Source organism: Tepidimonas aquatica (assembly GCF_007556585.1).
GTDB lineage: Bacteria > Pseudomonadota > Gammaproteobacteria > Burkholderiales > Burkholderiaceae_C > Tepidimonas > Tepidimonas aquatica.
This window is the reverse complement of the sequence record NZ_VJNA01000013.1, coordinates 1-56082: the sequence shown is the minus strand read 5'-3', so window position 1 is coordinate 56082 and position 56082 is coordinate 1. Positions and strand designations below refer to the sequence as shown.

Annotated in this window: 52 protein-coding genes, 2 pseudogenes and 1 other annotated feature (1 of these 55 only partly in view); of the genes and pseudogenes, 49 read left to right on the top strand and 5 right to left on the bottom strand. The window is 69.5% G+C overall.

The window, feature by feature from the left end:
* From cobM to Taqua_RS06400, 18 genes are all read left to right on the top strand, one after another.
* Window positions 1-547, top strand: partial view of a precorrin-4 C(11)-methyltransferase gene (gene cobM / locus Taqua_RS06480; protein ID WP_068609317.1) — the 3' portion only. It extends 227 nt beyond the left edge of the window; 547 of the gene's 774 nt are visible here — the last part of the coding sequence; its start codon lies beyond the left edge, outside the window; it ends in the stop codon at window positions 545-547.
* On the top strand, window positions 544-1353 hold the full coding sequence (gene cobF / locus Taqua_RS06475; protein ID WP_068609319.1) for a precorrin-6A synthase (deacetylating): 810 nt from the start codon (window positions 544-546) through the stop codon (window positions 1351-1353). The genes cobM and cobF overlap by 4 nt, the downstream gene beginning before the upstream one ends.
* 27 nt (window positions 1354-1380) lie before the next feature.
* On the top strand, window positions 1381-1950 hold the full coding sequence (gene cobO, locus Taqua_RS06470; RefSeq protein ID WP_068609914.1) for a cob(I)yrinic acid a,c-diamide adenosyltransferase: 570 nt from the start codon (window positions 1381-1383) through the stop codon (window positions 1948-1950).
* Window positions 1951-1985: 35 nt separating this feature from the next.
* Window positions 1986-3065, top strand: coding sequence for a cobalamin biosynthesis protein CobW (cobW, locus tag Taqua_RS06465; protein WP_144325780.1), 1080 nt, complete (start codon window positions 1986-1988; stop codon window positions 3063-3065).
* A gap of 3 nt (window positions 3066-3068) precedes the next feature.
* Entirely contained in the window at window positions 3069-6824 is a 3756-nt protein-coding gene (cobN, locus tag Taqua_RS06460; protein ID WP_068609323.1) for a cobaltochelatase subunit CobN, read from the top strand.
* A gap of 80 nt (window positions 6825-6904) precedes the next feature.
* Window positions 6905-7966 (top strand): magnesium chelatase ATPase subunit I, encoded by a 1062-nt coding sequence (locus Taqua_RS06455; protein ID WP_342780905.1) that lies wholly within the window; start codon window positions 6905-6907, stop codon window positions 7964-7966.
* Between the two features lie 32 nt (window positions 7967-7998).
* Window positions 7999-8628 (top strand): vWA domain-containing protein, encoded by a 630-nt coding sequence (locus Taqua_RS06450; protein ID WP_082955463.1) that lies wholly within the window; start codon window positions 7999-8001, stop codon window positions 8626-8628.
* 8 nt (window positions 8629-8636) lie between these two features.
* Window positions 8637-9353: a 5,6-dimethylbenzimidazole synthase gene (bluB, locus tag Taqua_RS06445; protein ID WP_068609918.1), complete on the top strand. Its 717-nt coding sequence runs from the start codon at window positions 8637-8639 to the stop codon at window positions 9351-9353.
* An 84-nt stretch (window positions 9354-9437) separates the two neighbouring features.
* Window positions 9438-10469, top strand: a complete 1032-nt coding sequence (gene bioB, locus Taqua_RS06440) for a biotin synthase BioB (RefSeq protein WP_144325777.1) — start codon at window positions 9438-9440, stop codon at window positions 10467-10469.
* A gap of 15 nt (window positions 10470-10484) precedes the next feature.
* The gene (gene cbiB, locus Taqua_RS06435; protein ID WP_144325822.1) at window positions 10485-11468 is read left to right on the top strand and encodes an adenosylcobinamide-phosphate synthase CbiB; all 984 of its coding nucleotides are present in this window, start codon (window positions 10485-10487) and stop codon (window positions 11466-11468) included.
* Window positions 11465-12562: an aminotransferase class I/II-fold pyridoxal phosphate-dependent enzyme gene (locus tag Taqua_RS06430; protein WP_144325775.1), complete on the top strand. Its 1098-nt coding sequence runs from the start codon at window positions 11465-11467 to the stop codon at window positions 12560-12562. The genes cbiB and Taqua_RS06430 overlap by 4 nt, the downstream gene beginning before the upstream one ends.
* Window positions 12559-14028: a cobyric acid synthase gene (locus Taqua_RS06425; protein WP_144325773.1), complete on the top strand. Its 1470-nt coding sequence runs from the start codon at window positions 12559-12561 to the stop codon at window positions 14026-14028. The genes Taqua_RS06430 and Taqua_RS06425 overlap by 4 nt, the downstream gene beginning before the upstream one ends.
* Before the next feature lie 70 nt (window positions 14029-14098).
* A complete protein-coding gene (gene cobT, locus Taqua_RS06420; RefSeq protein ID WP_144325771.1) occupies window positions 14099-15166 on the top strand; it encodes a nicotinate-nucleotide--dimethylbenzimidazole phosphoribosyltransferase in 1068 nt (355 codons plus the stop codon).
* A 12-nt stretch (window positions 15167-15178) separates the two neighbouring features.
* Complete coding sequence (gene cobS, locus Taqua_RS13200; RefSeq protein WP_246094644.1) at window positions 15179-16009, top strand: adenosylcobinamide-GDP ribazoletransferase; 831 nt, start codon at window positions 15179-15181, stop codon at window positions 16007-16009.
* Between the two features lie 3 nt (window positions 16010-16012).
* Window positions 16013-16585 (top strand): histidine phosphatase family protein, encoded by a 573-nt coding sequence (locus Taqua_RS13195; protein WP_185969572.1) that lies wholly within the window; start codon window positions 16013-16015, stop codon window positions 16583-16585.
* A gap of 135 nt (window positions 16586-16720) precedes the next feature.
* Window positions 16721-16981: a DUF4212 domain-containing protein gene (locus tag Taqua_RS06410; protein WP_185969571.1), complete on the top strand. Its 261-nt coding sequence runs from the start codon at window positions 16721-16723 to the stop codon at window positions 16979-16981.
* 16 nt (window positions 16982-16997) lie between these two features.
* Window positions 16998-18851, top strand: coding sequence for a sodium:solute symporter family protein (locus Taqua_RS06405; RefSeq protein ID WP_144325769.1), 1854 nt, complete (start codon window positions 16998-17000; stop codon window positions 18849-18851).
* A gap of 135 nt (window positions 18852-18986) precedes the next feature.
* The gene (locus Taqua_RS06400) at window positions 18987-19355 is read left to right on the top strand and encodes a hypothetical protein (protein WP_144325767.1); all 369 of its coding nucleotides are present in this window, start codon (window positions 18987-18989) and stop codon (window positions 19353-19355) included.
* A gap of 21 nt (window positions 19356-19376) precedes the next feature.
* Here the strand turns inward: Taqua_RS06400 and ppsR are convergent, their stop codons facing one another.
* The gene (gene ppsR, locus Taqua_RS06395) at window positions 19377-20207 is read right to left on the bottom strand and encodes a posphoenolpyruvate synthetase regulatory kinase/phosphorylase PpsR (RefSeq protein ID WP_144325765.1); all 831 of its coding nucleotides are present in this window, start codon (window positions 20205-20207) and stop codon (window positions 19377-19379) included.
* 195 nt (window positions 20208-20402) lie between these two features.
* Here ppsR and ppsA point away from each other — a divergent pair, with 195 nt between their 5' ends.
* Genes ppsA through Taqua_RS06370 form a run of 5 tightly spaced genes read left to right on the top strand, consistent with a single transcriptional unit; the run spans window position 20403 to window position 28418 of the window.
* On the top strand, window positions 20403-22793 hold the full coding sequence (gene ppsA / locus Taqua_RS06390) for a phosphoenolpyruvate synthase (RefSeq protein WP_144325763.1): 2391 nt from the start codon (window positions 20403-20405) through the stop codon (window positions 22791-22793).
* A 20-nt stretch (window positions 22794-22813) separates the two neighbouring features.
* Complete coding sequence (locus tag Taqua_RS06385; RefSeq protein ID WP_144325761.1) at window positions 22814-23035, top strand: hypothetical protein; 222 nt, start codon at window positions 22814-22816, stop codon at window positions 23033-23035.
* Window positions 23036-23071: 36 nt separating this feature from the next.
* Window positions 23072-25801, top strand: a complete 2730-nt coding sequence (locus Taqua_RS06380; RefSeq protein WP_144325759.1) for a sensor histidine kinase — start codon at window positions 23072-23074, stop codon at window positions 25799-25801.
* A 50-nt stretch (window positions 25802-25851) separates the two neighbouring features.
* The gene (locus Taqua_RS06375) at window positions 25852-26229 is read left to right on the top strand and encodes a response regulator transcription factor (RefSeq protein WP_144325757.1); all 378 of its coding nucleotides are present in this window, start codon (window positions 25852-25854) and stop codon (window positions 26227-26229) included.
* On the top strand, window positions 26226-28418 hold the full coding sequence (locus Taqua_RS06370; protein WP_144325755.1) for a 3'-5' exonuclease: 2193 nt from the start codon (window positions 26226-26228) through the stop codon (window positions 28416-28418). The genes Taqua_RS06375 and Taqua_RS06370 overlap by 4 nt, the downstream gene beginning before the upstream one ends.
* A 72-nt stretch (window positions 28419-28490) precedes the next feature.
* On the opposite strand, the gene Taqua_RS06365 is transcribed toward Taqua_RS06370, so the two are convergent.
* From Taqua_RS06365 to Taqua_RS06355, 3 genes are read right to left on the bottom strand one after another with little or no spacing between them, the layout of a single operon-like run.
* Window positions 28491-28739, bottom strand: coding sequence for a hypothetical protein (locus Taqua_RS06365; protein WP_144325753.1), 249 nt, complete (start codon window positions 28737-28739; stop codon window positions 28491-28493).
* Window position 28740: 1 nt separating this feature from the next.
* Window positions 28741-29325, bottom strand: coding sequence for a PIN domain-containing protein (locus Taqua_RS06360; RefSeq protein WP_221933919.1), 585 nt, complete (start codon window positions 29323-29325; stop codon window positions 28741-28743).
* Window positions 29326-29363: 38 nt separating this feature from the next.
* Entirely contained in the window at window positions 29364-30818 is a 1455-nt protein-coding gene (locus Taqua_RS06355) for a DUF294 nucleotidyltransferase-like domain-containing protein (RefSeq protein ID WP_185969575.1), read from the bottom strand.
* 94 nt (window positions 30819-30912) lie between these two features.
* Between Taqua_RS06355 and Taqua_RS06350 the strand changes: the two genes are divergently transcribed.
* The 5 genes from Taqua_RS06350 (at window position 30913) to rplI (ending at window position 34501) form a co-directional block, all read left to right on the top strand.
* Window positions 30913-33000 (top strand): VC_2705 family sodium/solute symporter, encoded by a 2088-nt coding sequence (locus tag Taqua_RS06350; RefSeq protein WP_144325749.1) that lies wholly within the window; start codon window positions 30913-30915, stop codon window positions 32998-33000.
* 63 nt (window positions 33001-33063) lie between these two features.
* Entirely contained in the window at window positions 33064-33432 is a 369-nt protein-coding gene (gene rpsF / locus Taqua_RS06345; RefSeq protein WP_132961408.1) for a 30S ribosomal protein S6, read from the top strand.
* A gap of 23 nt (window positions 33433-33455) precedes the next feature.
* Window positions 33456-33746: a primosomal replication protein N gene (gene priB, locus Taqua_RS06340; RefSeq protein WP_144325818.1), complete on the top strand. Its 291-nt coding sequence runs from the start codon at window positions 33456-33458 to the stop codon at window positions 33744-33746.
* Between the two features lie 9 nt (window positions 33747-33755).
* The gene (rpsR, locus tag Taqua_RS06335) at window positions 33756-34034 is read left to right on the top strand and encodes a 30S ribosomal protein S18 (protein WP_144325747.1); all 279 of its coding nucleotides are present in this window, start codon (window positions 33756-33758) and stop codon (window positions 34032-34034) included.
* A gap of 14 nt (window positions 34035-34048) precedes the next feature.
* Entirely contained in the window at window positions 34049-34501 is a 453-nt protein-coding gene (gene rplI, locus Taqua_RS06330; protein WP_144325745.1) for a 50S ribosomal protein L9, read from the top strand.
* A gap of 93 nt (window positions 34502-34594) precedes the next feature.
* Here rplI and Taqua_RS06325 read toward each other — a convergent pair whose 3' ends face one another.
* Complete coding sequence (locus tag Taqua_RS06325; RefSeq protein ID WP_144325743.1) at window positions 34595-35416, bottom strand: outer membrane protein assembly factor BamD; 822 nt, start codon at window positions 35414-35416, stop codon at window positions 34595-34597.
* A 43-nt stretch (window positions 35417-35459) separates the two neighbouring features.
* On the opposite strand from Taqua_RS06325, the gene Taqua_RS06320 reads away from it, so the two are divergent.
* From Taqua_RS06320 to Taqua_RS06220, 21 genes and pseudogenes are all read left to right on the top strand, one after another.
* The gene (locus Taqua_RS06320) at window positions 35460-36488 is read left to right on the top strand and encodes an RluA family pseudouridine synthase (RefSeq protein WP_144325741.1); all 1029 of its coding nucleotides are present in this window, start codon (window positions 35460-35462) and stop codon (window positions 36486-36488) included.
* 5 nt (window positions 36489-36493) lie between these two features.
* Window positions 36494-37069, top strand: a complete 576-nt coding sequence (gene scpB / locus Taqua_RS06315) for an SMC-Scp complex subunit ScpB (protein WP_144325739.1) — start codon at window positions 36494-36496, stop codon at window positions 37067-37069.
* Between the two features lie 83 nt (window positions 37070-37152).
* Window positions 37153-37956: pseudogene (rluB, locus tag Taqua_RS06310) on the top strand (23S rRNA pseudouridine(2605) synthase RluB); the annotation flags it as partial.
* Window positions 37957-38016: 60 nt separating this feature from the next.
* Window positions 38017-38442, top strand: coding sequence for a nucleoside-diphosphate kinase (ndk, locus tag Taqua_RS06305; RefSeq protein ID WP_132961415.1), 426 nt, complete (start codon window positions 38017-38019; stop codon window positions 38440-38442).
* 7 nt (window positions 38443-38449) lie between these two features.
* On the top strand, window positions 38450-39601 hold the full coding sequence (gene rlmN / locus Taqua_RS06300; RefSeq protein ID WP_144325735.1) for a dual-specificity RNA methyltransferase RlmN: 1152 nt from the start codon (window positions 38450-38452) through the stop codon (window positions 39599-39601).
* On the top strand, window positions 39598-40404 hold the full coding sequence (gene pilW / locus Taqua_RS06295; protein WP_144325733.1) for a type IV pilus biogenesis/stability protein PilW: 807 nt from the start codon (window positions 39598-39600) through the stop codon (window positions 40402-40404). The genes rlmN and pilW overlap by 4 nt, the downstream gene beginning before the upstream one ends.
* A complete protein-coding gene (locus tag Taqua_RS06290) occupies window positions 40397-41290 on the top strand; it encodes a helix-turn-helix domain-containing protein (protein ID WP_144325731.1) in 894 nt (297 codons plus the stop codon). The genes pilW and Taqua_RS06290 overlap by 8 nt, the downstream gene beginning before the upstream one ends.
* A 10-nt stretch (window positions 41291-41300) precedes the next feature.
* Entirely contained in the window at window positions 41301-42596 is a 1296-nt protein-coding gene (gene ispG, locus Taqua_RS06285) for a flavodoxin-dependent (E)-4-hydroxy-3-methylbut-2-enyl-diphosphate synthase (RefSeq protein ID WP_144325729.1), read from the top strand.
* A 73-nt stretch (window positions 42597-42669) separates the two neighbouring features.
* A complete protein-coding gene (hisS, locus tag Taqua_RS06280) occupies window positions 42670-43968 on the top strand; it encodes a histidine--tRNA ligase (RefSeq protein WP_144325727.1) in 1299 nt (432 codons plus the stop codon).
* Between the two features lie 47 nt (window positions 43969-44015).
* On the top strand, window positions 44016-44672 hold the full coding sequence (locus Taqua_RS06275; protein WP_144325725.1) for a YfgM family protein: 657 nt from the start codon (window positions 44016-44018) through the stop codon (window positions 44670-44672).
* Window positions 44672-45829, top strand: a complete 1158-nt coding sequence (bamB, locus tag Taqua_RS06270; protein WP_246094643.1) for an outer membrane protein assembly factor BamB — start codon at window positions 44672-44674, stop codon at window positions 45827-45829. The genes Taqua_RS06275 and bamB overlap by 1 nt, the downstream gene beginning before the upstream one ends.
* Complete coding sequence (gene der, locus Taqua_RS06265) at window positions 45826-47181, top strand: ribosome biogenesis GTPase Der (protein WP_144325723.1); 1356 nt, start codon at window positions 45826-45828, stop codon at window positions 47179-47181. The genes bamB and der overlap by 4 nt, the downstream gene beginning before the upstream one ends.
* An 84-nt stretch (window positions 47182-47265) precedes the next feature.
* Window positions 47266-47514, top strand: a complete 249-nt coding sequence (gene hfq / locus Taqua_RS06260) for an RNA chaperone Hfq (protein ID WP_132961423.1) — start codon at window positions 47266-47268, stop codon at window positions 47512-47514.
* 8 nt (window positions 47515-47522) lie between these two features.
* Complete coding sequence (hflX, locus tag Taqua_RS06255; RefSeq protein WP_144325721.1) at window positions 47523-48719, top strand: GTPase HflX; 1197 nt, start codon at window positions 47523-47525, stop codon at window positions 48717-48719.
* A 41-nt stretch (window positions 48720-48760) separates the two neighbouring features.
* The gene (gene hflK, locus Taqua_RS06250; protein ID WP_144325814.1) at window positions 48761-50062 is read left to right on the top strand and encodes an FtsH protease activity modulator HflK; all 1302 of its coding nucleotides are present in this window, start codon (window positions 48761-48763) and stop codon (window positions 50060-50062) included.
* Between the two features lie 14 nt (window positions 50063-50076).
* Window positions 50077-50979, top strand: a complete 903-nt coding sequence (gene hflC / locus Taqua_RS06245; protein WP_144325719.1) for a protease modulator HflC — start codon at window positions 50077-50079, stop codon at window positions 50977-50979.
* A 62-nt stretch (window positions 50980-51041) separates the two neighbouring features.
* Entirely contained in the window at window positions 51042-52214 is a 1173-nt protein-coding gene (locus Taqua_RS06240) for an ATP phosphoribosyltransferase regulatory subunit (RefSeq protein WP_144325717.1), read from the top strand.
* Window positions 52215-52271: 57 nt separating this feature from the next.
* Window positions 52272-53657, top strand: coding sequence for an adenylosuccinate synthase (locus Taqua_RS06235; protein WP_144325812.1), 1386 nt, complete (start codon window positions 52272-52274; stop codon window positions 53655-53657).
* A gap of 26 nt (window positions 53658-53683) precedes the next feature.
* On the top strand, window positions 53684-54208 hold the full coding sequence (locus tag Taqua_RS06230; RefSeq protein ID WP_144325715.1) for a phosphoribosyltransferase: 525 nt from the start codon (window positions 53684-53686) through the stop codon (window positions 54206-54208).
* Window positions 54196-55377 (top strand): PLP-dependent transferase, encoded by a 1182-nt coding sequence (locus Taqua_RS06225; protein WP_144325713.1) that lies wholly within the window; start codon window positions 54196-54198, stop codon window positions 55375-55377. Before Taqua_RS06230 ends, Taqua_RS06225 begins: the two co-directional genes overlap by 13 nt.
* Window positions 55378-55623: 246 nt before the next feature.
* A pseudogene (locus Taqua_RS06220) lies at window positions 55624-56082 on the top strand (transposase); the annotation flags it as partial.
* Window positions 55902-56018 (top strand) — a sequence feature (AL1L pseudoknot). (Overlaps the previous pseudogene by 117 nt.)

Here is a 56082-nt window from a genome sequence, read left to right as displayed (position 1 = left end):
GGCTCGGTTGCACTCGGGCGACTTGTCGGTGTGGTCGGCGATGGCAGAGCAGTTGCGCGCGCTGCGGGCCGAAGGCATTCCGTACACGATCACGCCTGGAGTGCCGTCCTTTGCTGCCGCGGCGGCGGCCTTGGGCTGCGAGTTGACCTTGCCCGGCGGCAGCCAAACGGTCGTGCTGACCCGCGCCCACGGGCGCGCCACCCCGGTGCCAGATGGCGAGCGTTTGGAGGTCTTGGCCGCCACCGGGGCCACGCTGGCGATCCACCTGAGCATCCACGTGCTGGAGCCAGTGGTGCAGACACTGCTGCCGCACTACGGCGGCGACTGCCCGGCAGCAGTGGTCTGGCGCGCCAGTTGGCCGGATGAGCGGATCGTGCGCGCGCCGCTGGGCGAGCTGGTGCAGGCCGCGCAGGGTGGGCTGGAGCGCACCGCGCTGATCCTGGTCGGGCGCAATCTGGCCCAAGACGGCTTTGGCCGCAGCCGCCTGTATGCGCCGGATTACGAGCGCCGCTATCGCCGGGCCACGTCCGCTGAGGATGCTGCATGAGTCCGCGCTGGCGGTTGAGCCTCATTGGCATGGGCATGGGTAGCCCTGCGCACCTGACGCTCCAGGGCGAGCAGGCGCTGCGCCGCGTCGATCTGTTGTTGCTGCCGGACAAAGGCGAAGATAAGGCCGAGCTGGCCGCGGCGCGGCTGCGCCTGCTGCAGACGGTGCGCCCCGACTTCGACGCCGAGGCGGGTGGCGGTCCGCGCGTGGCGCGCTACGCCGTGCCCTCGCGTGAAGGCGCCGATGCCGCCGACACACCGCGCTATCTCGACGCTGTGCGGCGCTGGCACGACGCACTGGCCCGAGCCTGGACGCAAGCGCTGCGTGAGCACCTGCCTCAAGGCGGGCAAGCAGGTGTGCTGATCTGGGGCGATCCGGCCTTATTCGACAGCTCGATGCGCATCGCCCAGCGTGTGGCGCGCGAGCTGCCGCTTGAATGGGAGGTGGTGCCCGGCATCAGCGCCCTGCAGGCGCTTGCCGCCGCGCATGCCGTGCCGCTCAATGAGCTGGCTAGCCCGGTGTTGATCACTTCAGGACGGTGGCTGCGCCAGCACGGCTGCCCTGCGGACGTGCCGGCGCTGGCCGTCATGCTTGATGGCGGCACGGCTTTTGAGGCGCTGCCCGACCCGTACGCATGGCACATCTGGTGGGGCGCTTACCTCGGGCTGCCGCAGCAAACCTTGGACAGCGGCCCGCTGCCGCAAGCCGGTCCGCGCATCGCGCGCGCCCGCGCGGCCTTGCGGCAGGCGCACGGCTGGATGCTGGATATCTACCTGCTCAAGCGTCGTGGCGCCGACGACTGCTGACCTCCGCAACCTCTGGAGATGGAACCGATGGAACTGCAGACCCCCCCGCTGCTGCGCACCACCCCCAAGCCGCAAGGTCCGCGCCGCGGCCTCATCATCGTGCACACCGGCCATGGCAAAGGCAAAAGCACCGCGGCCTTCGGCCTGGCGCTGCGTGCGCACGGACGCGGCAAGGCCGTCAAGATTTTTCAATTCATGAAAGTGCCCAGCGCCCGCTTCGGTGAGCACCGCGTTTTCGAGCAACTCGGCATTCCGATCGAAGGGCTGGGGGATGGATTTAGCTGGAAAAGCCGTGACCTTGAGCACTCCGCCGAGCTGGCGCGCCAAGGATGGGCGCGCGCCGAGGCGGTGATCCGCGCAGGCGCGCATTTCATGGTGGTGCTCGACGAAATCATGTACCCGCTGCGCTACGGCTGGATCCCACTGGAGGCGGTACTGGACGCGCTGCGTCAGCGCCCGACCGAGATGACGGTGGTGCTCACTGGGCGCCACGCGCCCCAGGAGCTCATCGACTTGGCCGACACCGTCACCGAAATGGTCAAGCACAAGCACCACTTCGATGCCGGCGTGCCAGCGCAGCGTGGCATTGAAGATTGACCTCTTTGGCATTTTTCTTTACGACATTTCAAGTCATGAATCTTGACAAAACCCCTGCCACCATCATCACCGGCTTTCTTGGCGCCGGCAAGACCACGCTGCTGCGCCATCTGCTGACCCACGCGCAGGGGCGGCGCATCGCCGTCATCGTCAACGAGTTTGGCGAGCTCGGCATCGACGGTGAATTGCTCAAAGGCTGTGGCATCGGCTGCGACGAGACCGGCGCGGAAAACGGCCAGGTCATCGAGCTGGCCAACGGCTGCCTGTGTTGCACGGTGCAAGAAGAATTTGCTCCGGTGATGGAACTGCTCGCCCAGCGCCGCGACCTGATTGATCACGTGGTGATTGAAACCTCCGGCCTGGCGCTGCCCAAACCGCTGGTGCAGGCGTTTCAGTGGCCCACTATCCGGCACGCTTTCACCGTCGATGCGGTGGTCACCGTGGTTGATGTGCCGGCGGTGGCGCAGGGTTGTTTTGCGTCTGACCCACAGGCGGTCGAAGCGCAGCGTCGCGCCGACCCGGAGCTTGACCACGACACGCCGTTGGCCGAGCTCTTTGAGGATCAGCTGGCCACCGCCGACCTAGTCGTGCTCAACAAAGTCGAACGGGTCGATGCCGATACCCTGCAGCGCGTGCGCGCGATGGTGGCGGCGCGCTCGCCGGCGGCGGTGCAGACCGTGGTGGCGCGGCACGGCCAAGTGCCGCCCGAGGTGCTGCTGGGCTTGGGCCGCGCTGTGGAAGAAGTGATCGAAAGCCGCCTCACCCACCACGACGATGAGGACGACGACCACGACCACGACGCCTTTCAATCCGTGGTGCTGGCGCTGGACGTGCGCGACAGGCAACACCTGCTGCAGACGCTTTCGACGCTGGTGGCGCGTCACGGCCTGCTGCGCATTAAGGGGTTCGTGGCGCTGCCGAAGGCGGCGCTGCGGCTGGTGGTGCAGGGTGTGGGTCCGCGGCTGGACAGCCACTTCGACCGCCCGTGGCGCGTGGGCGAGCCGCGCTGCAGCGTCCTGGTTTGCATCGGGCTAGGGCTCGACGAGGCCGCGCTGCGCGCCGATCTGCGCCAGGCTGGGTTGCTGGCGGAGTCATCCACGTCGGCCGGAGTGTGACCCATGCACTTGTTGGCCACCCGTGCCGGCGGCTTTATCGACGACACCAGCGGCGCGGTCGTGCGGCTGGCGCAAACCCCTGCGCCCGTGGTGGTGCTCAGCGCCGCCGATACCACGCTGTCGCTGCTGGCTTCGGTGCTGCCGAAAGACTACCCCGAAGTGCGGCTGGCCAATCTGATGGCGCTGCGCCAGCCGGCGACGGTGGATCTCTACGTGGAGGACGTGCTGCAGCACGCGCGCGCGGTGATCATCGATCACCTGGGGGCTTACCACGACTGGGCTTATCTGGTGGAGCGCTGCGCGGCGCTGGCGCGTCAGCGCGGGCAGTGGCTAGCGGTGTTTTCCGGCGACGGACAGGACGATCCGCAGCTGCTGGCGCAAGGTACCGTGGACTGGGATGACGCGCGCACGCTTTGGCGCGCGCTGCGCTACGGTGGACAAGCCAACGCCGCGCGCTTTTGGGCCCTGATCGGACAGCGCGCCCTAGGGTTGAAGGAACAACCCTACACGCCGCCGCAGCCGCTGCCGTCTATCGTGGAGCACCAAGTCGCGGACTTGCCGCCGGTGGCTCCCGACGCGCCGCAGGCGCTGCTGCTGTTTTACCGCGCCCATGTCCAGGCCAGCAACACAGGGCCTTTCGATGCCTTGCTGCGTGCGCTGCACGCGCGGGGGCTGCGTGCGCGCGCTTGGGCCGTGGACAGCCTGAAAAACCCCCAGGTGCGCCAACGCCTGCATGACCTGGCGGAGGGTGGCGGTGTGGATTTGGTGCTAAACGCCACGGCTTTCGCCCTTGGTTTGGAGGATGGCCAGACACTGGCGGGCGACGCTCCGGTGCTGCAGCTTATCACCGCGGGCGTGACGCGCCAGCACTGGAACGACGACCCGCACGGTCTGCCGCCGCGCGACATGGCCATGCAAGTGGTGCTGCCAGAGCTCGACGGTCGCATCGCCACCCGCGCCATCAGCTTCAAAGCGGTGCAGTGCCACGACCCACGCACCCAGATCGATTTGATCCGCTATGCCGCCGACACTGAGGCCATCGATTGGGTCGCCGAGCTAGCTTGGCGCTGGTGTCGGCTGCGCCGATTAGAGCGCTCCCAGGTGCGGCTGGCCGTGGTGCTGACTGACTACCCGAGCGACGACGCCCGCATCGGCATGGCGCTGGGGCTGGACGTACCGGCCTCGGTCGTGCGCATGTTGCAGGCGTTGCACCGCAATGGCTATGACCTGGGCGATGGTCCCGCGTTGCCGCGTGACGGTGACGAGCTGATGCGCTGGCTGCGCAGCGGCGTCACGCACGCTATCGACGACAACGATGCACGCCCGGCTTGGCAAAGCCTGGCGCTGACCGACTACAGGCGAATGCTGGAGGCGTGGCCGGCACCGCTGGTCGAAGCGCTACAGCAGCGGTGGGGGGCACCCGAGCGCGATCCGATGGCGCGCGCTGGCCGGCTGATGATTCCCGGTATTCGGTTGGGTCAGGTGTTCATCGGCCTGCAGCCCCCACGCGACCCGAGGCAGCGTCGCGCTGCCTACCATGATGCCGAGCAGGTGCCGCCGCACGCCCACGTGGGGTTTTACCTCTGGTTGCGCGAGGTTTGGCAAGTGGATGCCGTCGTGCAAGTCGGCACGCACGGCAACCTGGAGTGGCTGCCGGGCAAAAGCGTGGCACTGGGTCCGCTGTGCTGGCCGCAGCGGCTGCTGGGACCGCTGCCGCACCTCTACCTTTACATCGTGAACGATCCGGGCGAAGGTGTGCAGGCCAAGCGGCGCACGCAGGCGGTGATCATCGACCACCTGATGCCGCCGCTGGCCGACGCGCAGGACAGCGGCACCCTGCTCCCGCTGGAGCGCATGGTGGAGGAGTATTACGATGCGCTGACGATGGATCCCCCACGCGCGCGGCGGCTGCGTCAAGCGATCGTGGACGAAACGTTGCGGCTGGGCGTGCACGAGGAGCTGGGTTTGCAGGGCGATCCGCGGGATGCGGCGGTGCTGGCGCAGTGGCTGCAACGTCTAGATGCCTACCTCTGCGAAATCAAGGAAAGCCAACTTCGTGCTGGCTTGCACGTATGGGGCACTTCGCCCCAAGGCTTGACGCGTGCGCAAACCCTGCTGGCCTTCCTGCGCCAGCCGCGCGGCAACCGCGCGCAGGACGACAGCCTGCTGCGTGCCATGGCGCAAGATTTGGGGCTGGACGGCTTCGACCCGCTGCAAGCAGACCCCGCCGAGCCCTGGCGCGGGCCGCGCCCGGCGCTGCTGCGGGCCATCGACCCCGGCGGACCATGGCGCCACGCCGGCCACACGCGCCAGCGGCTGCACCAGCTGGCGCTGGCGTGGCTGCAAGATCCAGCGCTGGCCGAGCGGCAGGCCGGCCCGCGCGCTCAGCAGGTGCTGCGCTGGGTCTGGCAGTATCTCGCGCCGCGGCTGGATGCTTGCGGATCCAATGAGACAACACAACTGCTACGCGGACTGCATGGCCGGTTTGTGCCGCCAGGCCCCAGCGGGGCGCCGTCACGCGGACGCATCGATGCGCTTCCCACAGGGCGCAATTTTTATGCTAGCGACCCGCGCAGCCTACCAACCCCAGCGGCGTGGGACAGCGGTCAGCGCATCGCGGCGCGACTCATTGAGCGCTACGCCCAAGATCACGGAGTGTTTCCCAGCGCCATCGGCTTGTCGCTGTGGGGCACCACCACCTTGCGCACAGGCGGCGAGGACGTGGCCACGGCGCTGGCCCTGTTGGGTGTGCGGCCACGCTGGGATGAAGGCAGTGGCCGCGTGATCGAGGTGGAGGTTCTGCCGGCGTCGCTGCGGCCCTATCCGCGGGTGGACGTGACGCTGCGGGTCTCCGGCTTGTTCCGCGACGCGTTTGCGCACCTGATCGATTTGCTCGACACCGCCGTGCAGGCGGTGGCCGCCATCGATCCAGCGGACGAGCCAGACGAACTCAACCCCGTGCGCGTGCACGTGCAGCGGGAGGCACAAGCGCTGCTCGCGCAAGGCCTGGACCCCGCGCAAGCGCAGCGCCAGGCCAGCTGGCGCTTGTTTGGTCCGCGCCCGGGCTCGTATGGCGCCGGCATCGGCGAGGTGGCGCAAACAGACGCGGCGTTTGACCGGAACGCGCTGGTTCGCGCCTACCTGGGCAGCGGTGCTTACGCCTACGGCCGGGGAGCCCATGGGGTGGCGGCGCCGGCGGCGTGGGAGCGGCGGTTGGCGCGCCTGGATCTGGCCGCGCACATCCAGGACCACCGTGAGCACGATGCGCTGGACATCGATGGCTTTGTCGAATACCTTGGCGGCATGGCTGCCGCCGCGCAAGTCCTGCGCGGGCAAGCGCCCGCGGTCTATCACGCCGACAGCAGTACGACCGCGGTGCGGGTGCGCCCGTTGCGGGAAGAGCTGGCGCGCATCGTGCGCGCGCGCGTGACGCACCCGCGCTGGCTGCAAGCCATGCAGGCGCACGGCTACGCGGGCGCAGCCGAGATGGCCGCCACGCTGGAACATCTGCTGGGTTGGGCGGCGCTTGGTCAGGGGGTGTCGGCGCACCAGCTTGATCTGGTTGCGGAGACGCTGCTGTTCAACGAGTCCAACCAGAGCTTTTTACGGCAGCACAACCTGCCGGCCTTGCGCCGTATGGCGCAGCGCTTATGGCAAGCCATCGAACAGGGGCTTTGGACGCCTCCGGTGGCGCTGCAGCAGCGCCTGCGGCAATTACAGCTGGAGCTGGAAGAGTCATGGGAACATCCGTCAATCTGACCACCACGGACGCGTGCTCAACGACGGCTGCGCCACCTGATACGACGCCAGAGACACCGCGCTATCCCTTTGCAGCGCTGGTGGGGGTACCGGATTTGCAGCTGGCGCTGTTGTTGGTGGCCATCGACCCTACGCTCGGTGGGGTACTTATCCGCGGCCCACGCGGCACGGCCAAGTCGACCGCGGCGCGCGCGCTGGCCGACTTGCTACCGGGCGCCCCGTTTGTGCAGTTACCACTGGGGGCTACGCTGGAGCAGATCGTCGGCACGCTGGAACTTCAAGATGCGCTGCGCCATGGACGCATTACATGGCGGCCCGGGCTGCTGGCGCGCGCACACGGCGGGGTGCTTTACGTGGACGAGGTCAACCTGTTGCCCGATGCGCTGGCCGATGTGCTGTTGGATGCCGCCGCCAGCGGCGTGCACACCGTGGAACGCGACGGCATTTCGCAGCGCCACGCCGCGCGCTTTGCGCTGATCGGCACGATGAACCCGGAGGAGGGGGAGTTGCGCCCGCAGCTTCTGGATCGCTTTGGCCTGTGCGTCGAGCTGAGCAATCCGGACGCTGCGGCGGTGCGCGCCGCTATCGTGCGAGCGCGGCTGGCGTTCGAAGCCGACCCGGCGGCCTTCGTCGCCTGCCACCATTTGCAGCAGCAGACCTTGCAGCAGCGCTTGCAGCGCGCGCGGCAGGCGCTGGGCACGCTGACCTGGTCGGACGAACTCATTGTGCAAGCCTGTGCGCAGGCGCTCCAAAGCGGCGCTGACGGTTTGCGCGGTGACTTAACGCTGCTGAAAGCGGCACGCGCCCACGCGGCCTGGCACGGCAAGACCGCCATTGACCTGGCCGACTTGCGGGCGGTGGCCCCGTGGGTGTTGGCGCACCGGCGCAGTGGCACGGCGGCAGCCGCTGCCGAGGGAGCAGCCAGCGCCATCACACCCCCTTGGCAGTCAGCGGCGCCGCAGCGCACGTCTGCCGCGCCGTACGATGGGTCTGCGCCGCAAGACGGCAAGCTGCAGGGAGAGAGTCCCCCGCGCCACGCAGCGGCGGGCGAGGCTGACTGGGGTGCGTTGCCGCCGCAACCGGTCGGCATGGCGCCGCCGCTGGCCCAGATACCCGGAGGCTGGCCTGTCCCAAAGCCTTAGGCCCCGCCGGCGCGCGTAAGCCGCCTGCCGGGATGGGGCTGCGATCGCCTGACCATGCCGCCGCGTCCGCCCGGCGCGACGGCGCCACGCCGGTGATGTTGGACTGGCCTGCCACCCTCGCGCGCAAAGGGCCCCGTCCGCTCAGGCCCGCCGACCTGGTCTGGCGCGCGGTCCCGCCCGAGCCGGCGTGCCTGCACGTGATCGTGCTGGACGCATCCGGCTCGATGCTGCGCCGCGGGCGTCTGGCGCGCGCCAAGACCGTGGCGCTGCTGCTGGTTCAGCGCGCCGCGCGCCGCGACCAGCATGTCGCGCTACTGCTGGCCAGCGGTTACGGCGCGCAGGTGCTGCAGCCGCCCGCGCCGGCGCGGCGCGCCTTGGGGGTGACCGTGCGCGCGGTGAGGGGGGGCGGCGGCACGCCGCTGACGGTAGCCCTGCAGCGCGCCGAGACGCTGGCGCAGGCGTGGACTCGGCGCTTCGGCGGGCGCGCGCGGCGGGTCCTGTGGCTGCTCACCGACGGGCAGGTGCGACAGGAGCCGCCGCGCCCCGCTTTTGAGGTTTGTGTGGTGGTGGACGCCGACGACGACCAACCCGCGCTCGGCCAAGCTCGCCAGTGGGCGCACCATTGGCAGGCCCATCATGTGGCGTTGAACGATTGGAACTGAAGCTCGCCATGTCTCTTCTCTCATCCCGTTCGCAACCCGAGACCGCTGCGCACGCGTTCGACCCCGCCTCGCGCGCTGCGGTCTATCGCGCCATCGAACTGCGGCGCGACATGCGTCACTTTGCCGGTGGTCACGTGCAGCCCGAAGTGCTGGTGCGGCTGCTGCGCGCTGCGCACTGGGCACCCAGCGTCGGCTTCATGCAGCCGTGGCGTTGGATCCGCATCACGCACCCTGTGCAACGTCAACGCTTGCATGAGCTGGTGCAGCAGGAGCGGGTACGCACGGCCCAGGCGCTCGGTGAGCGCGGTGAGGCGTTTGCGCGTCTGAAGGTGGAAGGCATTCTGGAGTCCGCAGAGCTGTGGGCCGTGGTGCTGATGCCCGAGCGTGAACGGCATGTCTTTGGCCGGCGCACCTTGCCTGAGATGGATGTAGCCTCCGCTGCCTGTGCCATCCAAAATCTGTGGCTCGCCGCGCGCGCCGAGGGGCTCGGCGTGGGGTGGGTGTCGATCTTCGACCCGCAGCAGGTTGCCGATCTGCTGGGCTGTCCGCCAGGGTCGCGTCCGCTGGCGCTGCTGTGCTTAGGCCCGGTGTACTTGTTCTATGATGAGCCGATGTTGCAGCGCGAGCGCTGGGCGAAGCGCCTGTCGCTGCGCGATGTGGTGTTTGAAAATCGCTGGGAGCAGCCCAGCACGTTGCCGCTGCGTGACGATGCGCCCGCCGCATGAGCGTGGGACGCAGCGGTGGCTCAAGGTCGCCGCCGCATCGAACGGATGCGGGTCGGTGGCGTTTGCATGAAGGAGTTCAAAGGCATGACTGAGGCACAACCGGCTGCGTCGATTGAGGCTTGCGAATCCGCCTCCAGACCTGCACGCGTTGCCCCATCGCCAGCGTCGGAGCGCTGGACGGTGGCCGACGTGCAGGCACTGCTGGAGCTGCCGCTGCCCGAGCTGATCTTTCGCGCGCAGCAGGTGCACCGTCAGCACCACGATCCGGCGGAAATCGAACTGGCCACGCTGCTGTCGGTCAAGACCGGCGGCTGCCCCGAAGACTGCGCCTACTGCCCGCAGTCGGTTCACCACGAAACCGGCGTGAAGGCCACCAAGCTGATGTCGCCCGAGGACGTGCGGGCCGCCGTGCGTGCGGCCCGGCAGGCCGGGTCGCAGCGTTTCTGCATGGGGGCGGCGTGGCGCGCGCCGACTGACCGCGATCTGGACAAGGTCGCCGAGCTGGTGCGCGTCGTCAAGGAAGAAGGCCTGGAGGCGTGCTGCACGCTGGGCATGCTCACCGCCGAGCAGGCCCAGACGCTGAGGGAGGCGGGCCTGGACTACTACAACCACAACCTCGACACGGCGCCGGAGTTCTACGGTGCCATCATCCACACGCGCGACTATGAGGATCGGCTGCGCACGCTCGAGCACGTGCGCCAGGCCGGCATCCGCGTCTGCTGCGGCGGCATCGTCGGCATGGGCGAGTCGCGGCTGCAGCGTGCCGGGCTGATCGCGCAGCTGGCCAACCTCGATCCCTATCCGGAGTCGGTGCCGATCAACCACCTGGTCAAGGTGGCCGGCACGCCGCTGGCGGATCAGCCCGACCTCGACCCGCTGGAGTTCGTGCGCACGATTGCGGCCGCGCGCATCACGATGCCGCGCGCCAGGGTGCGGCTGTCGGCCGGGCGGCGCAGCATGGATGAGTCGACCCAGGTGCTGTGCTTTCTGGCGGGTGCCAACTCGATCTTCTACGGCGACAAGCTGCTGGTCACCGGCAACCCGGACGTGGAGGCCGACCGCGCGCTGCTGACGCGGCTGGGTCTGCGCACGCGCCCGGTGTCGCTCGAAGGTTGAGAGCCAGCCCCGGTGATGGAGCAGGCAGCGCTCGGATGGCCCACGGCGGGCGCGCTGGCGCTGGCGGTGGCCACGGCGCTGCTGTGGGACGTGCGCTTTGGCGAGCCGCCGGCGCGGCTGCATCCGGTCGTCGGCATGGGCTGGATGCTGGCGACGCTCGGGCGGCGTGTGGCACCGCCGCCCGGCGCGCCGGTGCCGCCGGCGCGCGTGTTTGCCGCCGGGATGCTGGCGTGGACGCTCGGGGCTGCTGGGGTGGTGGCGCTGGCGTGGGTGCCGCAGGCGTTGCTGAGCCATGCGCCGTGGTGGGCGCAGGGGCTGGCGCTCGGCGTGCTGCTCAAGCCGCTGCTGGCCTGGCGGATGCTGCGCGACGAGGTGGCCGCGGTGGAGGCGGCGCTGTCGCTGGGGCTCCAGGCCGGTCGCACGCAGGTGGCGCGGCTGGTCAGCCGTGACGTGCAGGCGCTGGACGAGGCCGGCGTGCGGCAGGCGGCGCTGTCCACCCTGGCGGAAAACCTCAACGACTCGGTGGTGGCGCCGCTGTTCTGGTTCGCGCTCGCGGGCCTGCCCGGCGCGGCGCTGTACCGCTGGGCCAACACCGCCGATGCGATGTGGGGATACCGCGGCGTGCGCGGCGGGCGCGACTGGACCTTTGCCGGGCGCTGGGCCGCGCGGGCCGACGATGCGCTGTCGTGGCTGCCGGCACGGCTGACCGCTGTGCTGCTGCTGGCCGCCTCCGGCCGAAGCGTGCCGTGGCGCGCGCTGCGCGCGCAGGCGCGGCGCACGCCGTCGCCCAACGGTGGCTGGCCGATGGGGGCGCTGGCGCTGCGGCTGGGGGTGCGGCTCGTCAAGCCCGGGGTGTATGCACTCAACGAGGCCGCGCGGCTGCCGCAGCCTGTCGATACCGCGCGTGCCTTGGCATGGTGCGACCGCGCGGTGGCCGGGTGGGGCGCGCTGCTGGTGGCGGGTCTGGCGGGCGTGGCGATGCTCGGGAGGCCGTCATGAAAGAGCGGCTGGAACACTTGGCTGCCGAAGCCGGCGTGACCGAACCGGCTCCGGGGACGACGCAGTCGCCTGCGGGGCCGCCGCGCACGCACGGCGGCCCCGACGCCGACGGTGTGCCGCCGTGGGACTTTTCCACCAATGCCAATGCCTGCGGACCCTGTCCGCAAGCCTTGGCGCGCGTGCAGGCGGCGGCGCGGCGTCACTACCCTGACCCCACCTACGCGGACCTGCGCCGTCGGCTGGCCGATTGGCACGGCGTGGCACCGCACCGGGTGCTGCTGGCCGCCAGCGGCAGCGAGTGGATCCTGCGCTTTGCCGCCTGGTGCGCGCGGCGTGGGTACGGGCCCCTCTGGTGGCCGGTGCCCGGCTACGGCGACTACGCGCACGCCGCCGACGTCTGGGGCCTGGTGCGCGCGCCCGGCCCGGCGCAGGCGCGCGCCGGCTGGCTGTGCGACCCCGGCAGCCCGCTTGGCCAGCCGGAGGATGCCGCCGTGGCCGAGGCGCTGCTGGCCGCCGGCGCGCCGGTGACGCTGGACCTGGCCTACGCGCCGCTGCGGCTGCAGGGCGAGGCGGTGCTGACCGAGCGGCAGCGCGCGCGCTGCTGGCAGCTTTACAGCCCCAACAAGGCGCTGGGCCTGACCGGCGTGCGTGCGGCCTACGTGATCGCGCCGGAAGAGGCCGAGCCCGGCCAGCTCGCCGAGCTGCAGGCGCTGGCGCCGTCGTGGCCGATCGGGGCCGATGGCGTGGCGCTGCTGGTCGCCTGGGTGGAGCCCTCCACGCAGCGCTGGCTGCAGGCAACCCACGCCACGCTGGCGCAGTGGAAGGCCGCGCTCGTGCAGATGCTCGAGGCGCGCGGCTGGGAGGTCGCCGCCAGCGTCACGCCGTTTCTCTGCGCCCGCCCGCCGCAGCCGCTCGACGCGGCGGCGCTGCGCGCGCGCGGCGTCAAGCTGCGCGATGCGGCCTCGTTGGGCCTGCCCGGCTGGTGGCGCCTGTCGGCGCAGCCGCCGCAGGCGCTGCAGGCACTGGCCGACGCGCTGGACGTGCCGGCGCTGGCGGGCGCCCCCGCAGCAGCCCGGCGGAGGGCGCCGCGATGACCGCGCGCTGCCTGATGGTCTGGGGCACCAGCAGCGGCGCCGGCAAGAGCTGGCTTGCCACTGCGCTGTGCCGCTGGTATGCGCGCCAGGGTCTGCGCGTGGCGCCGTTCAAGGCGCAGAACATGAGCAACAACGCGCGCGTGGTGGCCACCCCGGACGGCACGGAGGGCGAAATCGGCGCCGCGCAGTATTTCCAGGCACTGGCCGCCGGCGTCGAGCCCGACGTGCGGATGAACCCGCTGCTGCTCAAGCCCGAGGCCGACACGCGCAGCCAGGTGGTGCTTCTGGGTCGCGTCGATGCCGAGCTGACCGCCCTGCGGTGGCGCGAGCGCTCCCCGCGCGTCTGGCCGGTGGTGCGGCAGGCGCTGGACGAGTTGCGTGCGGAGCACGACCTGATCGTGATGGAGGGTGCCGGCTCCCCGGCGGAGATCAACCTGCAGGACACCGACATCGTCAACCTCGCGCCGGTGCGCCACGCGCAGGCGCGCGCGCTGCTGGTGGCCGACATCGACCGCGGCGGGGCGTTCGCGCACCTCTACGGCACCTGGGCGCTGCTGCCGGCGGACCTGCGCGACGCGCTGCGCGGCTTCGTGCTGAACAAGTTCCGCGGCGACGCGGCGCTGCTGGAGCCGGCGCCGCAGCGGCTGCAGGCGCTCACCGGCGTGCCGACGCTGGCCACGCTGCCGCTGCGCTGGGGCCACGGCCTGCCGGAGGAAGACGGCGTGTTCGACGACCGCGCGACGCGGGGGGGCGGGCCGGTGCGTAGCACGGTGGCGGTGGTGGCCTACCCGCGCATCAGCAACCTGGACGAATTCCAGCCGCTGAAGAACGCCGCCGGCGTGCGGCTGGTGTGGGCGCGCACCCCAGCCGATTGCGCCGGGGCGGACTGGATCATCCTGCCCGGCTCCAAGGCGACGGCGGCGGACTTGGCCTGGCTGCGTGCGCAGGGGCTGGATGCCGCGATCGCCGCGCACGCCGCGCGCGGCGGGGCGGTGCTGGGCATCTGCGGCGGGCTGCAGATGCTGGGCGAGGCGCTCATTGATCCGCACGGGGTGGACGGCAACGCCCCGGGGCTCGGCCTGCTGCCGCTGGTGACCGCCTTCGAGCGCGACAAGACCGTGCGCCGCAGCGCCGCGACGTTCGCCGCGCTGCCGCCCGGTCCGTGGGCGGGCTTGGGTGGCGTGCGGGTGCGCGGCTACGAAATCCACCACGGCCGCACCGTGCCGCATCCGGCGCTGGTGGCGCGCGGGGAGATCGCGCACGAGGTGCTGCCGGGGCTGGCGTGGTGCAACGCCGCCGGCAACGTGCTGGGCCTGTACCTGCACGGCCTGTTCGAGGACGAGGCCGCGCTGCGCGCGCTGCTCGGCGCGCGCGCCCGGCCGCTGGCCGACGTGTTCGACGACCTCGCCGGCCTGGTCGAGGCGCACTTCGCCCCCGGCGTGCTGGCCGCGCTGGCCGGCCCATGACGGCCCACCCCATTCCTTGGCGATCGCCGATATCCCTTTCCTTTCCCCGTTGCACGAGGAGACCACTGCGATGACACCGACCACAAACGACCTGCCCGTGGTGGCGGATCTGCACGACGAGGCGCTGGCCGCGCGCCTGCAGGCGCTGCTGGACGACAAGACCAAGCCGCTGGGGTCGCTCGGCCGGCTGGAGGCGCTGGCGCAGCGGCTCGGCCTGATCCTTGGCACCGAGGCCCCGGCGCTGCGCGCGCCGCAACTGGTGGTCTTTGCTGCCGACCACGGGCTGGCTGCGCACGGCGTGTCGGCCTACCCGAGCGACGTCACCTGGCAGATGGTGGAAAACTTTCTCGCCGGCGGCGCGGCGGTCAGCGTGCTGGCGCGCCAGCACGGCCTGGCGCTGACGGTGGTCGACTGCGGCGTGCGCCATGCCTTCGCGCCGCGGGCGGGCCTGGTGGACGCGAAGGTCGCCTGGGGCACGGCGGACGCGCTGCAGCAGCCCGCGATGACCGACGCGCAATGCGCGCAGGCGCTGCAGCACGGTATCGACCTCGTGCGCCGCCTGCCCGGCAACGTGCTGCTGCTGGGCGAGATGGGCATCGGCAACACCTCCGCCGCGGCGCTGCTGATGAGCCGCCTGACGGGGCTGGACATTGCGGACTGCACCGGCGCCGGAACCGGGCTGGACGCCGCCGGTGTGCAGCGCAAGATCGACGTGCTGCGCCGGGTGCTCGAGCGCCACGCGCAGGCCACCGAGCCGCTGCCGGCGCTGGCGGCGCTGGGCGGCTTCGAAATCGCCGCGATGACCGGCGCCATCCTGCGGGCCGCCGCCGAGCGCCGCGTCATCGTCGTGGACGGCTTCATCACCACCGCCGCGGTGCTGGTGGCGGCGCGGCTGCGTCCGCACGTCTTGCAGCGCTGCGTGTTCGCGCATCGCTCCGGCGAGCGCGGGCATGCGCTGCTGCTGGCGCACCTGAAGGCCGAGCCGCTGCTGGACCTGGGGCTGCGCCTGGGCGAAGGGTCTGGTGCGGCGCTGGCCTGGCCGCTGCTGGTGTCGGCCTGCGCGATCCTGCGCGAGATGGCGAGTTTCGGCGCCGCGGGCGTGGCCCGGCGCCGTGCCACGGCCGCGGTCGCAGGCTGAGGGCGCCGTGGCATGAAGGCCTTGCTGCGCGGCGTGCGCCACGCGCTGCTGGCGTTGCAATTTTTTACCCGCGTGCCGGTGACCGGGCGGCTGGCGGCCTGGGTGGGGTATTCGCCGGCCATGCTGCGCTCCAGCGCGGCTTATTTTCCGCTGGTGGGGGTGGGGGTCGGCGCCGTGGCGGCGGCGGTGCTGGCGTGGTTGCCAGGGTGGCTGCCAACTCAGCCAGCGCAGGCGTGGGTGGTGGCCGTGCTGGCCTGCGCCGCCACCGTGTGGCTGACCGGGGCGTTCCACGAAGACGGCTGGGCCGACACCTGCGACGCACTGGGCGGCGCGGTGCCACGCGAGCGGGCGCTGGCCATCATGAAGGACTCGCGCATCGGCAGCTACGGCGCCCTGGGGGTGACGCTGCTGCTGATGTTGAAAGTGGGGCTGCTGGCGCTGCTGCTGCAAACCCAGCCGGCGCTGACGCCGGCGCTGGCGTGGGCAGCGCACGTGGTGTCGCGCTACGCGCCGCTGTGGCTGATGCGCACGCTGCCGTACGTTGGCGACGCCGACGGCCGCAAGGCCAAACCGCTGGCCGACGCCATCGACCGGCGGGCACTGGCGCTGGCCAGCGCCTGGACGGCGGCCGCGCTGTGCGCGCTGTGGGCGTGGCGGCCGCTGGCGCCTGCCGCGTGGGTTGCCGCGCTGGGCGCGGCGTGGCTGGCGGGCTGGCGCATGCGCGCGTGGCTGGCCCGGCGGCTGCAGGGGTTCACCGGCGACACGCTGGGGGCCACCCAGCAGGTGGTGGAGGCGGCGTTTTTGCTCGGCGCGGCGATGGGGCTGGCGTCACGGCTGGGGTGAGGCATGCGTTTGTGGCTGGTGCGGCACGCGGCGCCGGTGGTGGCCCCGGGGTTGTGTTACGGCCGGTTGGATGTGGCGGCCGACCCCACGGCCACCGCCGCCGCGGCCCAGGCGCTGCGTCGGGCCCTGCCGCCGCGCTGGGCGGGCTGGCACTCCGGCCTGCAACGCGCGCGTGCGCTGGCCCAGGCGCTGGGCGCGCCGCCGCTGGCCGACTGGCGCCTTGACGCGCGGCTGGACGAGATCGACTTCGGGGCTTGGGAAGGCCTGCCGTGGGACGCCGTGGGGCCGGGGGCACTGGACGCCTGGGTGGCGAACTTTGCCCACCATCGCCCCGGCGCTGGCGAGTCGGTGGCCGACCTGCTGCGCCGGGTGCACGCGGCGCTGCACGAGGTGCGCGCCCTGCACCCGGAGGGCGACGTCGTCTGGATCACCCACGCCGGGGTGATCCGGGCCGTGCAGTGGTTGCTCGAGCACGGCCCTGCCGCGCCGCGGCGGGCCGAGCAGTGGCCGGCGCAGGCGCCTGGGTGGGGGCAATGGCGCATCGTGGCGCTGCCGGGTCTCGGTATTTTCCCTTAGAACCGGCACGAAACCGGGTTGCGTTCAGCGGGCTGTAAGTTTGCACCGCAACAGTGTGACGTGACGCATCGCCACCGGCGATGCGATCGGGGCGGCTGCGGCCGCCGGTTCGCAACAACTATCCGAGGAGCATCCATGTCCCTGAACGACAACGCCCGGGCCTATTGGTCCGCGACGCTGGGGCTGCTGACCAAAGTGCTGGTCATCTGGTTCCTGGTGTCGTATGGCGCCGGCATTATCTTTGCCGACGCGCTCAACAGCATCAAACTGGGAGGCTATCCGCTGGGCTTTTGGTTTGCCCAGCAGGGTTCCATTTACGTGTTCATCGCGCTGATCTTCTGGTACGCGGCGCAGATGCGCAAGATCGACGCCAAGTTCGGCATGGCCGAAGACTGATCCGAAGGAACGCACCATGAGTTTGCAACTCTGGACTTATCTGGTCGTTGGCGCGACCTTCGCGCTGTACATCGGCATCGCGGTGTGGTCGCGCGCCGGCAGCACCTCCGACTTTTACGTCGCCGGCGGCGGCGTGCACCCCGTGACCAACGGCATGGCCACCGCGGCCGACTGGATGAGCGCGGCGTCGTTCATCTCGATGGCCGGCCTGATCGCCAACATGGGCTACGGCGGCGCCGTGTTCCTGATGGGCTGGACCGGCGGCTACGTGCTGCTGGCCTGCCTGCTCGCGCCGTACCTGCGCAAGTTTGGCAAGTTCACCGTGCCGGAGTTCATCGGTGACCGCTACTACTCGCAGACTGCGCGCAACGTCGGCGTGATCTGCCTGCTGGTGGCGTCCATCACCTACATCATCGGCCAGATGACCGGCGTGGGCGTGACGTTCTCGCGCTTCCTGGGCGTATCCAGCGAAACCGGCATCTACATCGGGCAGGCCATCGTGTTCGCCTACGCGGTGTTCGGCGGCATGAAGGGCATCACCTACACCCAGGTGGCGCAGTACATCGTGCTGATCCTGGCCTACCTGGTGCCGGCTGTCTACATTTCGCTGGCGCTGACCGGCAACGTCCTGCCGCAACTGGGCCTGGGGGCCGACCTCAAGGGCACGGACGTCGCGCTGCTGGCCAAGCTGGACCAGGTGGTCAAGGACCTGGGCTTTGCCGAATACACCACCGCGGTGGCGGGCAACAAGCTCAACATGTTCTTCTACACCGTGTCGCTGATGATCGGCACGGCCGGCCTGCCGCACGTCATCGTGCGCTTCTTCACGGTGCCCAAGGTTTCGGACGCCCGTTCGTCCGCGGGCTGGGCGCTGGTCTTCATCGCCTTGCTCTACACCACGGCCCCCGCGGTCGGTGGTATGGCGCGCCTCAACCTGATCGGCACCGTCAACACCGCGGTCGGCGTGGAGCCGGATCCCGCCGGTGGCATCCGCGTGAACGCCGAGCGCGTCAAGGCCAATGCGGATCTGTTCGCGGCCGAATCCGCGCTGCCCTATGAGCAGCGTCCGGACTGGTTCAAGCGCTGGGAGAAGACCGGCCTGCTGAAGTTCGAGGACAAGAACGGCGACGGCCGTATCCAGTTCTACAACGACAAGACCGCCAACCCGGCCGTCAAGGCCAAGGCCGAAGCGGCCGGCCTCAAGGGCAACGAGCTGACCGTCAACGCCGACATCATCGTGCTGGCCAACCCCGAAATCGCGCTGCTGCCGAACTGGGTCATCGCGCTGGTCGCCGCCGGTGGTCTGGCCGCGGCCCTGTCCACTGCGGCGGGTCTGCTGATGGCGATTTCGTCGGCCATCTCGCACGACCTGATCAAGGGCGCCATCAACCCCAACATCAGCGAGAAGAACGAGCTGCTGGCCGGCAAGATCGCCATGGCGGGCGCGATCATCGTGTCCGGCTACCTGGGCCTGAATCCGCCGGGCTTCGCCGCGGGCACCGTGGCGTTGGCCTTCGGTATCGCCGCCTCGACGATCTTCCCGGCGCTGATGATGGGCATCTTCAGCAAGAAGGTGACCGGCTCCGGCGCCGTGGCGGGCATGCTCGCCGGCCTGTTCGTGACGCTGTTCTATGTGTTCGCGCACAAGGGCATCTTCTTTGTCAAGGGCACGGAGTACCTGGACCTGATCGGCGGCGCCAACAGCTTCTTCGGCATCACGCCGGAAGCCTTCGGCACCGTGGGCGCGATCGTCAACTTCATCGTGGCGTTCGCGGTCAGCGCGGTGTCCAAGCCGGTGCCGGCGCACATCCAGGACCTGGTCGAATCGGTGCGCGTGCCCAAGGGCGCAGGCGCGGCGGTCGGCCACTGACCCCCTGGGTGAGGGGCGGGCCGCGGCTGGCCCCGCTCCTTGCGCGGCCGCGCGGCGCGGTGCTACGAGCGCCGCCGCGGCTTCAACGGCCCCGCCGCTTGCCGGCGGGGCCTTTCGCTTGTAGGATGGGCCGTGATGATCAGCGTTTACCCGATCAAGATTCTGTTTTTTCTGGTGCTGTTTCCGGTGGCCTTTTTTTGGCTGCGGCGCGCCTGGCGCATTGCCGTGCGGCATGATTTTTCCGAGGTTGCGCTGCGCAAGGGTGAGCCCCCGGCGAACGCAGCGCGCTGGGCACCGTACGAGCTCGCGCTCAACCTCGTCGCCGGCGGGGTGCTGGTGGGCGTGATCGTGTCGGTGCTGATGGGGTGGCTGGCCTACGAGGAATGGGTGGCCATCGCGGGGTCCACGCTGTGGGTGAAGATTTTTCTGTCGTTCGCGCTGGGCCGCCACGCGCACGGCGTTGGTTTGGGGCGGCGCGCGCGGTCCGACAAGCCCGCGGTGTGATGGCCACCTAGTCGCGGTGCCTCAGCGCCCGCCGTGCAGCTGCTCCAAGTCCTGCCGGATGATGGTGGCGATCTCCTCGATCGACTTGTGCGTGGTCGAGAGGATGCGGATGCCCGCGCGGCGCATCAGCGATTCGGCCTCGCGCACCTCGTAGCGGCAGTTTTCCAGGCTCGCGTAGCGCGAGTGGGGGCGGCGCTCGTGGCGGATTTCGCTCAGCCGCTGCGGGTCGATCGTCAGCCCGAACAGCTTTTTCTTGTGCGGCAGCAGCGCCGGCGGCAACTGTCGGCGCTCGAAGTCCTCGGGAATCAACGGGTAATTGGCCGCTTTGAGGCCAAACTGCAACGCCAGGTACAGCGAGGTGGGCGTTTTGCCGCTGCGGCTGACGCCGATCAGGATGACGTCGGATTTTTCCAGGTTCTCGTTGGTCTGCCCGTCGTCGTGCTCCAGTGTGAAGTTGATCGCTTCGATGCGGTCGTGGTACTCGCGGCTTTTGGTGACATCGGAAAAGCGCCCCACGCGGTGGTTGGACTTCATGCCCAGCTCGTGCTCCAGCGGCGCGATGAAGGTGCCGAACATGTCGATCAGCATGCCCTGGCAGTGCTGTTGCAGCACCTGCAGCACCTCCATGTTGACCACCGTGGTGAACACCAGCGGCCGTGTGCCATCGACGGCGGCGGCGTGGTTGATCTGGCGCACCGCCTGGTGGGCCTTGTCGGCGTCGTCGACGAAGGGCAGCCGCACCCGCTTGGGGCGGATTTCGAACTGCCGCAGCAGCGCGTCGGCAAACGTTTCGGCCGTGATGCCGGTGCCGTCGGAGACAAAAAAGACACTGCGGTTGGCGTGGCTGCTCATGCTAGTGCGTGCGGCCCGTGGGGCCGTGGTGTGGCAGGGTGGGACGACTACAATCACCCTATTATCGCGGCTGCCGGCGCGAGCCTGACCCGTGCCCGTGGCGGCTGGTGCCCACGGCGGGACGCACGATGACAACGACAACCCCGATCCCGCCGCGCCGCGACCCGGTTTTTCAACCATCGAGGAGTGTTCACCATGTCCAACCGTTTTCCCCCTGACGCGCTGGTGGTGCCGTTCGAGCAGCTGCGCATGGCCGACGTCGAGATCGTTGGCGGCAAAAACGCCAGCCTGGGCGAAATGATTTCGCAACTGCCCCAAGGGGTGCGCGTGCCCACGGGCTTTGCCACGACGGCGCACGCGTTTCGTGAGTTCCTCAAGCACGGCGGCTTGGACGAGCGCATCCACGCCAAGCTGGCGGCGCTGGATGCCGACGACGTCAAGGCGCTGGCGGCCACCGGCGCCGAGATCCGCGCCATGGTCGAGGCGCAGCCGTTCCCGCCCGCGCTCGAAGCCGCCATCCGCGAGGCCTACGCCAAGCTTGACGGTGGCCTCAACGCCAGCTACGCGGTGCGCTCGTCCGCCACGGCCGAAGACCTGCCCGACGCGTCGTTCGCGGGTCAGCAGGAGACCTTCCTCAACGTCGTGGGTATCGAGCACATCCTGCACAAGATCAAGGAAGTGTTCGCCAGCCTGTACAACGACCGTGCGATCAGCTACCGCGTGCACAAGGGCTTTGCGCACAGCGAGGTGGCGTTGTCGGCCGGTGTGCAGCGCATGGTGCGCTCGGACCTGGGCGCCTCGGGGGTGATGTTCACGATCGACACCGAAAGCGGCTTTGAGGACGTGGTGTTCATCACCGCCAGCTACGGCTTGGGCGAAACGGTCGTGCAAGGCGCCGTCAACCCCGACGAGTTCTATGTGCACAAGCCCATGCTCAAGGCGGGCAAACAGGCCATCATCCGGCGCACGCTGGGCAGCAAGCTGATCCAGATGGTGTTTGCCAGCGACGAGGACAAGGCCGCCGGCGGCAAGCTGGTCAAAACGGTGGACGTGCCGCCCGAGCAGCGCAACCGCTACTGCTTGTCTGACGCCGAGGTGCTGGAGCTGGCGCGCTACGCGCTGATCATCGAGCAACACTACGGCCGTCCGATGGACATCGAGTGGGGCAAGGACGGCGTGGACGGCCAGATCTACATCCTGCAGGCCCGCCCTGAGACGGTCAAAAGCCAGGCCAGCGGCCAGGTGGAGCTGCGCTACAAGCTCAAGGCCAAGGGGCCGTTGCTGGCGCAGGGCCGCGCCATCGGCCAAAAAATCGGCACCGGCAAGGTGCGCATCGTGCACTCGATCGCCGAGATGGACAAGGTGCAGCCGGGCGACGTGCTGGTCACCGACATGACCGACCCCAACTGGGAACCGATCATGAAGCGCGCCAGCGCCATCGTTACCAACCGTGGCGGGCGCACCTGCCATGCCGCCATCATCGCGCGCGAGCTGGGCATCCCGGCCGTGGTGGGCTGCGGCAACGCCACCGAGGCGCTCAAGGACGGGCAGTTGGTCACCGTCAGCTGCGCCGAGGGCGACACCGGCCATATTTACGAAGGGCTGCTTGAGACCGAGGTGACCGAGGTGCAGCGCGGCGCCATGCCCGAGCTGCCGGTCAAGATCATGATGAACGTGGGCAATCCGCAACTGGCGTTCGACTTTGCCCAGATCCCCAACGGCGGCGTGGGGCTGGCGCGGCTGGAGTTCATCATCAACAACAACATCGGCGTGCACCCCAAGGCGATCCTGGACTATCCGCAGATCGACGCTGACCTCAAGCGCGCGGTGGAGTCCGCCGCGCGCGGCCACGCCAGCCCGCGCGCCTTTTACGTCGACAAGGTGGCCGAAGGCGTGGCCACTATCGCGGCAGCGTTCTGGCCCAAGCCCGTCATCGTGCGACTGAGCGACTTCAAGAGCAACGAGTACCGCAAACTCATCGGCGGCAGCCGCTACGAGCCCGACGAAGAAAACCCGATGCTGGGTTTCCGCGGTGCGGCGCGCTACATCAGCGACGACTTCGCCGAGGCGTTCGCGATGGAGGTCGAAGCCCTCAAGCGCGTGCGGCTGGACATGGGCCTGACCAACGTGCAGGTGATGGTGCCGTTCGTGCGCACGCTGGCGCAGGCCCAGCGCGTCACCGAGCTGCTGGCCTCGATGGGGCTCAAGCGCGGCGAGCACGACCTCAAGCTCATCATGATGTGCGAAATCCCGAGCAACGCCATTTTGGCCGAGCAGTTCTTGCAGTACTTCGACGGCTTTTCGATTGGCTCCAACGACCTCACGCAGCTGACGCTGGGGTTGGACCGCGACTCGGGTCTGGAGCTGCTGGCGCACGACTTCGACGAGCGCGACCCGGCGGTGCTGGCGTTGATCGAGCGCTCCATCGAGGCCTGCCGTGCGCAGGGCAAGTACATCGGCATCTGCGGTCAGGGGCCCAGCGACCATCCGGACTTCGCGCGCTGGCTGATGGATAAGGGCATCAGCTCGATCTCGCTGAACCCGGACACCGTGGTGGATACCTGGCAACGCCTGGCCCAGGGCTGAAGCCCCCAAACCGCCCAACGATGGAGCGCCGCCGTGACGCCACCCCCCGCGCCCCGCTGGCGGCGCGTCTGTGGGCGCTGTTTGCCGCCGGGGTGGTGGTGTTCAACTTCCCCCTGCTGGGGGTGTGGGCGGCGCTGGCCAACGACGCGGGGCTGCCCGCCCCATGGGCGGTGGCGACGTTTGGCGTGTGGGCGGTGCTGATCGCCGCCCTGGCATGGTGGATGGAGCACGCGCCGGACTGAAGCGGCTGGCGCGCACGACGCAAGGGCTTGCCGGCCATGTCCACCGCCGTCGTCGCCAGCGCCGCGTTCGCTTACCTGGGGTTGTTGTTTGCGGTAGCGCACTGGGCCGACGCCCGGGCGCGCGCCGGGCGCTCGCCGACGCGCAGCGCCTGGGTGTACGCCCTGTCGTTGGCGGTGTATTGCACCGCGTGGACCTACTTCGGTAGCGTCGGGCGTGCCGCCAGCGGCGGGCTGTGGTTTTTGCCGATTTACCTCGGCCCCACGCTGGCCATGGTGCTGGCGTGGGTGGTGCTACGGCGCATCGTGCGCATCGCACGCCAGCAGCGCATCACCACCATCGCCGACTTCATCGCCAACCGCTACGGCAAAAGCTCGCTGCTGGCCGGCGCCGTCACCCTGATCACCGTGGTGGGCATCGTGCCGTACATCGCGCTACAAATCAAAGGCATCGCGGTGGCCACGGCGGTGGTGACCGGGCAACCGCTGCAGGTGGCACACGCCCAAGCGTGGTGGGCGGACAGCACGCTGTACCTGGCCTTGGGGCTGGCGGCGTTCACCATCGTGTTTGGGGTACGGCACTGGGACGGCACCGAGCGCCACGCTGGCATGGTGACGGCCATCGCGCTGGAGTCGATGGTCAAGCTGGTGGCTTTTGTGGCGGCCGGCGTGGCGGTGACGTGGGGGCTGTTCGACGGGCCAGCGGACCTGTTGCGGCGTGCCCAGACGGTGCCGGAGCTGGCGCGCCTGTTGACGCTGGGGGACCCGGGCGCCTTCGCGTGGTCGAGCTGGGCGGCGCTGACGCTGCTGGCGGGCCTGTCGGTGCTGTTGCTGCCGCGTCAGTTTCAGGTCATGGTGGTGGAGCTGGAGGATGATCGCCACCTGCGCCGCGCGGCGTGGGTGTTTCCGCTGTACCTGTGGCTGATCAACCTGTTTGTGTTGCCGCTGGCGTTGGCCGGCCTGCTGGTGTGGGGACCACAGGCTGCCGTGCAGGCCGAGCTGTTCGTGCTGCGGCTGCCGCAGACCATGGGGCTGGACGCGCTGGTGCTGCTGGTCTACCTCGGGGGGGTGTCGGCTGCCACCGGCATGGTCATCGTCGAGTCGATCGCGGTGGCCACGATGGTCTGCAACGACCTGGTGTTGCCGTGGTGGTTGCGCCGCCGCGCTGTGGTGCACGCCGACGGCGACCTGCGGCGGGCGGTGTTGCGCATCCGGCGCGCCACCATCGTGGGCGTGTTGCTGCTCGGCTACGGGTACTACCGGGCGGCGGGCGATGCTTACGCGCTGGTCAGCATTGGCCTCATCAGCTTTGCTGCGGTGGCGCAATTCGCGCCGGCGCTGTTCGGTGGCTTGCTGTGGCGCGGTGCCAGCCACGCCGGGGCGCTGGCGGGGTTGCTGGGCGGCTTTGCCGTGTGGGCCTACACGCTGATGTTGCCGTCGTTGGCCAAATCGGGTTGGTTGCCGCGCGGGTGGGTGGATCACGGTCTGTTCGGTTGGGGGCTGCTGCGGCCCGAGGCGTTGTTGGGCTTGCAGGGTTTCGACGCCCTGACCCACGGGCTGTTTTGGAGCCTGCTGGTCAACGTCGCACTGTACGTGGGCGTGTCGCTGGCACGCCCGCCGGGGGTGGCCGAAACCGCGCAAGCCATGCTGTACACCCAGCCGCGGGGTGCCCACGCGGGCGACGAGGCGAGCCTGCCAGTGCTGTGGCGGGGGCAGGCTACGTTGCCGGCGTTGCAGACGTTGCTGGCGCGCGTGTTGGGGGCCGAACAAGCCCAAGCGCGGTTGGCCGAGCAGGCGCGCCAACGCGGTGTGCCGCTGGCGCGGCTGGAAGCCGACGCGGCGTTGGTGCAATGGGCCGAAACCCAGTTGGCCGGTACGGTCGGCAGCGCGTCGGCGCGCCGCCTGGTGGCGTCGGTCGTGCAGGAGCAGCCGCTGTCGGTCGACGACGTGCTCGACCTGTTGCAGGAAACCAGCCGCCTGAAGACGCTGTCGCGCTCGTTGCAGGAAACCACCCGCCAGTTGCAGGCCGCCAACGCGCGGCTGCAGGAGCTCGACCGGCTCAAAGACGACTTCATGTCGTCGGTGACGCACGAACTGCGCACACCGCTGACGTCGATCCGGGCGCTGGCCGAAATCCTGCGCGACGAGCCGGGACTGCCCAGCGAGCAGCGCCAGCAGTTTCTGGGTGTCATCGTCGACGAAGCACAGCGCCTGTCGCGGCTGGTCAACCAGGTGCTGGACCTGGCCAAAATCGAAGCCGGGCGTGCCGACTGGGTCAGCGCCGAGGTGGATCTGGTGCAGCTCGTCAAGCACGCCGCTGCCGCCGCGGACCCGTTGCTGCAGGCGCGTCATGCCCGGCTGGAGGTGCAGACCACGCTGCCGCAGGCGGTGGTGCGCGCCGACCCCGACCGGCTGCAGCAGGCGTTGCTCAACCTGCTGTCCAACGCCGCGCGTTTTGTGCCGGACGATGGCACCGGCTGGGTGCAGGTGCGGGTCGAGCCCGGGCCGCCAGGCGCGCAGGGCACTGTGCGGGTCGCCGTGCTCGACAACGGCCCTGGCGTGCCGGCGGCCGAACGCGAGACGATTTTCGAGCGCTTTCACCAAGGCAAGGGTGCCCGCGGTGGCACCGGCCTGGGGCTGCCGATCAGCCGCCGCATCGTCGAGCACCTGGGCGGGCGGCTGTGGCTGGAGGCCGACGCTGGCCCCGGGGCATGCTTCGTCATCGAGCTGCCGCTGTTGGGGCCACGTCAGCCCATGGACGTACACTAAAAAGTGGCCGGGCTGCCGCAGCGGCTTGGCTACCTCAGGAGACAACCACCATGGTCGCCCCGCGCGTGCTGATCGTCGATGACGAACCCAACATCCTGCTGCCTTTGGAGTTTTTGATGCGGCGCGAAGGCTACGAGGTACGCAGCGCGCGCGACGGCGAAGAGGGCTGGCAGGCCGTGCAGCAGTGGCGCCCCGACCTCGTCCTGCTGGACGTGATGATGCCGCAACGCGACGGGTTTGAAGTCTGTGGGCTGATCCGCAGCGACCCGGCGCTGGCGTCGGTGCGCGTGGTGATGCTGACCGCCAAGGGCCGCGACAGCGACGTCGCCCGTGGTTTGGCCCTGGGGGCCGACGCCTACCTGACCAAACCGTTTGCCACCGCCGACCTGGTGCAGCGCGTGCGTGAGCTGCTGGAGACGCCGCGATGAAACGGCGGGTCGATCGCCGCCTGTGGTGGCTGCTGGCCGGGGCCGCGGCGGTGTCGCTGGCCTGGCTGGGGGTGACCGTCGGGTTGATCGCCGTCACGCTGGAGCCGGAGGCGCGCCAGCGCATGCTGGAGCTGCTGGGCGACCGTTGGGGTTTGGTGCTGCTGATGTGGCTGTTGGGGATGACGGGGATCGGCTGGGGGCTGCAGCGCGCCTTCGACGTCGGCGTGCACCCCTGGCGGCGCCTGGCCGAAGAAGCGGCCGTGCTGCTGACGGCCGATCCGCCACCCACGCTGCGCGAGCGAGGACCGGCCGACGTGCGCCGGGTCGCGCATCTGTTCAACGAGCTGGTGCGGCAGCGGGAGCGCTGGCGGCGCGAGGTGGACGAGCGCGTGCGCGCCGCCGCGCGCGACATCGAGCAAGAAAAGCGCCGCTTGGCCGCGCTGATGGCCGAGCTGACGCAAAGCGTCATCGTCTGCAACCTGGATGGCCGCGTGCTGCTGTACAACAACCGCGCCCGGTTGCAGGTGCGTGCGTTGTCGCAAGCGCCGCAGGGGTTGGGCGGCGCCGAGCTGCTGGGGTTGGGCCGCTCGATTTACACCGTGCTGGACCGCGCCGTGCTCGCCCACGCGCTGGACGAGCTGCGCCAGCGCCTGCGCAAGGGGGCGGCGCAGCCCAGCACCCAGTTCGTCACCGCCACACGGGGCGGGCAGTTGCTGCGCGTGCAGGTGGCCCCCGTGCGGCTGGTCGAAGAGGAGGGCCGCCCGCGCGACACCGACCCCGCCGCCATGGCGGGGTTCGTGCTGGTGCTGGACAACATCACGCGCGAATACGAGCAGGCCGCGCAGCAGCAACGCCTGTGGGCCAACTTGACCGAGGCGGCGCGCCGCGCGGTCGGCAACGTGCGCGCGGCCGTCGAGGTGCTGCAGCTGCCCGACGCCGACGCGGCGCTGCGCGAGCGGCTGCTGGCCGTGATCCGTGACGAGGTGGTGGCGCTGGGCGACCGCCTGCACGAGGTCGCGCGCGAAGGGCTGGCCGACACGACGGCGCACGCCCCGTTGGAGGACATGCTGGGGGCCGACGTGCTGGCCGTGCTGCAACGCCGCCTGGCCGAAGTGCCGGGCGTACAGATCGACGTGCGCGAGCCCGACCCGGCGTGCTGGCTGCGGGTGGAAAGCCTGGGCTTGGCCCATGCGTTGCAGCGCTTCGTGCAACGTTTGGCGGCGGATGGCGGGGTGGACCGCGTGACGCTGAGGCTGGCACCGGCCAGCGGGGTGGGGCCGGCGGCGCACGTCACGCTGGAGCTGGCCTGGCCCACCGCGCGCACCGGCGCCGCGCCCTGCCAGGGTTGGCTCGACAGCGACGCCGAGGGCAGCGCCCACGGCACCGTGCGCGAGGTGGCCCAGCGCCACGGTGGCGACGCCTGGGTGCAAGACGAACCGGCCCAGGGGCTAACCTGTTTACGGCTGTTGCTGCCAGCCGCGGTGCCGGCCGCCAGCGTCGAGGCGCCGTCCATGGTGCGCGTGGAAAGCCGCCCGGAGTTTTACGACTTCGATCTGTTTCGCGTCAGCCCCGCGGCACGCGCGTGGGACGACGTGCCCCTGACCGAGCTGGTCTACACCGTGTTCGACACCGAAACCACCGGCCTCAACCCATCCGACGGTGACGAAATCATCCAGATCGGCGCCACCCGCATCGTCAACGGGCGGCTGCTGCGGCACGAGAGTTTTGAGCAGCTGATCGATCCCCGTCGGCCGATTCCGCGCGCCTCCATTCCCATCCATGGCATCACGCCCGAGATGGTGCGCGGCCAGCCCGACATCACGCAGGTGTTGCCGGCGTTCCATGCCTTTGCCCGCGACACGGTGCTGGTGGCGCACAACGCCGCGTTCGACATGCGGTTTTTGCAGCTGAAGGAGCGCCTCGTCGGTGTCAGCTTCGACCAGCCGGTGCTGGACACCTTGCTGTTGTCGGCGGTGGTGCACCCGGAGCAGCCCTCGCACAGCCTGGACGAGATCGCCGCGCGCTTTGGCATCGCTGTGCTGGGCCGCCACACCGCGCTGGGCGATGCGCTGGTGACGGCCGAGGTGTTTTTGCGCCTCATCCCGCTGCTGGCGCAGCAGGGCATCGTCACCCTGGGCCAGGCGCGCCAAGCCGCCGAGCGCACCTACTACGCCCGGCTGACGTACTGAGGCGGGCGTTGCCCGTTTTCAACAGCCAGCGGCTGCCGGTGCCGCATCACCAGGGCAAACGGTCGATGACGCTCAGTCCGTCGACGGGGACTCATCGCCCGCGGTGGGCGGGGCATCGGGCACGGCATCGAGCCATTGGTCGAACACCGCTTCGCTGCCCCTTTGCTGCCGCTCGCGGAAGTAGGCTTGCGTCTTGAGGGCGGATATCTTTTCGGCGATCGCGGACAGAAACAGCTGATTCATCGACACGTGCTCCTCCTTCGCCAATTGCTTGGCGTAGGCCATAAACGAGTCGGGTAAGCGAAGCGCGTATTGGGCCATTTCAGAGGTCCTCGTGCCAAGACGATACCAACTGTCGCGGTGTCAGCAGCGGCAAAGCGAAACGCTTGGCCGCTGCGGCAAAGTCAGCCACGTTGTGGGTGGCCAACGCATCGGCGTGACCATTGAGCGCGGTTTCCAGCACCATTTCATCGCTTGGATCGGGTAGCTGGGGACGCCACAAGTAGCAGGCCGTTGAAAAACTGCTGCGGTAGGCCATCTGCGGCGTTGCGCGGTGCTCGCTCCCTCGCCTATCTGTTTGATAGGCTTCGGTCGCTGTGCTCCGTGCGCCTTGCATCTGGCCATCCTCGCGACGTTTTTCAACGGCCTGGTAATGCAACGTCACCGGTTCGATAAAAAGCGACAACGCATCCAAAAACGTATCGACCGGCACAGCACGAAACGCCGCTTCATGCGCACACCGCTTGAGCGCCGCTTCGTACTCCAACATCAACGGTACAGACGCCAACGGGCGCAACCGACGCTGCCGCACGGCGTGTAACAGCGCGAAAGACGCGCCATGACGGCTGCGACTGGCTGCAACCAGGACATTGGTGTCGAGGACGATCCTGGTGATCATATTGTCCATGATATCGCCGGAGACGCCAAGCCCTTGGCGTGTTCGCGCTAAAAGCGCCCGGCCAGGTAGCGTTTTTCCAGCACCCCTTGCAACGCCTTGACGACCGCGAAGGCGTCCTTGAGGTGGCGCTGTTCCAGGACGGACAGTTCGTCCGGGCGCAAAAAATTGTCGGCCGGCTGTCCCGCCTCCAGGCGGCGCACCTGGTGCTGCACGCGCAGCGTGGTCAAAAACTCCAGTGCGGCCAGCAGGTCGCGCACCCGCTCGCGGGTGATTTCGCCGCTGTCGGCGCTGTGCAGCAGGCGCTCGCGCGTGTTGACCGCGGCAATGCCTCCGGCCAGGGCATAAACGCGCGCCAGGTCGATGATCGGCACGATGCCGCTGTGCTTGAGGTCGATGGTGCCGTCGTGCTCGCCGCCGCGGATCGTTTGCAGGTTGCCCAGCCAGTTCAGCGGCGGGGTGTGGGCGAGTGCGTTGGACACCATGTGCGCCAAAAAGATACGCTGCTTGGGCGTGCGCGCCAGCACCTCGGCCCGCAGTGTGTCCAGCAGCGCGCGCTCGCCGGCGACGAAGCGCTGATCGAAAAACACACAGGTCAGCATCAACGCCTTGGGGTCGGGGGTCTCGATCCAACGCACGAAATACTCCCGCCAGCGGCTCCAGGGCTGGCGCCACGTCGCGGTCAGCGCCATCATCTCGCCTGGGCAGTAGACGTAGCCGCAGGCGTTGAGGCCGTCGCAGACGAAGCGCGCCAGCGCCTCGAAGTAGGGGCCATGTTGCGCTGCGTCGTAGGCGTCGTCCAGCACCAGGCAGTTGTCCTGGTCGCTTTTGGCGGTTTGTTCGTTGCGGCCTTGCGAGCCGGCCGCCACCCACGCCCAGGGCACCGGCGCCGGCCCCAGCTCACGTTCGGCCAGTTGCAGCAGCCGGGTGGTGATGGCGTCGGTCATCGCCGACACCATGCGCCCCATCGCATGCGCGCTGGTGCCGGCCGTCGCGAGTTGGCGCTGCAGCGCGGGGATACGCGCCGCCACGGCTTGCAGCTCGGCCACGCTGTCTTGCTGGTAAATGGCTTGGGCCAGCACCACCGCCGAGTCGCTTTGCCGCTGCTGCAGGTCGCTGCTGGAAATTAGGCCGACCACGCGGCCGCCGTCGGTGACGGGCACATGGTGGATGTTGAGGCGCGCCATCAACAGCAGCGCATCGAAGGCCGCGTCGCCGATATCGACCGTTTGCACGGCGGTGGTGGCCACCTCGATGATCGGCCGCTGGGGGTCGAGCCCCGCGGCCAGCACGCGGTTGCGCAGGTCGCGGTCGGTCACGATGCCGCGCAGCGTGTCACCGTCGGTGACCAGCACCGACGACACGTTGTGCTCGCGCATCGTCTGCGCCGCCGCACGCACCGGCAGCTCGGGGGGCACGCAGATGGGCGCGCGGCGCAGCAGCGAACGCACCGGCGTCGAGGTCAGGGTCAGCGTGTCATTGAGACAGGTTGGTGGCTCGGGCATGGCGGGGCATCGGATCGGGTTGGCGCTAAGATCATCGCATCGTACACCGCCGTGTGCGCCGGCAGCCACCGCTGCGCGGCCGCGGATCCCTGGCATGCAACCGCCCACCGCCGATGTGCCATCGCAGCGTGTCTTGCTGCGTCTGTACGCCCGCTTTACGCTGGCGTTCGTGTTGTTCACGGTGCTGCTGGGTGCGCTGGAGCACCTGGGGGTGTCGCGCATGGCCATCGGCCTGACTTTTTTGCTGGCCACCCTGGGCGTGTACGCCACGATCGGCTTGGCGGCACGCACGGTCGACGCCACCGCATACTACGTGGCCGGGCGGCGTGTGCCGGCGCTGTTCAACGGCATGGCGCTGGCGGCCGATTGGCTGTCGGCGGCCTCGTTCATCGGGCTGGCGGGCACCTTGTACCTGCAGGGGTTTGGTGGGCTGGCGTTTGTGCTGGGGTGGTCGGGCGGCTTTGTGCTGGTGGCGGTACTGCTGGCGCCGTACCTGCGCCGCTATGGTGGGTTGACGATCCCCGACTTTTTGGCCGAGCGCTACGGGGGCACCGTGCCACGGTTGCTGGCCGTGGTGGCGGTGCTGCTGTGCTCGTTCGTCTACGTGGTGGCGCAGATCGTCGGCGTCGGGCTGATCACCTCGCGCCTGACCGGCTTGGCGTTCGAGGTGGGTGTCTTCCTGGGGTTGGGGGGCATCCTGGTGTGTTCGTTTTTGGGGGGCATGCGCGCCATCACGTGGACGCAGGTGGCGCAGTACATCGTGCTGATGCTGGCGTTTGCGGTGCCGGTGGCGTGGCTGTCGTACAAGCAGACTGGCTCACCACTGGCCCTGCTGACCTACGGCGAGCAGCTGCAGCGGGTGTTGCAACGCGAGCAAGCGCTGCTCGATGACCCCGCCGAGCGCCATGTGCAGCGGGTGTGGGCCAACCAGGCGCACGTGTTGGCCGAACGGCTGCGGGACCCCGCCGCGGCGCTGCAACGCGAGCGCGACCAGCTCGAAGGTCACCTGCAGGCGTTGCGCCAGCTGGGGGCCGATGCGAACGAGATCGCCGCCACCGAGCGCGCGCTGTTGCGCCTGCCGCGCGACGCCGTGGCCGCCGAGGCGCTGTGGCGCCAACAGTGGGCACATGCCCAGGCGCGCGCGCAGCCGCTGGCGGGGGTGGCGCCACAGGCCAAGCCGTTTGCTGGCGACCCCCACGGCACCGCGGCGCAGCGCGAAGCGTTCGAGACGTCGCGGCGCAATTTTCTGGCGCTGGTGTTTTGCCTGATGGTCGGCACGGCGTCGCTGCCCCACCTGCTGGTGCGGTTTTACACGGTGCCCACGGTGGCCGCGGCGCGCTGGTCGGTGGTGTGGGGCGTGGGTTTTATCGCCTTGCTGTACGTGACGGCGCCGGCGCTGGCGGTGTTTGTCAAGCACGAGGTGCTGAGTCAGCTCGTGGGCATGCCCGTGGACCGGCTGCCGGCGTGGGTGACGGCGTGGAGTCGGGTCGACCCGGCGCTGTTGTCGGTGCGTGACGTCAACCGCGACGGCGTGCTGCAGTGGGGCGAAATCACACTGGGCGCGGACATCATCGTGCTGGCGGCGTCCGAAATCGCGGGGTTGCCCTACGTGGTGGCGGCGCTGGTGGCGGCAGGGGGCTTGGCGGCGGCGCTGTCGACGGCGGACGGCTTGCTGCTGGCCATCACCAGCGCACTCAGCCACGACGTGTACTACAAGACGCTCGTCCCCCAGGCCGCCACCGCGCGGCGCGTGACACTGTCCAAGGTGCTGCTGCTGGTGGTGGCGCTGCTGGCCACCTACCTGGCGGCGCAGCGGCCAGCGGACATCCTGCCGCTGGTGGCGGCGGCGTTTTCGTTGGCGGCATCGGCGTTTTTCGTGCCACTGGTCGCGGGGATTTTTTGGACCCGCGCCAACGGCCCTGGTGCGGTGGCGGCGATGCTGACCGGTGTCGGCGTCACACTCGGTTACATGGTGGTCAACCAGCCGTGGGTGCGCAGCTGGCTGGGGGTGCATATCGAGCCGGGGCTGTGGTGGGGGATTGACCCGATGGCCGCGGGCGTGTTCGGCGTGCCGGCCAGCGCCGCCGCCCTGGTGGTGGTCAGCCTGGTGACACCGGCGCCCACGGCGGCGCGACGCGCGTGGGTGAGGCGCTTGCGCACGCCAGCAGCCGGCGGGCTATAATCACGGGCTTCCTTGCCACACCCGAGCGACGCCGGGGCGGCAGTTTTTCCACAAGGAGAGTTCATGCGTCACTACGAAATCGTCATGCTGATCCACCCGGATCAGAGCGAGCAGGTGCCCGCCATGCTGGAGCGCTACAAGGGGATGATCACCGCCGGTGGCGGCATCATCCACCGCGTGGAAGACTGGGGCCGCCGTCAGCTGGCTTACCAGATCAACAAGCTGTCAAAGGCGCACTACCTGTGTCTGAACATCGAGGCCGGCAAAGAGGTGATGGCCGAGCTCGAGACGGCGTTCCGCTTCAACGACGCCGTGCTGCGCCACTTGGTGGTGCAGAAGAAGAAGGCTGAAACGGGTCCGTCGGCCATGATGAAAGCCGTCGAGCGCGAGGAAGCGCGCAAGGCCCAGGCCCAACAGGAAGCCGCCGCTTGAGGGCGCTAGGCGCCGTCGATCCGTTGACCAACCGATTGCAGCTGCAGGCGCGGCTGGCCGAAAAAGCGGCGCTGCGCTATACCCCAGCAGGCTTGGCTGCGCAGGATGTGGTGCTGGAGCACCAGTCGCTGCAAAGCGAGGCCGGGGGCGAGCACCTCGTGGCCCTGCGCCTGAAGGCCGTGGCCTTTGGCCCGCTGGCCGAACGGCTGGCCCGAACCGATCTCGGCAGCGGATTGCGGTGCGAAGGCTTTCTTGCCTCCCCGCGCCGTGGACACGGCGTCGTCTTACACATTCAGACATTCGAACCGCAGTAGGAAACCATCATGGCTGCACCGCAACGCAACTCGGCCAACCGGCCCAAGCGCGTCAACAGCAACCCGCTGTTCAAGCGCAAGAAGTTCTGCCGCTTCACCGTCACCGGCGTCGAAGAGGTGGACTACAAAGACATCGACACGCTGAAGGATTTCATTGCCGAAAACGGCAAGATCATCCCGGCGCGCCTGACTGGCACGCGCGCGATCTTCCAGCGTCAGGTGGCCACCGCCATCAAACGCGCGCGCTTCCTGGCTTTGCTGCCGTACACCGACCAGCACCGCGTCTGAAGGAGCCCGCCACCATGCAAGTGATTCTGCTCGACAAGGTCGTCAACCTGGGCAACCTCGGCGATATCGTCAGGGTCAAGGACGGCTACGCCCGCAACTACCTGATCCCGACGGGCCGTGCGCGCCGCGCCACGCAGGCCGCCATCGACGAGTTCAACGCGCGCCGCGCTGAATTGGAAAAGGCCGCCGCGGCCAAGCTGGCCGAAGCCAAGGCCATTGGCGAAAAACTGGCCGGCTTCACCGTCAAGGTGACGCAAAAAGCGGGCGTCGACGGTCGCCTGTTCGGCTCGGTCACCAACCACGACATTGCCGCCGAGCTCAACAAGGCCGGCTTCACGGTGCACAAGTCGCAGGTGCGCATGCCCAGCGGCGTGTTCAAAAACGTCGGCGACTACACCGTGCAGGTGGCGCTGCACACCGACGTGGTGGTGGACGTCAACGTCCAGGTGTTGGGCGAGACGGTCTAAAGCCGCGGCTGACCCGGACCCCGACGTGGGCCCGGCGCCCTGCCACCGACGACGGGCTGGCCCCCAGCGGGCGGCCCGTCGTTGTTTTTTAGCTCACCACAGCTTCCACCACGGGCCGCTGTCGCGTTGCAGCCCGCGGGTCAGCAGGGGGCTGGCGGGGAAGTTGGCCTCCAGCACGCGCCTCGCATCGTTGGCCTGCTGCTCCATACCCAGCGCCTCGTACGACTTGTACAGCAGGTACAAAGCTTCTTCGGCGGCGGGTACGTTGGTGTAGTCGCGAATGGCCTGTTGTGCGCGGTTGATGGCCGCCACGTAAGCGCCGCGGCGGTAGTAGTAGCGCGCGATGTGCACTTCCGACTGCGCCAGCGCATTGACGATGTACACCATGCGCTGGCGCGCGTCGGGGGCGTAGCGGGAGTCCGGGAAGCGCTCGACCAGCTGCTTGAACGCTTCGAACGAATCCTTCGCGGCTTTTTGGTCGCGCTCGGACAAATCCTGCTGCGAGATAAACCCGAACAAGCCCAGGTTGTCGTTGAAATTGACCAAGCCTTTGAGGTACAGCGCATAGTCCAGCGCCGGGCTGGCCGGATGCAGCCGCATGAAGCGGTCCAGCGTCGCGATGGCCTGCGCGGGCTCGCCGTTTTTGTAGTGTGCGTAGGCTTTTTCCAGCTGGGCTTGCTGCGCCAGGGGGGTGCCGGCGGCACGCCCTTCGAGCTTTTCGAAGTATTGGATGGCCTTGTCGTAATTGCCGGCGGCGCGCTCGTCCATCGCCTCGGCGTAGAGCTTGTTGGGGCTCCAGCCGGCGGTGACGTCTTTTTCGGGGCCGCTGGCGCAACCGGCCAGCAGGGCCAGCACCACGGCCGCCGCCAGGGTGGGGCGACGCAGCGGAGCAACGGATAATGCGAACGGTTTCATCGGGTGGCGCCCCAGACGGCGCGCTGCCGCGCCTGCAATCAAGATGGAAAAAATTATAGAGGCCCCGTGCCCCCCCCAGGGGGCGGACGACGACGAAGGCACCGAACTGCGTGAGCTGACGGTGGACGCGGCAGGCCACGGCCAGCGGCTGGACCGTTGGCTGGCGGCGCAGCTGGAGGCGTTTTCGCGCACCTACCTGCAGCAGCTCATCGACGACGGCGCGGTGCAGGTGGCTGGGCGGGTGGTGCGCAAAAGCGCGCAGCGGCTGCGTGTCGGTGAGCCGGTGCGCGTGCTGCTGCGGCCCAGCGAGCAGGCCATGGCCTACGTGCCGCAGGCGATGGCGCTGCCGATCGTGTTTGAGGACGAGCACATTGCGGTGCTGGACAAGCCTGTCGGCATGGTGGTGCACCCCGGCGCTGGGCACTGGAGCGGCACCCTGCTCAACGGCTTGCTGGCGCACCACGCCGGGGCGGCCGCACTGCCGCGCGCGGGCATCGTGCACCGGCTCGACAAGGACACCAGCGGCCTGATGGTGGTGGCCAAAAGCGCGCCGGCCTACGAGGCGCTGGTGGCCGCCATCGCCGCGCGGCGTGTGCGCCGCATCTACGTGGCACTGGCGCACGGCCGCTGGCAGGGTGGGGCGCACCAAACGATCGAACAACCGATCGGGCGCGACCCCCGCCAGCGTCTGCGTATGGCCGTGCACCCCGGCGGTGGCGCGGGGGCCAAGCCGGCCCGCACCGACCTGCGCGTGCTCGACGGCAACACCGCCGCCACGCTGCTGGCATGCCGCCTGCACACCGGTCGCACGCACCAGATTCGCGTGCATCTGGCGTGGTTGGGGCACCCTCTGGTGGGTGACCTGCTCTACGGTGGCCGGCTGGCGTGGGGCATGGCGCGGCAGGCGCTGCATGCGGTACGCCTGGGGCTGCCGCACCCGGTGCTGGGGCGCTGGATGGTATGGGACAGTGCGTTGCCCGCCGATGTGCAGCAGGCCATCGAGGCCGCGGGTCTGCACTACAATCGCGCGCTTTTGTGGCCCGGTGATGACCCGGACCAGGCGGTGGAGTAGGGTGTATGCAGCGCGACGAGGCCCAACAGATACTGGAGGCGGCCCTGTTGTGCGCCGGCCGGCCGCTGCCGCTGGCGGAGTTGGTGGCGCTGTTTGACGGCACGCTGACACGCACCGAGGTGCTGGCCGCGCTGCACGACCTTCGGCAGGCATGGCAAGGGCGCGGCCTGGCGCTGGTGGAGGTGGCCGACGGCTGGCGGTTCCAGAGCCGGCCGCATGTGCACCCGTTTTTGCAGCGTCTGCACCCAGAAAAGCCGCCCCGCTACAGCCGCGCCGTGTTGGAAACGCTGGCGGTCATTGCCTACCGGCAGCCGGTGACGCGCGGCGACATCGAAGCCATCCGTGGCGTGACGCTGGGCACCCCGATCCTGCGCCAGCTCGAGGAACGCGGCTGGATCGAGGTCGTCGGGCACCGCGACACCGTCGGTCGCCCGGCGCTGTACGCCACCACGCGGCAGTTCCTGGACGACATGGGGCTGCCGTCGCTGGCGGCTCTGCCCGCCTTGCACGACGCCCCCGACCCCGGCCCTGAACTGCCGGGCCTGGACCCCGCACCCCCCGAACAATCCTCGACACCATGAACACCCCACCGACACCGCGCCCCGGGCGCGCGCCGAGCAGCCCGCGTCGCACCCGTGCGACCGAGGTGCCCGCGGCCCCCAGCAGCGTCAAGCTGCACAAAGTGCTGGCCCAACTTGGGCTGGGTTCGCGCGCCGACATGGAGCAGGCCATCGCCGCCGGGCGCGTCACCGTCAACGGGCAGCCGGCCCACACCGGGCAGCGTGTGACCGCTGGCGACGTGATCCGCTTCGACGGCCAGTTGGTGCGCTGGCGTGCCGCGCCGACGCGCCTGCCCCGCGTGCTGCTGTACCACAAGCCCACCGGCGAGGTGGTGACGCTGGACGATCCCCAAAACCGCCCGACCGTGTTTGCCCGCCTGCCGCGGCTGCGCAGCGGCAAGTGGATGGCGGTGGGACGGCTCGACATCAACACCGAGGGGCTGCTGCTGTTCACCGACTCGGGCGAGCTGGCCAACCGGCTGATGCACCCGCGCTATGGGCTGGAGCGTGAATACGCGGTGCGTATCCTGGGCGCGCTCAGCACCGAGGAGCGCCAGCGGCTGCTCGATGGCGTGACGCTGGACGACGGCCCGGCGCGCGTGCTGGCGTTGGACGACGCCGGCGGCAGCGGCGCCAACCGCTGGTACCGCGTGGTGCTGGCCGAAGGGCGCAACCGCGAGGTCCGGCGCTTGTTCGAGGCGGTGGGCCACGTGGTCAGCCGCCTGATCCGGGTGCGCTACGGCCAGGTGACACTGCCGCGGGGGCTGCGCCGCGGCGCCTGGGTGGAGTTGCCCGCGCCCGAGGTGCAGGCCCTGCTGCAGCACGCCGGCATGGCGGTGCCGCAGCGCCCGCAGGCGCCACGGCGTCGCAGCGGCCCACCGCGCGGCGCGGGGCCTCGCCCCAGCCGCCCCAAGCCGGCGCGCAACAGCTAAAATCTCAGGTTTTCTTTATCATTGCACGCAAACACCATGGCCATCGAACGAACCCTTTCCATCATCAAGCCCGACGCCGTTGCCAAGAACGTCATCGGTCAAATCTACAGCCGCTTCGAAGCCGCCGGTCTCAAGATCGTCGCGGCCAAGATGGTGCACCTGTCGCGCCGCGAGGCCGAGGCGTTTTACGCCGTGCACAAAGAGCGCCCGTTTTTCAAGGACCTGGTCGACTTCATGGTGTCCGGTCCGGTGATGGTGCAGGTGCTCGAGGGCGAAAACGCCATCGCCAAGAACCGCGAGCTGATGGGTGCCACCGACCCCAAGAAAGCCGCCCCCGGCACCATCCGCGCCGACTTTGCCGACAGCATCGACGCCAACGCGGTGCATGGCTCCGACGCGCCTGAGACGGCGGCCGTCGAAGTGGCGTTTTTCTTCCCCGGCATGAACATTTACTCGCGCTGACGATGCCATGACGGCCAATTTGCTCGATTTCGACCTCGAGGGGTTGGCCGCCTGGTGCGAGCGGCTGGGCCACAAGCGCTTTCGCGCGGTGCAGCTGTTTCGCTGGATCCACCAAAAAGGGGTGGCCGATTTCGACGCCATGAGCGACCTGGCGCGCGACCTGCGCCAGCGCTTGGCCGGGCTGGCGCAGGTGCGCGCGCTGCCTGTGCTGGCCGAGCAGGTGTCGGGCGACGGCACCATCAAGTGGCTGTTCGACGTTGGCGACGGCAACGCGGTCGAAACGGTTTACATTCCCGAAGACGACCGCGGTACGCTGTGCGTGTCGAGCCAAGCCGGCTGCGCGGTGGCCTGCCGCTTTTGCGCCACCGGCCACCAGGGTTTCAGCCGCAACCTCACCACCGGCGAAATCATCGCCCAGCTGTGGTACGCCGAGCACGCGTTGCGGCGGCGCTTGGGCACGCACGAGCGCGTCATTTCCAACGTGGTCATGATGGGCATGGGCGAGCCGCTGCAAAACTACGCGGCGCTGGTGCCGGCGCTGCGGGTGATGCTGGACGACCACGGCTACGGCCTGTCGCGCCGGCGCGTCACGGTGTCGACCTCCGGCGTGGTGCCGATGATCGACCGGCTGGCGCAGGACTGCCCGGTGGCGCTGGCGGTATCGCTGCATGCGCCCAACGACGCGCTGCGCGACGAACTGGTGCCGCTGAACCGCAAGTACCCACTGGCCGAGCTGCTCGATGCCTGCCTGCGCTACCTTCCGGCCGCTCCGCGTGACTTCATCACGTTCGAATACTGCATGCTCGACGGCGTCAACGATACGCTGGCGCACGCCGAGCAGCTGCTGACCCTGCTGCGCACCCACCGCGGACGGGGGGTGCCGTGCAAGATCAACCTGATCCCGTTCAACCCGTTTGCGGCGTCGGGCCTGCGGCGCTCGCGCCCGGAGGCGGTCAAGGCGTTTGCCGACCGCCTCAACGGCGCCGGCATCGTCACCACGGTGCGCAAGACCCGCGGCGACGACATCGACGCGGCGTGTGGCCAATTGGCCGGCGACGTGCTGGACCGTACCCGCGTGCGCGAGCGCCTGGCGCGCCGTGGCACGCTGCGGCTGGCCGTCGAGCGTACGCGGCCCGCTGCCCAGGAGGCCGCGGCATGAGCCGGGCGCTGCGTGGGTGGTCGTCAGCGCTGCTGGTGCTGCTGCTGGCTGCCACCTTGGTGGGGTGCGCCGGCGGCGCACGCCCGACCGGGGCTGGGCAGGACTGGGTGACCGAATCCGACGAGCCACCGCAGCGCAAGCGCGCCCGCACCCGTGTGGAGCTGGCGGCGGGCTACTTCGAGCAAGGCCAGTACACGGTGGCGCTGGACGAGGTCAAGCAGGCCATCCAGATCGACCCCACTTACCCGGCTGCGTTCAACCTGCGTGGCCTGATCTACACGGCGCTGCGCGACAGCCGGCTGGCCGAAGACAGCTTTCAGCAGGCCCTGCGGCTCGACCCGCGCGATGGGGATACGTGGCACAACTACGGCTGGATGCTGTGTCAGGAGGCACGCTACCCGGCGTCGTTCGACGCGCTGCGCCGCGCGCTGGACACGCCTGGCTACCGCGGTGTGGCGCGCACCTGGCTGGCGCTGGGGGTGTGCCAAGCGCGCGCCGGCCAGCGTCAGGACGCTGAGCGCGCGTTGCTGCGCGCGTTCGAGCTCGACCCGGGCAACCCCATCACGATGTACAACCTGGCGTTGCTGTTGCACCAGCGCGGCGACGACGAGCGTGCGCGGTTTTACGCGCGCCGTCTGAACAACTCCGAGCTGGCCAACGCCGAGTCGTTGTGGCTTGGCGTCAAGATCGAGCGTCGCCTGGGCAACCGCGAGGCGGCGCAGCAGCTGGGCGAGCAGCTGCGCCGCCGTTTTCCGGCTTCGCGCGAAGCCGGGTCCTACGAGCGGGGGGCGTTCGATGAATGAGGCGGCGCCGAACCACCCGGCCCCGGACGCCGGGGTGCAACTGCGTCTGGCCCGCGAGCGAGCCGGGCTGCCGATCGAAACGCTGGCGGCCACGCTGAAGGTGCCGGTGCAGCGTCTGCAAGCGCTGGAGGCCGGTGCGTACGACGCGCTGCCCGACGCCACGTTCACCCGTGCCCTGGCGTTGAGCGTGTGCCGGGCGCTCAAGCTCGACCCGGCGCCGATCCTGGCCGCCTTGCCCAGCACCGCGGCGCCGCGCCTGGTACCGGTCAGCGGGGACCTGGCCACACCGATGCCGCGTGAGGACCAGCCGCTGGCCTTTGCCGACCCAGGCGCCCATACCCGCCGCCTGCCATGGCTGCTGGCGCTGCTGCTGTTGGGCGTGGCCGCGCTGGCGTGGTGGTGGCTGCCGCAGCGCCCGCACGAGGACGAACGCTCCACCGCAGCCTCGCCGGCCGCTGCGCCGGCCGAGCCTGGCCCGCCGCCGGGGGCCACGGCGGCCCCAGCCGTTGCCGAGGCATCCGCGACGGCAGCGCCTTCGTCACCGTCTACGCCTGCCGCTGCACCCGCGGCCGAACCGCCGGTGCCGGCGCACGCCACCGCCTCCGGCGCGGCACCGTCCGCCGCGGCCCCGACACCCGTTGCGACCAACGCGCTGCTGACCGTGCGCGTTGTGGCCACCAGTTGGGTGCAGGTCGTGGGGGCATCCGGGCGCGTGCTGCTGCAGCGCAACGTACAGCCGGGCGAGGTGGTCAGCCTGTCGGCCGACGACGCACCGCTGGCCGTCACCGTGGGCCGGGCGGACGCGACCCAGGTGAGCGTGCGGGGCCAGCCGTTCGACCTGATGCCCGTGACGCGCAACAACGTGGCCCGTTTCGAGGTTCGCTGATCGCCACACCATGACCGCCACAGCCACACCCCCGTGCCTGCCCCCCGAGGCTGAGCACCCGATCCCGCTGGGCGGCTCCGCGCCGCGCCGCTCGCGCCAAGGGGTGGTGGCGTGGGGCAACAACCGCGTCACCGTGGGGGGCGATGCACCGGTGCGTGTGCAGTCGATGACCAACACCGACACCGCCGACGCCATCGCCACCGCGATCCAGGTCAAGGAGCTGGCGCAAGCGGGGTCGGAGTTGGTGCGCATCACGGTCAACAACGACGAGGCCGCCCGGGCGGTGCCGCACATCCGCGAGCAGCTCGACCGCATGGGGGTGGACGTGCCCCTGATCGGCGACTTTCATTTCAACGGGCACCACCTGCTGGCCGACCACCCGGCGATGGCCGAGGCGCTGTCCAAGTACCGCATCAACCCCGGCAACGTTGGGCGCGGCGACAAAAAAGACAAACAGTTTGCGCAGATGATCGAAACCGCGTTGCGCCATGGGCGGCCGGTGCGCATCGGCGTCAACTGGGGCAGCCTGGACCAGGAGCTGCTGGCCGAGCTGATGGACCGCAACGCACGCCGGGCGCAACCGTGGGACGCGCGCCAGGTGATGTACGAGGCGCTGATCACGTCGGCGCTGGCCTCGGCGCAGCGGGCGATGGCGCTGGGCATGGCGCCGCAGGATATCGTGCTGTCGTGCAAGGTGTCCAACGCGCAGGACCTGATCGCGGTGTACCAGGAGTTGGCGCGCCGCTGCGACCACCCGCTGCACCTGGGGCTGACCGAAGCCGGCATGGGCACCAAAGGCACGGTGGCGTCGGCGGCGGCGCTGGCCGTGTTGCTCCAGCAAGGCATCGGCGACACGATCCGCGTCAGCCTCACCCCTCAGCCGGGCGAGCCCCGCACGCAGGAGGTCGTCGTGGCGCTGGAGATTTTGCAGGCGCTGGGACTGCGCGCCTTTGTGCCCAGCGTGACCGCGTGCCCGGGGTGTGGCCGCACCACCAGCACGGTGTTCCAGCAACTGGCCAAGCAGATCGACGACCACCTGCGCGCCGCCATGCCCGAGTGGCGTCGCCGCTACCCCGGCGTGGAAAACCTCAAAGTCGCCGTCATGGGCTGCATCGTCAACGGGCCGGGTGAAAGCAAACACGCCGACATCGGCATCAGCCTGCCGGGCACCGGCGAGGCCCCGGCCGCCCCGGTGTACCTCGATGGCCGCAAGGTGGCCACGCTGCGCGGCGAGCGCATCGCCGAGGAGTTCCGTCAAATCGTCGAAGACTACGTGGCGCGCCGCTGGGGCGCCCACGGCCATTGACCCGGTGGGTGTCGCGCGGCCCACGTCCCGCAAGGCGGGTGTGACCCGTGCCGCCCCCATTGAACCATCCATCATGAGTGAACGCATCACCGCCGTCAAAGGCATGAACGACATCGCGCCGCCCGACTCGGCGCACTGGGAGTGGCTGGAAGCGCGCGTGCGCGCGCTGCTGGCCCGTTACGGCTACCGCAACCTGCGCACCCCCATCGTGGAGCCGCTGGCGCTGTTTGTGCGCGGGCTGGGCGAAGTGACCGACATCGTCGAAAAGGAGATGTACGCCTTCGAAGACCGCCTCAACAGCGAACAGTTGGCGCTGCGCCCCGAGGGCACCGCCGGCGTGGTGCGGGCGGTGGTCGAACACAACCTGCTGTACGACGGGCCCAAGCGCCTGTATTACATGGGGCCGATGTTCCGCCACGAGCGGCCGCAGCGCGGGCGCTACCGGCAGTTTCACCAAATCGGCATCGAGGCGCTCGGACTGGCCGGTCCGGAAGCTGACGCGGAGGTGATCGCGCTGGCCGCCGATCTGTGGGCCGAGCTGGGCGTGCAGGATGTGACGCTGGAGCTCAACACGCTGGGCCAGCCGGCCGAGCGCGCGGCGCACCGGCAGGCGCTGATCGCGTATTTCGAGCAGCATCGCGACCAGCTCGACGCCGACGCGCAACGGCGGCTGTACACCAACCCGCTGCGCATCCTCGACACCAAGAACCCGGCCATGCAGCCGTTGGTGGAGGCCGCCCCCAAGCTGCTGGACCACCTGGGCGCGGCGTCGCGCGCGCACTTCGATCAGGTGTGTCGACTGCTGGACGCGCTGGGTATTGGCTACCGCATCAACCCGCGCCTGGTGCGCGGGCTGGACTACTACCACCACACGGTGTTCGAGTTCGTCACGACGTCGTTGGGGGCCCAAGGCACCGTTTGCGCCGGCGGCCGCTACGACGGCCTGGTGGCCGAGCTGGGTGGCAAACCGGCTCCGGGGGTGGGCTGGGCTATGGGGGTCGAGCGGCTGCTGGAGCTGCTCAAAGCCCAGCAGCGCTTGCCCGCGGTGCCGGTGCCGGACGCCTACGCGATCGTGCCCGACGCCGCCGCGTGGCCGCAGGTGCTGCCGACCCTGCGCGCGCTGCGCGCCGCCGGGCTGGAAGTGGTCATGCATGCCAGCACCGCCGATGGCTTGGCCAGCATGAAGGCACAGTTCAAAAAAGCGGATGCCAGCGGCGCGCGCTACGCGCTGATTTTTGGTACCGACGAGCTGGCCCAAGGCATGGTGGCGATCAAGCCGCTGCGCGAAGGTGTGGGGCCGATCACCGAGCAGCAACGGCGGCCGCTGGACCAGGCCGCTGCTTGGGCGGCCGAGCTGCGCGCCGCGCGCTGAAGCCGCGCCCCTACAATGCACACGAATCGCAAGGCAACGGACGGACGATGGCGGCTTACGACCTCGAAGAACAGGAACAACTCGCCCAGTTGAAGGCCTTTTGGGCACGCTGGGGCAACCTCATCACCTGGGCGGTGACGCTGGCCTTGCTGGTCTACGCTGGCTGGCAAGGCTGGAACTACTGGCAGCAGCGCCAGGCCGTGCAGGCCACCGTGCTGCTGGACGAGCTGGAGCAAGCCGCGCAAGGCGGTGACGTCGAGCGCGTGCGCCGCGTCTGGGGCGATCTGCAGGCGCAGGCGGCCCGCACCGAGCAGGCCCGACTCGGCGCGCTGTTGGCCGCGCGTGTGCTGGTGCAAGGCGGGCATGCCGACGACGCGCGTGCGGCGCTGGTGTTCGTCGTGCAACGGCGCGATGACGACGAGCTGGCCGCCGTGGCGCGGCTGCGTCAGGCCGGGCTGGCGCTGGATGCGGGCCAGCTGGATGAAGCCGAGCGGCTGCTGCAACAGCCGCTGCCCGAGGCCTGGGCCGCCTGGCGGGCCGACCGCCTGGGGGACCTGCGGCAGCGCCAGGGCCAGCCCGACGCCGCGCGCGAGGCCTACCTGCAGGCGTGGCGCGCGCTGCCGGCCGAGGTCGGCTACCGCGCCATCGTCGAAGCCAAATTGAACGCACTCGGCGTCGATCCCGGCGCGCAGGAGCAGCGGTGATGAGCAACAAGCAACAGACGCATCGGCATGGGGTGGGGGGGCGCGTCATGCGCTCAGCCCTGATGGTGTTGGCCATCGGCTTGGCGGCGTGCTCGTCCGGCCCCAAAAAACCCCAGCCAGCGCCGTTGGAGCCGGTGGTGCCGCTGGTGGCGGCGCAGCAGGTCTGGTCGCAGCAGGTGGGCGCCATCGACCCGCTGCTGGTGCCGGTGGTGCGCGACGGGCTGCTGGCGTTGGCCAACGCCGCCGGCGAGGTCAGCGTGCTGCAGGCCGAAACCGGGCAGCTGCGCTGGCGCGCCGCTGCGGGTGCGCCGATGGGGGCAGGGGTGGGGTTCGACGGCCAGCGCGTGGCGCTGGTGACGCGCGACAGCGACCTGGTGGTGCTGACGCCGACCGGGGTGGCGTGGCGCCAGCGCATCGCCGCACGTGTCTACACGCCCCCACTGGTGGCCGGCGAGCGGGTGTTCGTGCTGGCGGGCGACCGCAGTGTCAGCGCCTTTGACGCGCGCACCGGTGCGCCGCTGTGGCGCTGGACCAGCCGCGGCACCGAGCCGCTGGTGCTGCAGCAAGCCGGCGTGCTGACCGCCGTGCGCAACACGTTGGTGGTCGGCATCGGCGGCCGCCTGGTCGGCCTGGACCCGGACGCCGGTCGTGTGCAGTGGGACACGGTGGTGGCGCGCACCCGGGGCGCCACCGAAATCGAGCGGCTGGTGGACCCCGTGGGCCGCGTCGGCCGCGACGGCGATGTGCTGTGCGTGCGCGCCTTCCAAGCGGCGGTGGGGTGTGTGGACACGGTCAGCGGGCGTACGCTGTGGAGCCAGCCGGCCGATGGCGCCGTCGGCGTGCAGGCCGACGCCGAACGCGTGTACGGCACCGAAGCCAACGGCCGTGTGCGCGCGTGGCGCCGCAGCGACGGGGGCCAGGCCTGGTCCAACGAACGGCTGCTGCACCGTGGGCTGAGCGCGCCGCTGGCGATCGGGCGCTCGCTGGCCATCGGTGACGCGCAGGGCTACGTGCACCTGCTGGCGCGCGCCGACGGGGCTTTGCTGAACCGCTTGGCCACCGACGGCTCGCCGATCGTCGAAGGCCCGCTGGCGGCGGGCAACACCTTGATCGCCGTCACCCGCGCGGGTGGCGTCTACGCCTGGCGACCGCAATGAGTGGACGCACGCCCGTGGTGGCGTTGGTGGGCCGCCCCAACGTCGGCAAATCCACGCTGTTCAACCGCCTCACGCGCAGCCGCGACGCGCTGGTGGCGGATCTGCCCGGCCTGACGCGCGACCGCCACTACGGGCAAGCGCGCTGGGGGCGGCGCGATTTCATCGTCGTCGACACCGGGGGGTTCGAGCCCACCGCCGAGCAGGGCATCGTGCGCGAGATGGCCAAACAGACCCGCCAAGCGGTGGCTGAAGCTGACGTGGTGCTGTTCGTCGTCGACGCGCGCGCGGGCCTGACTGCGCAGGATCACGACATCGCCGCGTACCTGCGGCGCCTGGGCAAGCCGGTGGTGCTGGTGGCCAACAAGGCCGAAGGCATGCGCGAAAGCGCGCAGTGGGCGGAGTTTTTCGAGCTTGGGCTGGGTGAGGTGGTGCCGGTGTCGGCGGCGCACGGCCAAGGGCTGCGCTCGCTGGTCGACACCGCGCTGCAGCGCCTGGGCTTGGACGAGGCCGAGCCGTCACCCCCCGATGCCACCGAGGCGGCCGAGGCTGGCGACGGCGTCATCCGGCTGGCCGTGGCCGGACGGCCCAACGTCGGCAAGAGCACCCTGATCAACGCCTGGTTGGGCGAGGAGCGCTTGGTCGCGTTCGACTTGCCCGGCACCACGCGCGACGCCATCCGAGTGCCGTTCGAGCGCGAGGGGCGACGCTTCGAGCTCATCGACACTGCGGGTCTGCGCCGCAAGGGCAAGGTGTTTCAGGCGGTGGAAAAATTTTCCGTCGTCAAGACCTTGCAGGCCATCGAAGGCGCGCACGTCGTGTTGCTGCTGCTGGACGCCACCGAGGGCGTGACCGAGCAAGACGCGCACATCGCGGGCTTCATTCTTGACAGCGGCCGCTCGGTGGTGCTGGCGGTCAACAAATGGGACGCGGTGGACGAGTACCAGCGCCAACTGGTGCAGCGCTCGATCGAGGCACGGCTGGGCTTTTTGAAGCACGCGCCGCTGCACTTCATCTCGGCGCGCCAGCGCTTGGGCATCCAAGCGCTGTTCACATCCATCGTGCGTGCCTACGAGTCGGCGATGATCAAAATGCCCACCCCGCTGCTGACCCGACTGCTGCACGAGGCGGTGGCGTTCCAGGCCCCCAAACGCGCCGGCAACGTGCGCCCCAAGCTGCGCTACGCCCACCAAGGCGGCCACAACCCGCCGGTGATCGTCATCCACGGCAACGCGCTGCAGCACGTCGGGGACGCCTACCGGCGCTACTTGGAAGCGCGCTTTCGCAAGGCATTCGATCTGGTGGGCACACCGCTGCGCATCGAGCTGCGCACGCAAGACAACCCCTATGCCTGACGATACGCCCACGCGGGCGCGGTGGTCTGGTTTGTGGTAACTTCAGCATCCCGGTTTTTCAACCCTAGCAACACGGAACATATCGTGAGCAACAACAAGGCCCAACTCCTTCAGGACCCGTTCCTCAACCAACTGCGTCGCGAGCACGTGCCGGTGTCGATCTACCTGGTCAACGGCATCAAACTGCAAGGCCAGATCGAATCGTTCGACCAGTACGTGGTGCTGCTGCGCAACACCGTCACCCAGATGGTGTACAAGCACGCCATTTCGACCATCGTGCCGGGCCGCCCCGTGCAGTTTTCGGCCAACCAAGGCGCTGAGGACCAAGCCTGAGCACCCTGCTGCAACCGACGGCTTCCCCCGACGCCGCTGCGGCGCCGGGGGTCATCCTGGTGGGGGTGGACCTGGGGCAGCCGCACTTTGACCCCACGCTGGCCGAACTGGCCGAACTGGCCCGCACCGCGGGCTTTGCCGTGTTGGACCGGGTGGTCTGCCGTCGTCGTGCGCCGGACGCCGCGCTCTTTGTCGGCAAGGGTAAGGCCGATGAAATCCAGGCGCTGGCCGCTGCCCACGGCGCGCGCGAGGTGCTGTTTGACCAAGCGCTCAGCCCCGCCCAGCAACGCAACCTCGAGCGCCACCTCAAGCTGCCGGTCAACGACCGCGTGCTGTTGATCCTCAACATCTTTGCCCAGCGCGCCCGCAGCCACGAGGGCAAGCTGCAGGTCGAGCTGGCCCGCCTGCAGTACCTGCAGACCCGGCTGGTGCGGCGCTGGACCCACCTGGAGCGCCAAAGCGGTGGTATCGGCCTGCGCGGTGGCCCCGGCGAGACGCAAATCGAACTCGACCGCCGCATGATCGCCGAGGCGATCCAACGCACCCGCAAGCGCCTGGAGCTGGTCAAGCGTCAGCGCAACACCCAGCGCCGTCAGCGCCAACGCCGCGGCACCTTCGACGTGTCGTTGGTCGGCTACACCAACGCCGGCAAATCCACGCTGTTCAACGCGCTGGTCAAGGCGCGCACCTACGCCGCCGATCAGCTCTTTGCCACGCTGGATACCACCACGCGCCAACTCTACCTCGGCTCCGAGGCCGGTCACGTGTCCTTGTCGGACACGGTGGGCTTCATTCGCGATCTGCCGCACACGCTGGTGGAGGCGTTTTCCGCCACCCTGCAAGAGGCGCGCGAGGCCGACTTGCTGTTGCACGTGGTCGACGCCGCCAACCCCCAGCACCCGGAGCACATCGACGACGTGTTGCGGGTGCTGCACGACATCGGTGCGCACGACATCCCGCAGGTGCTGGTGTTCAACAAGCTCGACGCCTTGCCGCCTGAGCGTCGCCCGCACCAGCTGCGCGACGAGGTGGAACTTGATGGCCGGCGCGTGCCTCGGGTATTTGTCAGCGCCGTCACCGGCGAAGGTCTGGAGACGTTGCGGCGGGTGTTGGCCGACGGCGCGCGCCAGCATCACCACCCCGACGCCGAGGACGCACACGATCCGGCACAATTGCAGCACAGCCACAGGGACGATCGCCCATGAACGACCACACCCCGCTGGGGTTGATGCCCGACACCGAACCCATGCGCCCCCCCGCCGCCCGAGCCACGGGCTGGCGTCGTTGGCTGGGCCGCGTGTTCAACCTGAACGACCCGCGCTGGGGGCGCGGTGGCTCCGACGATGACGGCCGGGCCCGCCGCCCGCGCGACAGCGACGGCCAGCCGCCCGACCTCGACGAGCTGTGGCGTGATTTCAACCGCAAGTTGGGCGGCCTGTTCGGCGGTCGCGGGGGCGGCGGCGATGGAGGGCGCTCCGGCTGGTCCGGTGCCGAGCCGCCGCGGCGGCCCGACGCCAAGGGCGCCGGCATCGGCGTGGGGCTGATCGCCGGGGTGGCGGTCTTGATCTGGCTGGGCACCGGGTTTTTCGTCGTGCAAGAAGGCCAGCAAGCCGTCATCACCCAGTTTGGTCGCTACCACAGCACGGTGGGGGCGGGCTTCAACTGGCGGCTGCCGTACCCGATCCAGCGCCACGAGACGGTGTTTGTCACGCAAATCCGCTCGGTCGACATCGGCCGTGACGCCATCGTGCGCGCCACGGGCCTGCGCGAATCGGCCATGCTGACCGAGGACGAAAACATCGTCGAAATCAAGTTTGCGGTGCAGTACCGCCTCAGTGACGCACGCGCGTACCTGTTCAGCAGCCGCGATCCCGACGCCGCGGTGGTCAAGGCCGCCGAAACCGCCGTGCGTGAGGTGGTGGGTAAGATGAAGATGGACGCGGCGCTGGCGGAAGAGCGCGAGCAGATTGCGCCGCGTGTGCGCACGTTGATGCAAACCATCCTGGACCGCTACAACGTCGGCATCGAAATCGTCGGCATCAACCTGCAAGCGGGCGGGGTGCGCCCGCCCGAGCAGGTGCAAGCCGCGTTTGACGACGTGCTCAAAGCCGGACAGGAGCGCGAGCGTGCCAAAAACGAGGCCGAAGCCTACGCCAACGACGTCGTGCCGCGCGCGCGGGGGGCGGCCGCGCGGCTGCTGCAGGAGGCCGAAGGCTACAAAGCGCGCATCGTGGCGCAGGCGCAGGGGGATGCGCAGCGCTTCGCCCTCGTGCAGGCTGAGTACGCCAAGGCTCCACAGGTGATGCGCGAGCGGCTGTACCTGGAGGCCATGCAGCAGATTTACGCCAACGTGACCAAGGTGTTGATCGACACGCGCCAGCAATCCAACCTGCTGTACCTGCCGTTGGACAAAATCATGCAGCAGGTCAGCGCCGAAGCCACCGTCCCGGCGCCGGCGGCCAGCAGCGCCGCCGCGCCGAACGCGACCACGACGCGCGACCCGCGCACCCGTGACGACGCCCGCAGCCGTGACCGTGAAGGTCGTTGACGACGAGGATCACCATGGCCAACCGCATCGGATTCTTCGTATCGACTCTGTTGGTGGCGCTGGCAGTGCTCAGCTCCACGATGTTCGTTGTCGACCAGCGCCAGTACGGCGTGGTGTTTCAGTTCGGTCAGATCCGCAACGTCGTCACCGAACCGGGGCTCAACTTCAAGCTGCCGCCGCCGTTCCAAAACGTGTCGTACATCGACAAGCGGCTGCTGACGCTGGAGAGCACCGACACCGAGCCGACGTTGACGGCCGAGAAGCAGCGCGTCGTCATCGACTGGTATGTGCGCTGGCGCATCTCGGACCCCTCGGCCTACATCCGCAACGTGGGGCTGGATGAGCGCGCTGGCGCCGCCCAGCTCAACCGCGTGGTGCGCAACGCTTTCCAGCAAGAGGTCAACAAACGCACCCTGCGTGAGCTGTTGTCGGCCAAGCGTGAGGAACTGATGGCCGCGGTGCAGCGCGAGGTGCTGGCCGCCGTGCGCGGGGCCGAAAAACCCTGGGGCATGGACGTGGTCGACGTGCGCATCTCGCGCATCGACTACGCCGAGTCGATCACCCGTTCGGTGTACGACCGCATGGAAGCCGAGCGCAAGCGGGTGGCCAACGAGCTGCGCTCCACCGGCTTTGCGGAGGGCGAAAAAATCCGCGCCGAAGCCGATCGCGAGCGCGAGGTCATCCTGGCCGAGGCCTACCGCCAGGCGCAAAAAATCAAGGGTGAGGGCGATGCCGAAGCGGCGCGCATCTACAACCAGGCGTTTGGCCGTGACCCGGCGTTTGCGCAGTTTTACCGCAGCCTGGAGGCCTACAAGGCCAGTTTCGCCAGCAAAGGGGACGTGCTGGTGATCGATCCGTCGTCGGAGTTTTTCCGTGCCTTCAAGGGCACGGGTGGGGTGGGCAGCCCCAGCCGCTGAAAAGACACCGGGGCCGCGGGGTACAATCGCAGTTTTGTCCCGCTGCCCACCCGCCACACCCCATGTCCGCCTGGCTGCTGCCGGATCACATCGCCGACGTTCTGCCCTCCGAGGCACGTCACCTCGAAGACCTGCGGCGCAACCTGCTGGAGGCGGCGCGCCGCTACGGTTACGAGCTGGTCATCCCGCCGTTGCTGGAGCATCTGGAGTCGTTGCTGACCGGCACCGGCGAGGCGCTGGAGCTGCAAACGTTCAAGCTGGTGGACCAGCTCTCTGGGCGCACGCTGGGGCTGCGGGCCGACACCACGCCGCAGGTGGCGCGCATCGACGCGCACCTGCTCAACCGCCAAGGGGTGACCCGCTTGTGCTACTGCGGCCCGGTGCTGCACACGCGCGCTGGCGGCGCCCACGGCACGCGCGAGCCGCTGCAGTTCGGAGCCGAGATCTACGGCCACGCCGGTCGTGAAGCCGACCTGGAGGTGCTGGAGCTGGCGCTGGACGCGCTGCGCGCTGCTGGGTTGCAGGGCTTGCAGGTGGACTTGGGCGACGTGCGCATCGTCGATGCGGTGCTGCAGGGCTGCGCGTTGACGCCGGCGCAGGTGAGTGCCGTGCACGCCGCGCTGGCGGCCAAGGACACGGCCACGCTGGCGACCTTGGCGGCACCGTTGCCTGCCGACGTGCGCGCTGCGCTGCTGGCGCTGCCCACGTTGTGGGGCGGCAGCGACGTGCTGCAAGCCGCGGCGCAGCGCCTGCGGGGCGGGGCGGCGCTGCAAGCGGCGCTGGCTGACCTGGGCTGGCTGCAAGCGCGGCTGCACGAGCTGGCCCCCGACGTGCGGGTGACGTTCGACCTGGCGGATCTGCGCGGCTACGCCTACTACACCGGGGTGCGCTTTGCCATCTACGGTGGCCAGGGGCAGCCGCAGGAGATCGCCCGTGGCGGGCGCTACGACGCGGTCGGCGCGGTGTTTGGCCGCCAGCGCCCTGCGGCCGGGTTCAGCCTGGACCTCAAGCAGCTGGTGCGGCTGGTGCCGGCACCGCCGTTGCGCGCCGCCATCCGCGCACCGTGGCGGCACGACGATGCCGCTTTGCGCGCCACCGTGGCCGCGCTGCGCGCGCAGGGCGAAACGGTGGTGTGCGTGTTGCCCGGGCACGAGCACGAAGTGGACGAATTCGCCTGCGACCGCGAGCTGGTGCAGCGCGCGGGCACCTGGATCGTGCAGCCGCTGGCTGCCTGACGACCCAACGACGATCAACCCCCCTATTGGCAGCCAACAAGGCACGCACAACCGATGATGGATCCTGCATTCCAGCCCCAGCCGGGGCGCAACGTGGTGGTGGTCGGCACCCAGTGGGGTGACGAAGGCAAGGGCAAGCTGGTCGACTGGCTGACGGAAACGGCGCACGGGGTGGTGCGCTTTCAGGGCGGTCACAACGCCGGCCACACGTTGGTCATCGGTGGCGCCAAGACGGCGCTGCACCTGATCCCCAGCGGCATCATGCGCCCGGGCGTGCGCTGCTACATCGGCAACGGCGTGGTGCTGTCGGTGGGCAAACTGCTGGAGGAAATCGAGGGCCTGGAGCGCGCCGGGGTCGAGGTGCGCTCACGCCTGCGCGTCAGCGAGGCTTGCCCGTTGATCCTGCCGTTTCACGCCGCAGTGGACGTGGCGCGCGAAGCCGCCAAGGAGCGCGCCGGTGCGGCCAAAATCGGTACCACCGGCCGCGGCATCGGACCGGCCTACGAAGACAAGGTGGCGCGTCGGGCGCTGCGCGTGCAGGACCTCAAACACCCCGAGCGCTTCGCTGCCAAGCTGCGCGAGTTGCTGGAGCTGCACAACCATCTGCTGGTGACCTACCTGGGGTCGGAAACGCTGGACTGGGGGCCGGCCTTGGCGCCGTACATCGAGCGCGGGCGGGTGCGCTTCGACGCTGTTTACGACGAGGCCATGCGCCACGCCGAGCAACTGTTGCCGATGGTGGCCGACGTGTCGCGCGAGCTCAACGAGGCGCACCGGCAGGGGGCCAACCTGCTGTTCGAGGGTGCGCAGGGCACGCTGCTGGACATCGACCACGGCACCTACCCCTTCGTGACTTCCAGCAACTGCGTGGCCGGCAACGCGGCCGCCGGCTCCGGCGTCGGGCCGGGGCTGCTGCACTACGTGCTGGGCATCACCAAGGCGTACTGCACGCGCGTGGGCGGCGGGCCGTTCCCCACCGAGCTCGATTGGCAAACCGAAGGCACCCCGGGCTGGCACATGGCCACCGTCGGCGCCGAAAAGGGCACCACCACCGGCCGCGCGCGCCGCTGCGGCTGGTTCGACGCCGCGCTGCTGAAGCGCTCCGCGCAGGTCAACGGCCTGTCGGGCCTGTGCATCACCAAGCTTGACGTGCTCGACGGCTTGCCCGAGCTGCAATTGTGCGTCGGCTACCGTCTGGATGGCCAGGTCATCGACCTGCTGCCGCTGGGCGCCGACGACATCGCCCGCTGCGAGCCGATCTACGAGACGTTGCCCGGTTGGAGGGAACCCACCGCGGGCATCACCCGCTACCAGGATCTGCCGCTCAACGCCCGGCGCTACCTGGAGCGCATCGAGGCCGCGACAGGCGTGCCGATCCACGTGATCTCCACCAGCCCCGATCGTGACCACACGATCCTGCTGCGTCACCCCTTTGCCGCCTGACGGCCCCGTTGCGAAAGGTCCGCCCCATGCTCACCGAAGACGGCAAGCACCTGTACGTGTCGTACGACGAGTACCACAACCTGATCGAAAAACTGGCCATCAAAATCCACCAGTCCGGCTGGGCGTTCGACACCATCCTGTGTCTGGCGCGCGGTGGCATGCGGCCGGGCGATATCCTCAGCCGCATCTTCGACAAACCCTTGGCCATCATGTCCACGAGCTCCTACCGTGCCGAAGGGGGCACGGTGCGAGGCCAGCTCGACATTGCGCGCTACATCACCACGCCCAAGGGCGAAATTGCCGGGCGCGTGCTGCTGGTGGACGACTTGGCCGACTCCGGCCATACCCTCAAGGCGGTGGTGGAGCTGCTGCGCACCCACTACCCCCCGATCACCGAGCTGCGCACGGCGGTGCTGTGGACCAAGGCGGTGTCGATCTTCACGCCCGACTACTCGGTGGAGTTTTTGCCCACCAACCCCTGGATCCACCAGCCGTTTGAGTGCTACGACAACCTGCGGCCCGAGCAGTTGATGGTCAAATGGAAGGTCTGAGCACACGGCTGATCCACCACCCGTACCGCGCGCCGGACGGCTTCGACGCCGCGCCGGTGGCGGTGCACAAGGCCTCGACGGTGTTTTTCTCCAACGTCGCGGCCATGCGCACGCGCCGCTGGCAGGACAAGTCCGGTTACACCTACGGGTTGCACGGCACACCCACCACGTTCACGTTGGAAGAGCGCCTGGCCACGCTGGAAGGCGCGCGCCACTGCGTGCTGGCGCCCAGCGGGCTGGCGGCCATCGCCCTGGTGGACCAAGCGCTGCTGTGCAGCGGTGACGAGGTGCTGATCCCCGACAACGCCTACGGCCCCAACAAGGCCCTGGCCGAGCACGAGCTGGCCGCCTGGGGCATCGCGCATCGCGTGTACGACCCCATGAACCCGGCGGACCTGGCCGGTGCGATCACCCCTCGCACGCGCTTGGTGTGGATGGAAGCCGCCGGCTCCGTCACGCTGGAATTCCCCGACGTGCCTGCGCTGGTGGACGTTGTGCGCCGGGCCAACGTTGGCCGCGCGCGCCCGATCGTCACCGCGCTGGACGATACCTGGGGAGCAGGCGTGGCGTACCGCCCGTTCGAGCTGGGGGCGGACATCGCCGTGCAGGCGCTCACCAAGTACGCCAGCGGCGGGGCCGACGTGCTGATGGGCGCCGTCTGCACACGGGACGACGCCTTGCACCACGCGGTGCTGATGACCCACATGCGACTGGGCCTGGGCGTGGGCGCCAACGACGCCGAGCTGGTGCTGCGCGGGCTGCCCACGCTGGCGCTGCGCTACCACGCGCAAGACCGCAGCGCCCGTGCGCTGGCCGCATGGCTGGCCGAGCAACCCAAGGTGGCGCAGGTGTTGCACCCGGCGCTGCCCGGCTCACCAGGCCACACCCACTGGCAACGCGACGCCCGCGCCGCTGCGGCGCTGCTGACGGTGGTGTTCGAGCCGGACGTGGCGCCGACACAAATCGACGCCTTTTGCGACGCGCTGCGGCTGTTTCGGCTGGGCTACAGTTGGGCTGGGCCGGTCAGCCTATGCGTTCCGTACGACGTGCCCACGATGCGGGCGCGCCCGTGGCCCCATGCGCCGCGCGTCGTGCGGCTGGCCGTCGGCCTGGAAGACGTGGACGACCTGCGCGCCGACTTGCAGCAAGCGCTGCGGGTGCTTGGCTGACACCTGGCCGCATCGCCATCGACGCCCGGCCCCTGATACCGGGCCACGTGCTCATCCATCATCTCCCCACGCATGGCCGATCCACAACCCCAGCAACAGCGGCCAAACCCAGCGTGGGGGCTGTCGGCCTGTGGGGGCTGTTGGCGTGCCTGCGGCCTCGCTTGGCGCTTGAGCGGCGCTTATCTCGGCATAATGATGAACCGCCCCGGGTTTTGAGGAGGCTCCAACTCTTGAGAAGATGGAGCCATGAACAAGACATCGAAATTCTCACCCGAGGTCCGCGAGCGCGCCGTGCGCATGGTGCAAGAGCACCGGAGCGAGTGCCCTTCACTGTGGGCGGCTGTGGAATCGATAGCACCCAAGATTGGCTGCGTGCCGCAGACCCTGCTCGAATGGGTCAAGCGCCAGGAAGTCGATGCCGGCCAGCGCGAGGGACTGACCAGCGGCGAGCGCGAGCGGCTGCGGCAACTGGAACGCGAGAACCGGGAACTGCGCCGGGCCAACGACATCCTCAAGGCGGCCAGCGCGTTTTTTGCCCAGGCGGAGCTCGACCTCCGTTTGAAGAGTTGAAGCGCTTTGTCGACCAGCACCGCCATCTGTACGGGGTCGAGCCCATCTGCCGCGTGTTGCAGATGGCCCCGTCGTGCTACCGACGCCATGCCGCCCGCCGACGGCAGCCGCAACTGCGCAGCCAGCGGGCCCAGC

What these genes read in the sequence shown, in the direction of transcription:
- Taqua_RS06225 (WP_144325713.1), top strand. Translation starts at nt 54,196, where the DNA reads ATGGAAGGTCTGAGCACACGGCTGATCCACCACCCGTACCGCGCGCCG.
- rlmN (WP_144325735.1), top strand. Translation starts at nt 38,450, where the DNA reads ATGACGGCCAATTTGCTCGATTTCGACCTCGAGGGGTTGGCCGCCTGG.
- cbiB (WP_144325822.1), top strand. Translation starts at nt 10,485, where the DNA reads ATGGAGCAGGCAGCGCTCGGATGGCCCACGGCGGGCGCGCTGGCGCTG.
- Taqua_RS06325 (WP_144325743.1), bottom strand. Translation starts at nt 35,416, where the DNA reads ATGAAACCGTTCGCATTATCCGTTGCTCCGCTGCGTCGCCCCACCCTG.
- cobO (WP_068609914.1), top strand. Translation starts at nt 1,381, where the DNA reads ATGGAACTGCAGACCCCCCCGCTGCTGCGCACCACCCCCAAGCCGCAA.
- cobF (WP_068609319.1), top strand. Translation starts at nt 544, where the DNA reads ATGAGTCCGCGCTGGCGGTTGAGCCTCATTGGCATGGGCATGGGTAGC.
- Taqua_RS06400 (WP_144325767.1), top strand. Translation starts at nt 18,987, where the DNA reads ATGATCAGCGTTTACCCGATCAAGATTCTGTTTTTTCTGGTGCTGTTT.
- rplI (WP_144325745.1), top strand. Translation starts at nt 34,049, where the DNA reads ATGCAAGTGATTCTGCTCGACAAGGTCGTCAACCTGGGCAACCTCGGC.
- ppsA (WP_144325763.1), top strand. Translation starts at nt 20,403, where the DNA reads ATGTCCAACCGTTTTCCCCCTGACGCGCTGGTGGTGCCGTTCGAGCAG.
- Taqua_RS06355 (WP_185969575.1), bottom strand. Translation starts at nt 30,818, where the DNA reads ATGCCCGAGCCACCAACCTGTCTCAATGACACGCTGACCCTGACCTCG.
- Taqua_RS06290 (WP_144325731.1), top strand. Translation starts at nt 40,397, where the DNA reads ATGAATGAGGCGGCGCCGAACCACCCGGCCCCGGACGCCGGGGTGCAA.
- Taqua_RS06450 (WP_082955463.1), top strand. Translation starts at nt 7,999, where the DNA reads ATGGGGCTGCGATCGCCTGACCATGCCGCCGCGTCCGCCCGGCGCGAC.
- pilW (WP_144325733.1), top strand. Translation starts at nt 39,598, where the DNA reads ATGAGCCGGGCGCTGCGTGGGTGGTCGTCAGCGCTGCTGGTGCTGCTG.
- rpsF (WP_132961408.1), top strand. Translation starts at nt 33,064, where the DNA reads ATGCGTCACTACGAAATCGTCATGCTGATCCACCCGGATCAGAGCGAG.
- bioB (WP_144325777.1), top strand. Translation starts at nt 9,438, where the DNA reads ATGACTGAGGCACAACCGGCTGCGTCGATTGAGGCTTGCGAATCCGCC.
- hisS (WP_144325727.1), top strand. Translation starts at nt 42,670, where the DNA reads ATGAGTGAACGCATCACCGCCGTCAAAGGCATGAACGACATCGCGCCG.
- Taqua_RS06385 (WP_144325761.1), top strand. Translation starts at nt 22,814, where the DNA reads ATGGAGCGCCGCCGTGACGCCACCCCCCGCGCCCCGCTGGCGGCGCGT.
- Taqua_RS13195 (WP_185969572.1), top strand. Translation starts at nt 16,013, where the DNA reads ATGCGTTTGTGGCTGGTGCGGCACGCGGCGCCGGTGGTGGCCCCGGGG.
- der (WP_144325723.1), top strand. Translation starts at nt 45,826, where the DNA reads ATGAGTGGACGCACGCCCGTGGTGGCGTTGGTGGGCCGCCCCAACGTC.
- ispG (WP_144325729.1), top strand. Translation starts at nt 41,301, where the DNA reads ATGACCGCCACAGCCACACCCCCGTGCCTGCCCCCCGAGGCTGAGCAC.
- Taqua_RS06430 (WP_144325775.1), top strand. Translation starts at nt 11,465, where the DNA reads ATGAAAGAGCGGCTGGAACACTTGGCTGCCGAAGCCGGCGTGACCGAA.
- scpB (WP_144325739.1), top strand. Translation starts at nt 36,494, where the DNA reads ATGCAGCGCGACGAGGCCCAACAGATACTGGAGGCGGCCCTGTTGTGC.
- Taqua_RS06375 (WP_144325757.1), top strand. Translation starts at nt 25,852, where the DNA reads ATGGTCGCCCCGCGCGTGCTGATCGTCGATGACGAACCCAACATCCTG.
- Taqua_RS06425 (WP_144325773.1), top strand. Translation starts at nt 12,559, where the DNA reads ATGACCGCGCGCTGCCTGATGGTCTGGGGCACCAGCAGCGGCGCCGGC.
- rpsR (WP_144325747.1), top strand. Translation starts at nt 33,756, where the DNA reads ATGGCTGCACCGCAACGCAACTCGGCCAACCGGCCCAAGCGCGTCAAC.
- cobN (WP_068609323.1), top strand. Translation starts at nt 3,069, where the DNA reads ATGCACTTGTTGGCCACCCGTGCCGGCGGCTTTATCGACGACACCAGC.
- hflC (WP_144325719.1), top strand. Translation starts at nt 50,077, where the DNA reads ATGGCCAACCGCATCGGATTCTTCGTATCGACTCTGTTGGTGGCGCTG.
- Taqua_RS06365 (WP_144325753.1), bottom strand. Translation starts at nt 28,739, where the DNA reads ATGGCCCAATACGCGCTTCGCTTACCCGACTCGTTTATGGCCTACGCC.
- ppsR (WP_144325765.1), bottom strand. Translation starts at nt 20,207, where the DNA reads ATGAGCAGCCACGCCAACCGCAGTGTCTTTTTTGTCTCCGACGGCACC.
- Taqua_RS06230 (WP_144325715.1), top strand. Translation starts at nt 53,684, where the DNA reads ATGCTCACCGAAGACGGCAAGCACCTGTACGTGTCGTACGACGAGTAC.
- Taqua_RS06350 (WP_144325749.1), top strand. Translation starts at nt 30,913, where the DNA reads ATGCAACCGCCCACCGCCGATGTGCCATCGCAGCGTGTCTTGCTGCGT.
- Taqua_RS06410 (WP_185969571.1), top strand. Translation starts at nt 16,721, where the DNA reads ATGTCCCTGAACGACAACGCCCGGGCCTATTGGTCCGCGACGCTGGGG.
- Taqua_RS06405 (WP_144325769.1), top strand. Translation starts at nt 16,998, where the DNA reads ATGAGTTTGCAACTCTGGACTTATCTGGTCGTTGGCGCGACCTTCGCG.
- bamB (WP_246094643.1), top strand. Translation starts at nt 44,672, where the DNA reads ATGAGCAACAAGCAACAGACGCATCGGCATGGGGTGGGGGGGCGCGTC.
- cobW (WP_144325780.1), top strand. Translation starts at nt 1,986, where the DNA reads ATGAATCTTGACAAAACCCCTGCCACCATCATCACCGGCTTTCTTGGC.
- bluB (WP_068609918.1), top strand. Translation starts at nt 8,637, where the DNA reads ATGTCTCTTCTCTCATCCCGTTCGCAACCCGAGACCGCTGCGCACGCG.
- Taqua_RS06235 (WP_144325812.1), top strand. Translation starts at nt 52,272, where the DNA reads ATGGATCCTGCATTCCAGCCCCAGCCGGGGCGCAACGTGGTGGTGGTC.
- hflK (WP_144325814.1), top strand. Translation starts at nt 48,761, where the DNA reads ATGCGCCCCCCCGCCGCCCGAGCCACGGGCTGGCGTCGTTGGCTGGGC.
- Taqua_RS06380 (WP_144325759.1), top strand. Translation starts at nt 23,072, where the DNA reads ATGTCCACCGCCGTCGTCGCCAGCGCCGCGTTCGCTTACCTGGGGTTG.
- cobS (WP_246094644.1), top strand. Translation starts at nt 15,179, where the DNA reads ATGAAGGCCTTGCTGCGCGGCGTGCGCCACGCGCTGCTGGCGTTGCAA.
- Taqua_RS06240 (WP_144325717.1), top strand. Translation starts at nt 51,042, where the DNA reads ATGTCCGCCTGGCTGCTGCCGGATCACATCGCCGACGTTCTGCCCTCC.
- cobT (WP_144325771.1), top strand. Translation starts at nt 14,099, where the DNA reads ATGACACCGACCACAAACGACCTGCCCGTGGTGGCGGATCTGCACGAC.
- Taqua_RS06370 (WP_144325755.1), top strand. Translation starts at nt 26,226, where the DNA reads ATGAAACGGCGGGTCGATCGCCGCCTGTGGTGGCTGCTGGCCGGGGCC.
- Taqua_RS06320 (WP_144325741.1), top strand. Translation starts at nt 35,460, where the DNA reads ATGGAAAAAATTATAGAGGCCCCGTGCCCCCCCCAGGGGGCGGACGAC.
- Taqua_RS06275 (WP_144325725.1), top strand. Translation starts at nt 44,016, where the DNA reads ATGGCGGCTTACGACCTCGAAGAACAGGAACAACTCGCCCAGTTGAAG.
- Taqua_RS06360 (WP_221933919.1), bottom strand. Translation starts at nt 29,325, where the DNA reads ATGGACAATATGATCACCAGGATCGTCCTCGACACCAATGTCCTGGTT.
- ndk (WP_132961415.1), top strand. Translation starts at nt 38,017, where the DNA reads ATGGCCATCGAACGAACCCTTTCCATCATCAAGCCCGACGCCGTTGCC.